The sequence below is a fragment of the Xaviernesmea rhizosphaerae genome (assembly GCF_001938945.1).
Classification (GTDB): Bacteria; Pseudomonadota; Alphaproteobacteria; order Rhizobiales; family Rhizobiaceae; genus Xaviernesmea; species Xaviernesmea rhizosphaerae.
Genome location: NZ_MKIO01000021.1, coordinates 339,736 through 397,406, shown reverse-complemented (window position 1 = coordinate 397,406; position 57,671 = coordinate 339,736). Strand labels below are relative to the sequence as shown.

Annotated in this window: 41 protein-coding genes and 2 pseudogenes (2 of these 43 only partly in view); 20 read left to right on the top strand and 23 right to left on the bottom strand. The window is 64.9% G+C overall.

Features of this window, described 5'->3' with window-relative positions:
- Positions 1 to 1,281, bottom strand: the 5' portion of a protein-coding gene (locus BJF92_RS26240) for a M10 family metallopeptidase C-terminal domain-containing protein (protein ID WP_075633770.1). It extends 429 nt beyond the left edge of the window; only the first 1,281 of its 1,710 coding nucleotides appear in the window; the start codon lies at positions 1,279 to 1,281; its stop codon lies beyond the left edge, outside the window.
- Positions 1,282 to 1,632: 351 nt separating this feature from the next.
- On the opposite strand from BJF92_RS26240, the gene BJF92_RS05630 reads away from it, so the two are divergent.
- Positions 1,633 to 1,839: a hypothetical protein gene (locus BJF92_RS05630; protein WP_075633768.1), complete on the top strand. Its 207-nt coding sequence runs from the start codon at positions 1,633 to 1,635 to the stop codon at positions 1,837 to 1,839.
- A gap of 100 nt (positions 1,840 to 1,939) precedes the next feature.
- Here the strand turns inward: BJF92_RS05630 and BJF92_RS05625 are convergent, their stop codons facing one another.
- Positions 1,940 to 2,260 carry a 2Fe-2S iron-sulfur cluster-binding protein gene (locus tag BJF92_RS05625; protein WP_075633767.1) on the bottom strand — a complete coding sequence of 107 codons (321 nt, stop codon included), beginning with the start codon at positions 2,258 to 2,260 and terminating at the stop codon, positions 1,940 to 1,942.
- Between the two features lie 271 nt (positions 2,261 to 2,531).
- Positions 2,532 to 2,906 carry an Hpt domain-containing protein gene (locus tag BJF92_RS05620; RefSeq protein ID WP_075633766.1) on the bottom strand — a complete coding sequence of 125 codons (375 nt, stop codon included), beginning with the start codon at positions 2,904 to 2,906 and terminating at the stop codon, positions 2,532 to 2,534.
- A 536-nt stretch (positions 2,907 to 3,442) separates the two neighbouring features.
- On the opposite strand from BJF92_RS05620, the pseudogene BJF92_RS26400 reads away from it, so the two are divergent.
- From BJF92_RS26400 to BJF92_RS05610, 3 genes and pseudogenes are all read left to right on the top strand, one after another.
- A pseudogene (locus BJF92_RS26400) lies at positions 3,443 to 9,232 on the top strand (apolipoprotein A-IV repeat region-like domain-containing protein); the annotation flags it as partial.
- A gap of 123 nt (positions 9,233 to 9,355) precedes the next feature.
- The gene (locus tag BJF92_RS26395; RefSeq protein WP_425356451.1) at positions 9,356 to 13,606 is read left to right on the top strand and encodes an apolipoprotein A-IV repeat region-like domain-containing protein; all 4,251 of its coding nucleotides are present in this window, start codon (positions 9,356 to 9,358) and stop codon (positions 13,604 to 13,606) included.
- Between the two features lie 321 nt (positions 13,607 to 13,927).
- Complete coding sequence (locus BJF92_RS05610) at positions 13,928 to 14,206, top strand: BON domain-containing protein (RefSeq protein ID WP_075633764.1); 279 nt, start codon at positions 13,928 to 13,930, stop codon at positions 14,204 to 14,206.
- Positions 14,207 to 14,537: 331 nt separating this feature from the next.
- Here the strand turns inward: BJF92_RS05610 and BJF92_RS05605 are convergent, their stop codons facing one another.
- The 3 genes from BJF92_RS05605 to BJF92_RS05595 form a co-directional block, all read right to left on the bottom strand.
- Positions 14,538 to 14,861, bottom strand: coding sequence for a hypothetical protein (locus BJF92_RS05605; RefSeq protein WP_342585773.1), 324 nt, complete (start codon positions 14,859 to 14,861; stop codon positions 14,538 to 14,540).
- A gap of 292 nt (positions 14,862 to 15,153) precedes the next feature.
- Positions 15,154 to 15,768 carry an ABC-type transport auxiliary lipoprotein family protein gene (locus tag BJF92_RS05600; protein WP_075633762.1) on the bottom strand — a complete coding sequence of 205 codons (615 nt, stop codon included), beginning with the start codon at positions 15,766 to 15,768 and terminating at the stop codon, positions 15,154 to 15,156.
- A gap of 245 nt (positions 15,769 to 16,013) precedes the next feature.
- Positions 16,014 to 16,562 carry a DUF1003 domain-containing protein gene (locus BJF92_RS05595; RefSeq protein WP_075633761.1) on the bottom strand — a complete coding sequence of 183 codons (549 nt, stop codon included), beginning with the start codon at positions 16,560 to 16,562 and terminating at the stop codon, positions 16,014 to 16,016.
- A 238-nt stretch (positions 16,563 to 16,800) separates the two neighbouring features.
- Between BJF92_RS05595 and BJF92_RS05590 the strand changes: the two genes are divergently transcribed.
- Both BJF92_RS05590 and BJF92_RS05585 read left to right on the top strand, forming a co-directional pair.
- Positions 16,801 to 17,625, top strand: coding sequence for a TolB family protein (locus tag BJF92_RS05590; protein WP_075633760.1), 825 nt, complete (start codon positions 16,801 to 16,803; stop codon positions 17,623 to 17,625).
- A gap of 385 nt (positions 17,626 to 18,010) precedes the next feature.
- The gene (locus BJF92_RS05585) at positions 18,011 to 19,885 is read left to right on the top strand and encodes an ABC transporter ATP-binding protein (protein WP_075633759.1); all 1,875 of its coding nucleotides are present in this window, start codon (positions 18,011 to 18,013) and stop codon (positions 19,883 to 19,885) included.
- Between the two features lie 178 nt (positions 19,886 to 20,063).
- Here BJF92_RS05585 and BJF92_RS05580 read toward each other — a convergent pair whose 3' ends face one another.
- Entirely contained in the window at positions 20,064 to 21,296 is a 1,233-nt protein-coding gene (locus BJF92_RS05580) for a branched-chain amino acid ABC transporter substrate-binding protein (RefSeq protein ID WP_075633758.1), read from the bottom strand.
- A 322-nt stretch (positions 21,297 to 21,618) separates the two neighbouring features.
- Here BJF92_RS05580 and BJF92_RS05575 point away from each other — a divergent pair, with 322 nt between their 5' ends.
- Entirely contained in the window at positions 21,619 to 22,251 is a 633-nt protein-coding gene (locus BJF92_RS05575; RefSeq protein WP_075633757.1) for a LysE family translocator, read from the top strand.
- Between the two features lie 208 nt (positions 22,252 to 22,459).
- Here the strand turns inward: BJF92_RS05575 and BJF92_RS05570 are convergent, their stop codons facing one another.
- Complete coding sequence (locus BJF92_RS05570) at positions 22,460 to 23,320, bottom strand: UDP-2,3-diacylglucosamine diphosphatase (RefSeq protein WP_075633756.1); 861 nt, start codon at positions 23,318 to 23,320, stop codon at positions 22,460 to 22,462.
- Between the two features lie 172 nt (positions 23,321 to 23,492).
- Between BJF92_RS05570 and BJF92_RS05565 the strand changes: the two genes are divergently transcribed.
- Positions 23,493 to 25,835 (top strand): NADP-dependent malic enzyme, encoded by a 2,343-nt coding sequence (locus BJF92_RS05565; protein ID WP_078057853.1) that lies wholly within the window; start codon positions 23,493 to 23,495, stop codon positions 25,833 to 25,835.
- A gap of 234 nt (positions 25,836 to 26,069) precedes the next feature.
- Here the strand turns inward: BJF92_RS05565 and BJF92_RS05560 are convergent, their stop codons facing one another.
- A complete protein-coding gene (locus tag BJF92_RS05560; RefSeq protein WP_075633755.1) occupies positions 26,070 to 26,549 on the bottom strand; it encodes a GNAT family N-acetyltransferase in 480 nt (159 codons plus the stop codon).
- 12 nt (positions 26,550 to 26,561) lie between these two features.
- Positions 26,562 to 27,476 (bottom strand): oxygen-dependent coproporphyrinogen oxidase, encoded by a 915-nt coding sequence (gene hemF, locus BJF92_RS05555; RefSeq protein WP_075633754.1) that lies wholly within the window; start codon positions 27,474 to 27,476, stop codon positions 26,562 to 26,564.
- 368 nt (positions 27,477 to 27,844) lie between these two features.
- Here hemF and BJF92_RS05550 point away from each other — a divergent pair, with 368 nt between their 5' ends.
- On the top strand, positions 27,845 to 28,123 hold the full coding sequence (locus tag BJF92_RS05550; RefSeq protein ID WP_075633753.1) for a hypothetical protein: 279 nt from the start codon (positions 27,845 to 27,847) through the stop codon (positions 28,121 to 28,123).
- A 323-nt stretch (positions 28,124 to 28,446) separates the two neighbouring features.
- Positions 28,447 to 29,256 (top strand): DUF930 domain-containing protein, encoded by an 810-nt coding sequence (locus BJF92_RS05545; RefSeq protein ID WP_075633752.1) that lies wholly within the window; start codon positions 28,447 to 28,449, stop codon positions 29,254 to 29,256.
- Positions 29,257 to 29,396: 140 nt separating this feature from the next.
- On the opposite strand, the gene BJF92_RS05540 is transcribed toward BJF92_RS05545, so the two are convergent.
- The 5 genes from BJF92_RS05540 to rpiA form a co-directional block, all read right to left on the bottom strand.
- A complete protein-coding gene (locus tag BJF92_RS05540) occupies positions 29,397 to 29,861 on the bottom strand; it encodes a tRNA (cytidine(34)-2'-O)-methyltransferase (RefSeq protein WP_075633751.1) in 465 nt (154 codons plus the stop codon).
- Between the two features lie 284 nt (positions 29,862 to 30,145).
- Positions 30,146 to 31,531 (bottom strand): class II 3-deoxy-7-phosphoheptulonate synthase, encoded by a 1,386-nt coding sequence (locus tag BJF92_RS05535; RefSeq protein WP_075633750.1) that lies wholly within the window; start codon positions 31,529 to 31,531, stop codon positions 30,146 to 30,148.
- A 436-nt stretch (positions 31,532 to 31,967) separates the two neighbouring features.
- The gene (gene gor / locus BJF92_RS05530; protein ID WP_075633749.1) at positions 31,968 to 33,356 is read right to left on the bottom strand and encodes a glutathione-disulfide reductase; all 1,389 of its coding nucleotides are present in this window, start codon (positions 33,354 to 33,356) and stop codon (positions 31,968 to 31,970) included.
- A 255-nt stretch (positions 33,357 to 33,611) separates the two neighbouring features.
- The gene (locus BJF92_RS05525; protein WP_075633748.1) at positions 33,612 to 34,136 is read right to left on the bottom strand and encodes a DUF2059 domain-containing protein; all 525 of its coding nucleotides are present in this window, start codon (positions 34,134 to 34,136) and stop codon (positions 33,612 to 33,614) included.
- Positions 34,137 to 34,230: 94 nt separating this feature from the next.
- The gene (gene rpiA, locus BJF92_RS05520) at positions 34,231 to 34,923 is read right to left on the bottom strand and encodes a ribose-5-phosphate isomerase RpiA (RefSeq protein WP_075633747.1); all 693 of its coding nucleotides are present in this window, start codon (positions 34,921 to 34,923) and stop codon (positions 34,231 to 34,233) included.
- Between the two features lie 365 nt (positions 34,924 to 35,288).
- Between rpiA and BJF92_RS05515 the strand changes: the two genes are divergently transcribed.
- Positions 35,289 to 35,981, top strand: coding sequence for an HAD family hydrolase (locus BJF92_RS05515; RefSeq protein ID WP_143523915.1), 693 nt, complete (start codon positions 35,289 to 35,291; stop codon positions 35,979 to 35,981).
- Positions 35,982 to 36,128: 147 nt separating this feature from the next.
- Positions 36,129 to 37,958, top strand: coding sequence for an ABC transporter ATP-binding protein (locus BJF92_RS05510; RefSeq protein WP_075633745.1), 1,830 nt, complete (start codon positions 36,129 to 36,131; stop codon positions 37,956 to 37,958).
- Positions 37,959 to 37,998: 40 nt separating this feature from the next.
- Here BJF92_RS05510 and BJF92_RS05505 read toward each other — a convergent pair whose 3' ends face one another.
- The gene (locus tag BJF92_RS05505; RefSeq protein WP_075633744.1) at positions 37,999 to 39,321 is read right to left on the bottom strand and encodes a S41 family peptidase; all 1,323 of its coding nucleotides are present in this window, start codon (positions 39,319 to 39,321) and stop codon (positions 37,999 to 38,001) included.
- Between the two features lie 188 nt (positions 39,322 to 39,509).
- Positions 39,510 to 40,133, bottom strand: a complete 624-nt coding sequence (locus tag BJF92_RS05500) for a TetR/AcrR family transcriptional regulator (protein ID WP_245294660.1) — start codon at positions 40,131 to 40,133, stop codon at positions 39,510 to 39,512.
- 64 nt (positions 40,134 to 40,197) lie between these two features.
- Between BJF92_RS05500 and BJF92_RS05495 the strand changes: the two genes are divergently transcribed.
- Positions 40,198 to 40,719: a DinB family protein gene (locus BJF92_RS05495; protein ID WP_078057877.1), complete on the top strand. Its 522-nt coding sequence runs from the start codon at positions 40,198 to 40,200 to the stop codon at positions 40,717 to 40,719.
- A gap of 84 nt (positions 40,720 to 40,803) precedes the next feature.
- Here BJF92_RS05495 and BJF92_RS05490 read toward each other — a convergent pair whose 3' ends face one another.
- A complete protein-coding gene (locus BJF92_RS05490) occupies positions 40,804 to 42,708 on the bottom strand; it encodes a L,D-transpeptidase family protein (RefSeq protein WP_075633742.1) in 1,905 nt (634 codons plus the stop codon).
- 469 nt (positions 42,709 to 43,177) lie between these two features.
- On the opposite strand from BJF92_RS05490, the gene fumC reads away from it, so the two are divergent.
- Both fumC and BJF92_RS05480 read left to right on the top strand, forming a co-directional pair.
- Positions 43,178 to 44,569, top strand: a complete 1,392-nt coding sequence (gene fumC, locus BJF92_RS05485; RefSeq protein WP_075633741.1) for a class II fumarate hydratase — start codon at positions 43,178 to 43,180, stop codon at positions 44,567 to 44,569.
- A 202-nt stretch (positions 44,570 to 44,771) separates the two neighbouring features.
- Positions 44,772 to 45,842 carry a GGDEF domain-containing protein gene (locus tag BJF92_RS05480; protein WP_075633740.1) on the top strand — a complete coding sequence of 357 codons (1,071 nt, stop codon included), beginning with the start codon at positions 44,772 to 44,774 and terminating at the stop codon, positions 45,840 to 45,842.
- A 125-nt stretch (positions 45,843 to 45,967) separates the two neighbouring features.
- Here BJF92_RS05480 and BJF92_RS05475 read toward each other — a convergent pair whose 3' ends face one another.
- Together BJF92_RS05475 and BJF92_RS05470 are read right to left on the bottom strand one after the other, a co-directional pair.
- On the bottom strand, positions 45,968 to 47,182 hold the full coding sequence (locus BJF92_RS05475) for a low temperature requirement protein A (protein ID WP_075633739.1): 1,215 nt from the start codon (positions 47,180 to 47,182) through the stop codon (positions 45,968 to 45,970).
- Positions 47,179 to 47,553, bottom strand: coding sequence for a gamma-butyrobetaine hydroxylase family protein (locus BJF92_RS05470; protein WP_075633738.1), 375 nt, complete (start codon positions 47,551 to 47,553; stop codon positions 47,179 to 47,181). The genes BJF92_RS05475 and BJF92_RS05470 overlap by 4 nt, the downstream gene beginning before the upstream one ends.
- 246 nt (positions 47,554 to 47,799) lie before the next feature.
- Here BJF92_RS05470 and moaA point away from each other — a divergent pair, with 246 nt between their 5' ends.
- The 3 genes and pseudogenes from moaA (at position 47,800) to mobB (ending at position 50,577) form a co-directional block, all read left to right on the top strand.
- Positions 47,800 to 48,849, top strand: coding sequence for a GTP 3',8-cyclase MoaA (gene moaA / locus BJF92_RS05465; protein ID WP_075633737.1), 1,050 nt, complete (start codon positions 47,800 to 47,802; stop codon positions 48,847 to 48,849).
- A gap of 3 nt (positions 48,850 to 48,852) precedes the next feature.
- Positions 48,853 to 49,599 (top strand): annotated as a pseudogene (gene mobA, locus BJF92_RS25945) (molybdenum cofactor guanylyltransferase MobA); the annotation flags it as partial.
- A gap of 426 nt (positions 49,600 to 50,025) precedes the next feature.
- Positions 50,026 to 50,577: a molybdopterin-guanine dinucleotide biosynthesis protein B gene (mobB, locus tag BJF92_RS25715; protein ID WP_075633954.1), complete on the top strand. Its 552-nt coding sequence runs from the start codon at positions 50,026 to 50,028 to the stop codon at positions 50,575 to 50,577.
- A gap of 180 nt (positions 50,578 to 50,757) precedes the next feature.
- Here mobB and BJF92_RS05450 read toward each other — a convergent pair whose 3' ends face one another.
- Together BJF92_RS05450 and BJF92_RS05445 are read right to left on the bottom strand one after the other, a co-directional pair.
- Positions 50,758 to 51,753, bottom strand: coding sequence for an alpha/beta hydrolase family protein (locus tag BJF92_RS05450; protein ID WP_078057851.1), 996 nt, complete (start codon positions 51,751 to 51,753; stop codon positions 50,758 to 50,760).
- 221 nt (positions 51,754 to 51,974) lie between these two features.
- Positions 51,975 to 52,712, bottom strand: coding sequence for a polysaccharide deacetylase family protein (locus tag BJF92_RS05445; protein WP_075633736.1), 738 nt, complete (start codon positions 52,710 to 52,712; stop codon positions 51,975 to 51,977).
- A gap of 270 nt (positions 52,713 to 52,982) precedes the next feature.
- Here BJF92_RS05445 and BJF92_RS25010 point away from each other — a divergent pair, with 270 nt between their 5' ends.
- On the top strand, positions 52,983 to 54,095 hold the full coding sequence (locus BJF92_RS25010) for a hypothetical protein (RefSeq protein ID WP_143523914.1): 1,113 nt from the start codon (positions 52,983 to 52,985) through the stop codon (positions 54,093 to 54,095).
- Positions 54,096 to 54,166: 71 nt separating this feature from the next.
- Here the strand turns inward: BJF92_RS25010 and BJF92_RS05440 are convergent, their stop codons facing one another.
- Entirely contained in the window at positions 54,167 to 56,635 is a 2,469-nt protein-coding gene (locus tag BJF92_RS05440; RefSeq protein WP_075633735.1) for an OmpA family protein, read from the bottom strand.
- Between the two features lie 626 nt (positions 56,636 to 57,261).
- On the opposite strand from BJF92_RS05440, the gene BJF92_RS05435 reads away from it, so the two are divergent.
- Positions 57,262 to 57,671 carry the 5' portion of an ABC transporter substrate-binding protein gene (locus BJF92_RS05435; RefSeq protein ID WP_075633734.1) on the top strand. It continues 373 nt past the right edge of the window, so the window shows 410 of its 783 coding nt (coding positions 1-410); it begins with the start codon at positions 57,262 to 57,264; its stop codon lies off the right edge, out of view.

Here is a 57,671-nt window from a genome sequence, read left to right as displayed (position 1 = left end):
GCCGGCAAGACGATCGGCAAAGCGCGAACCGAGAAGGTTTTCGATCGCGATGAACTGGTCGCCCGAGGCTTCGCCTGTGTTCTGGCCGGGCTTGGCCAGATCCACCTTCACGCCGGCACTGGCGCGCGCATAGGACGCGGTATCGCTGCCGGCGCCACCATCGAGCCGGTCCTTGCCCAGGCCGCCGATCAGCACGTCATCGCCTTCCAGACCCGAGAGCCTGTCATCGCCCTTGCCGCCGGCGAGCTGGTTGTTCGCCTGATTGCCGATGATCACATCGCTGCCGCTGCCGCCCTCGACATTCTCGATCAGCGAGCGCGGATCGTCGTTGTAAAGCAGAGCATTGAAGATATTGCCCCGGGCAAAGCCGTCGTTCGGACCGCCGCCGAGAAAGGCGAGCTGGTCGGCGCTGAAGGTGGAAGCCTCGCCGGGCCTGAGGTCGATCGCCAGCTTGGTCTTGTAGGCGCTGAGATCGAAGGTGTCGGTGCCGCCGCCATCCCAGATCGTGGCGAAGATGCGGTTGGCGCCGGGCGTCAGCACCACCTTGCCGTCGATGACGGTGCGCCCGCTGGTCGGTGTCCAGCGATAGACCGTATCGCCGCTGTTGGTGTCGAAATTTGCGCCATACATCGTCTGCAAAGCGGCGATATCGGCCATCATGAAGGTCTGCGGTGCACCGAACGGCTCGAATTCGGAGCCTTCGCCCTTGGCGCCAATATAGGAATGATAGGTCATGACCGAGAATTCGAGCGAGTTCTGGGCCGCAGGCAGCATGCCGAAACCGTCGCTCTCATGGCCATGGGTCAGGCCGAGCGCGTGGCCGAGCTCGTGGACCAGCGTATGCCAGGCATAATTGCCGGCCACCGGCTTGCGATAATCCTCCGGCTTGCCGCGATAGGCGATGCCGAAGAAGATGTCGCCACCCGTCTCGTCACTGTCGGGCAGATAGGCATAGGCCGTTTCGTTGTCGTTGGAGGACTGCGCAAAACGGATGACGGCGTCATCGGGGGTGCCCTGCGAAAGCGACAATTGCGTGAAGCCCTCCACGGAGAAGCCGTCATCGGCTGCCGTCCCGCGCGAGCGCTCCAGGAAGAACAGCGCCTCCTGCTTCTGTGCGGTCGAGATCGGCGCGAAGTCGCTGCTGATGTCCTGACCATAGCCATAGCTCGACAGCGCGGTGGGAAAGGCGTAGGTCAGCGTGCGATCGGCCCAGGCCTGCTCATAGAGCACGCCGTCGATCAGTTGATTGCCGGTTGCGTTTACGGTTTTCGTCTGTGCCATACTGTCCTTACGCCTCCTTGGACATCCGTGGTATACAAGCACGGACACCCTTGTGAACAGAGCCCCTGCCGGCTTAAGTTCAGCCCGCTTTCATCCCTGTCTACTGGACACAGCTTAAGGAAAGATCGAAAAGCCTTAAGCCCTTAGAGCAGAAGTTGCATGCAGGGTTTCAAGCCGAACCCCACAGAGAAACCAGGTCGAAAAAGTGAGAAGATCATGACGGCGTGCAGGAAGGATCTTCGCGACGCGAGGTCGCCATCGCGACATGAGGGCAAAGGCGCCGCAAGCCGCCTTCGCGCCATCGTCCTTCTCGTCACGGCGCTTTGCGCAATCACCCCGATGGACAGGGCCATGGCTGCCGATCATCCACCCCACACACCACACAGCATCAACCCGCCTGGCAATGCCGAGGAGGCGATCCGCCGCGAATTTTCCATGGTGGAACGCCAAGGCACGCGCGAGGCCTATGAACGCTTCATCCGCCGGCATCCCCGCCATGCGCTGGCGGCGCAGGCAAAGCTGCGTCTGCGGTCTGGCAAGATCCGCTACGGCGACTGACGGCGCGGCTACGCGCCATATGCCGGGGGACATCACGCTCGAGGCATCGCACCGAAAGCTGGGACCCGGTCTTCGGAAAAGTCCGGCACGATAGGCCGGATCAGGCCTGCCGCTCGGGCACATGGACGACGAGACCGTCCAGCGCGTCGCTCATCTTGATCTGACAGGAGAGCCGCGAGGTCGGACGCACGTCATAGGCGAAGTCGAGCATGTCTTCTTCCATCGCCTCGGGGCCACCGACGGCCGCCGTCCAGGCCGCGTCGATGTAGACGTGACAGGTGGCGCAGGCGCAGGCCCCGCCGCATTCGGCCTCGATCCCGGGCACGGCATTGCGCACCGCATTTTCCATGACGGTGGTGGCGTTGGCGACATCGAAATCATAGCGCGTGCCATCAAAGGCGACGATGGTAAGCTTCGGCATGAAAGGCTCTCGGGCTCTTGGAGCGACCAGGCGGTCGAAAGACGTCGCCCCTGGAGCGGAGAGACGGTACGAGCCGGTTTTCTTCACCAAATCAGCCAGCCCGTCAACCGCGCAACGCAGGGCGAGGCTGATCGCCCGGCCTATCACAAGCGCTTCTGCCAGCCGCCTTGAGCCGCGGCCGAGATCGCCATCGGCCGGATGCCCCGCCATTGGGTTGTCGTATGGGGGGGTGTGCGCGACAGCCGTTTGCCGCTTTCGGCGCGAGGCCCTGTCAGCGGCACAGCTTGAGGATGAACAATTCGCAGTCGAGCACGCGCGCATGCAGCGTGGCCAGCGCTTCGGCGCCGACAGGCCCTTCCTCCAGCGCCCGTGTTGCCGCAACGACCTGCTGCGCGCCCACCGCCAGTGCCGCACCCTTCAGCTGGTGGGCGAGAAACGGAAATCTGGCTGGATCGCAGCCGGCGAGTTCCTTGACCACCTGGCGGGCCTGCCGGGCAAAAAGCTGCAGCACCTCGATTTCCAGCGACTTGTCGCCCATCGTCTGGCGCGCAAGATGATCGAGGTCGATCGGGCGGGCCTGGGATGGGGTGCGCGCGCCGTCGCAGGGCGGGGCATCGAAGGCGATGGTGGAGGCCGGCTCGGCCATGGCGGAAGGTCCTCAAGGTTTGGTGTTCGGCGACCTCCGGAAAAGTGATTCCCTCGGGCGCTGAACGCGCGGTGATGTGATTCCGGCTGTCGCACGGCCCGGCGCGCCGGCCGGACTGCGAGAATGACGCGGAGCCGCTGCCTATCCCCTTAAAAGGAGGCACAAAGAGGGCATGATCTTTCACTATGGTTAACACGGGGCAACAGCCTGCAAACCATTGCTTTTCAAAGCATCAGCACATCGGGCGCGTTAAGAAATTGTTAGGATTTTAACGAATGGCCGGGGGCGTTAATTGTAAGAGATCCTGGGATGTGTCACTACGATACGCTGTGAGGGTGGCATCACCAGGTGCTAAAAGCCCGGAAGAGTAACAAATTCAGCTGGTCGGCAGGGCGCATCTCGGCGGCGCGCTCCCTGCCCCGCCAGCGGGCTCGATCTCGTGACATGGCGTGCGCCGATGCTTCCCCGCGGAAGCCCGGCGGCGGAGGGCGCCAGTCGCGGAAAGAGCTTTGGTTCGGTAACGAGGCGTATCCGCAATGGCGACGAAGAAGCCCAATGAATCGATGGACGATAAGGCGTTTCAGGCCTTGGAGGATGCGTTGAAGATCGATTTCGACGAGCTGAAATCCGCGCTCGACGACCAGTCGACCGAACCCAAGCGTGCAGCGCCGTCGCAGAAGCCGCGCAGCGGCCAGCAGCGCCAGCCCCAGGCCGCCCGCCGCGAGGACGCCCCCCGCCAGGCGGAAACCGGCGCGCGCAACCAGGCCTTCAAGCCTGCCAATGACGATGCCCGTCGTAACGAGGCAAGCTTGCGCAACGCTGACCTGCGCGCCGGCCGCTCGACCATGCGCACCGCCTTCTTCCTCTCGGCCTTCTGGCTTCTGGCCGGCCTGATCATCACCTTCATGATCTATGGCGACCGCCTTGCCGGCCTGCGCAGCCTCTCCGACCTTGCCGCCAATCCGGGCCTGATCGGCGCCGCCGTCTGTCTGATTCTGCCGATTTTCGTCTTCTTCGGCTTCGGCGCCATGATGGCGCGCGCGCAGGAAATGCGCAGCGCCGCCCGCTCCATGGCCGAAGTGGCCATGCGCCTCGCCGAGCCGGAAACGGCGGCGACGGACCGGATCATGTCCGTCGGCCATGCGGTGCGCCGGGAAGTTTCGGCGATGAACGAGGGCATCGAGCGCACCATTGCGCGCGCCACCGAGCTTGAATCGCTCGTGCACACCGAGGTCAACGCGCTCGAGCGCAGCTACAGCGAGAACGAGCTGCGCGTGCGCACGCTGCTGCAGGAGCTGAGCCTCGAGCGCGAATCGATCGTCGGCCATGCCGAACGCCTGCGCACCTCGATTTCCGGCGTCCACAGCCAGCTGACCACCGAACTGGCGATTGCCAGCGAGGACTTCTCCCAGCGCATCGCCATGACCGGCGAAGCCTTCGCCTCGCTGATCGAGACCCGCGCCGCCACGCTCACCGACCGCGCCGGCGTCGCCTCCAAGGCGCTCGATTCGATGCTGGCCGACCGCACCAATTCGATGATGACGCATCTGTCGGCCGCGACGATCTCGCTCAACGAGGAATTCGACCAGCGCCTGGAAACCGTCACGCGCCGCGGCGAGCAGCTGCTCAGCCAGTTCGAGACCCGCGCCGTTGCGCTCGACGCCAGCACCGAGAAGCTGAACATTGCGCTCAACGACCGCGCCCGCCAGCTCAACGAGACGCTGCTTGCCCGCACGCGTGACCTGAATGAAAGCCTGAGCATCGGCCACGAGGCGATCAACAGCGGCCTGGAAGACCTGATCCATTCGCTGAACAACACGCTCGACGAAAAGGGCGCCACCTTCCGCCAGACGCTCAAGAGCGCCGGCGACGACGCCATCGTCGATCTCGACCTGCGCTCCGGCTTCTTCAGCGAGAAGCTCGAGGCGACGATCGGTCAGCTCTCGACCGAGTTCGACTCGCGCTTTGAAGATTTCGCCAATGCCTTCGATCGCCGCGCCAGCCTGCTGGACGCCAAGATCCAGGACGGGCTCAGCCGCATGGAAACCACGGTCGGCGAAGGCTCGGCCGCGCTGGGCACCCTGCTCGACCGCTCGATCGATCACATCCAGACTGCCGTTTCCGAACGCGAGCAGACGCTGGTCGACCTCATCGACACAGCCGGCGAGCGTCTCGACCAGACACTGACGGCGCGCACAGAAGCGCTCAGCCAGGCGGTTTCGGTCGTGCCGGAGCGTGTCGAGGCGGCGCTGACGGCCGGCTCCGGCTCGCTGATCGGCGCGCTGACGGCCGCGCAGGAACGCGTCGAGGCGAGCCTCGGCGAGCGCGCCGCCGCGCTGGACGCAACGCTGACCGCCTCCGAACGCCGCATCACCGAAACGCTCGACAGCCGCACCGGCCAGGTGATCGGCAGCATCGACGCCGCGCAGACGCGGCTGGATGAGACGCTGACCGAGCGCGCCATAGACATGGCCGGCCTGCTGGCCGCCAATGCCGACGCGATCGACAGCACGCTGCAGGCCTCATCCGAGCGGATCGACGGCATTCTGGCCCGCCGCGCCGAAGCGCTGAGCGCCACGCTCGGCCAGTCGGCCGAACTGGTCGATCAGGCCGTCACCACGGTCAGCGACCGTCTGGCAAGCGCCATGTCCGAAAGCGTCGGCCAGGCCGAAATCCGGCTGGATGCGGTTGCGAACCGCGTCGGCCAGTCGCTTGCGGAGCGGGAAGCCAGCCTGTCGACACTGATGGCTGAGCGCGCGAATGCCATGGATGCCACGCTTTCAGGCGGCACCGAACGGCTGAACACGCTGATGGCGGGCCATGCCGACGACATGAACCGCATGCTGTCGACGACTACGGCAACGATCGAAGGCGCGCTGCGCGACAATGGCGCGGCCCTCGGCACGCTGATGGAAGACCAGACGGGCGCGCTGTCCTCGATGCTGGCCCTGTCCGCCGCATCGATCGAGCAGACGCTCGAGGCGAACAGCACCCGTCTCGACGGCCTGTTCTCCGCCCATGGCGAAGCGCTCGATGCCACGCTCGGCCGCAATGCCGAGACGCTGCGCAACACGCTGGAAACCAGCGGCGCCGACCTCGGCCGCGTCCTGGAAGACCGCACCGGCGCGCTCTCCGGCATGATGGCGCTCTCCGCCGCCTCGCTCGAAGAAACGCTCGACGGCAATGCCCAGCGCCTCGACACGCTGCTGTCCGGCCATTCCGAACGGATCGGCACCACGCTTGCCAGCAACACCGAAGCGCTCCAGAGCACGCTCGACTCGACCAGCGGCCAGCTTGGCCAGATGCTGGAAGACCGCACAGGCTCGCTTTCCGGCATGCTCGCGCTTTCGGCCTCCTCGATCGAGCAGACGCTCGAAGACAATGCCACCCGCATCGACAGCACGCTGTCGCGCCATGTCGACAGCCTCGGCACCACGCTGACGGGCGGCCGCGAGGCCTTTGAATCGACGCTGGCCAGCACGGGCGCCGAGATCGGCCGCCTGATCGAAGACAGCACCGGCGCGCTCTCCGGCATGATGGCGCTTTCCGCCGCCTCGCTCGAAGAAACGCTCGACGGCAGCGCCCAGCGCATGGACGCGCTGCTGGCCGGCCATGCCGAGCGGATCGACACCACCCTATCGACCGGGAACCAAGCCTTCGCCAACACGCTGGAGACGACCGGCACGACGCTCGACCGGATGCTGGAAGACCGCACCGGCGCGCTTTCAGGCATGCTGGCGCTCTCCGCCGCCTCGCTCGAAAACACGCTCGACGGCAATGCCCAACGTCTCGACACGCTGCTCACCGCGCATGGCGACCGTATCGGAACCACGCTTGCGAGCAACACAGAGGCGCTGCAGAACGCGCTCGACGCCACAAGTGGCCAGCTCGACCGGATGCTGGAGGACCGCACCGGCGCGCTCTCCGGCATGATGGCGCTCTCCGCCGCCTCGCTCGAAGAAACGCTCGACGGCAATGCCCAGCGTCTCGACACGCTGCTGGCAGGCCATTCCGAACGGATCGGCACCACGCTTGCCAGCAACACCGAGACGCTGCAGAACACGCTGGACACCACCAGCGGTCAGCTCGGCCAGATGCTGGAAGACCGCACGGGTTCGCTCTCCGGCATGATGGCGCTTTCCGCCGCTTCGCTGGAAGAAACGCTCGACGGCAATGCCGAGCGCTTCGACACGCTGCTCGCCACCCATGGCGACCGCATCGGCACCGCGCTGTCGGCCGGCCGCGATGCCTTCGCCAACACGCTGGAGACCACCGGCTCCGCGCTGGAGCGGATGCTGGAAGACCGCACTGGCGCGCTCTCGGGCACGCTGGCCCTGTCCACTGCCGCGATCGAACAGTCGCTGGAAGGCAATGGCGAACGCCTGGATACGCTGCTCTCCGCCCATTCCGAGCGGATCGGCACCACGCTCGCCAGCAACACCGAGGCGCTGCAGAACACGCTGGACACCACCAGCGGTCAGCTCGGCCAGATGCTGGAAGACCGCACGGGTTCGCTCTCCGGCATGATGGCGCTTTCCGCCGCTTCGCTGGAAGAAACGCTCGACGGCAATGCCGAGCGCTTCGACACGCTGCTCACCGCCCATGGCGACCGCATCGGCACCGCGCTGGCGGCCGGCCGCGATGCCTTCGCCAACACGCTGGAGACCACAGGCTCCGCGCTGGAGCGGATGCTGGAAGACCGCACCGGCGCGCTCTCCGGGACGCTGGCCCTGTCCACCGCCGCCATCGACCAGTCGCTGGAGAGCAATGCCGAGCGCCTGGACGGTCTGCTGTCGCAGCATGCCGACCGGCTCACCACGGCGCAGGATGCGCTGGAGACCGGCATGGCCCGCTCGACCGAAGCAGCCCGCGAGGCCATCCTGGCCGCCGGCGCGTCTGTCGATAACGCCCTCTCGACCGGCGCAGCCGCGCTTGAACACAGCCTCGGCACGGCCACCGGCGCATTCGATAGCCTGCTCGGCCGCCACACCGGCAGCCTCTCGACACTGCTCGACGAGCGGGCCCAGGCACTGGACGGCACGCTTGGCGCCGGCGCAGCCCGCCTCGACACCATGCTGACCGGCCACGCGCAGGGGATCGGCACATCGCTGTCCGGCGCGACCGAGACGATCGACGGCAGCCTGCGCGCGACTGCGGCTGATCTCGGCCAGATGCTGGAAGACCGCACCGGCTCGCTCTCCGGGGTGCTGGCGCTGTCGGCCCAGCATATCGAGGAGACGCTCGACGGCCATGCCGGCCGTCTCGGCGAGGCCGTGGCCCGTCATGAACAGCTGGTCTCCGATGCGACGCAGACCATCGAAACCAGCCTGCGCCAATCGACCGACGAACTCGGCCGCACGCTGGAAGACCGCACCGGCAGCCTGTCCGGCGTTCTCGGCCTGTCCTCCGCCGCGCTGGAAACCACGCTGGACGGCCATGCCGAGCGCCTCGGGGATCTCGTTGGCCGCCACGAAAGCCTCCTGTCCGGCACGACCCAGACGATCGAAAACAGCCTGCGCGAAGAGGCAGACCGCCTGTCCGGCCTGATGGAAGAGCGCACGGGCGCCCTGTCCGGCGTGCTGGCGCTGTCTTCCCAGTCGATCGAGAGCATGCTCGAGGACAGCACGGGCCGGCTCGACGGCCTGCTCGGCCGCCATACCGAAACGCTCGCCGCCACCGCTCAGGGCATTGAAGGCAATCTGCGCGACAGCGCCACCGAGCTCGGCCGGATGCTGGAAGACCAGACCAGCTCGCTCTCCGGCGTGCTGGCGCTTTCCGCCCACCAGATCGAGGAAACGCTCGATGGCAACAGCCAGCGCCTGAGCGGCCTCGTCAACCGCCATGCCGACATTCTCTCCGGCACGACCCAGGCGATCGAAGGCCATCTGATGGCGACGGCCGCCCGCCTCGACGGCGCGCTGGAAGAGCGCACCGACGCGCTCTCCGGCATGCTCGGCCGGTCGATCGATGCGATCGACAGCCGGCTCGCCGGCAGCACCGAACGCCTCGACGGCCTGCTTGCCCGCCATACGGAAACGCTCGAGCACACCACCGACACGGTGGAAGGCAGCCTTCAGGCAGCCGGCGACCAGCTTGCCCGGACGCTGGAAGACCGCACCGGCACATTGTCGGGCGTACTCGCCTTGTCCGCCCAGCAGATCGAGCAGATGTTCGACACCGGCGCCGACCGCTTCGAGCGGCTGGGCCAGGTGCTGGAAGAACAGACCGGCTCGCTCTCCGGCGTGCTGGCGCTGTCCACACAGCAGATGGAAGAGACGCTGGAAGGCGGCGCAGGCCGCATCGACGCCCTGCTCGCCCGCCACCAGGACGCCCTCGGTCAATCCGCAAACCGTGCGGAAACCGCCCTCGACCAGCGCGCCGCGCGTCTGGCGGGTCTCGTCAGCGAGACCGGCGCCCTGCTCGATCACAACAGCCGCCTGATCGACGGCGTGCTGTCGAGCAACACCCAGGCCCTGTCTGCGACCGTCGCACGTTCCGCCGAAACACTCGAAGGCGTCTTCGCCGGCAAGGCGGAAGGTCTGGAGCAGCGCTTCGGCGAACAGGCCGATCGCCTCGACGCAATGCTGGCCCAACGCACCGGCGCCATCACCAGCGCCATGGCCCGCTCCACGGCCGATATCGAACAGACCGTTTCGGGCAGTGCCGAGCGGCTCGAGCAGACCATGGCCGCCGGCACCCGCGTGCTGCGCGACAGCGTGGCGAACCAGGCCGTGGTGCTCAACGGCGTGCTCGCCCATCACACGGCCGAGATCAGCGGCGCCATTGCCTCGCGCACCCAGGACATGGTCGAGAAGATCACGACCCGGGGCGAAGAGCTGGCCGACACCATGTCGCTGCGCGCCGCCACCATCGCCGAAACCATGGCAGACCATGTCGGCGAGATCGATCGCGCTCTGGGTGACCGTGTGGCCGGCATTGCCCAGGACATGACCTCCCGCGTCAGCGGGCTGGCCGATGAACTGACGGGCCGCACCGCGGATATCGCCGAGTCGATGACCAGCCGGACCTCCAGCCTGGCCGCCGACATGACCAGCCGCGTCTCCGGCATCGCCGCCGACATGGAAAACCGTGCGACCGGCATTGCCACCCATCTGAGCCGCCAGGTCGATGAGACCGCGCGCAGCCTCTCGATCGCCTCGGGCGAATCGGTCTCGGCGCTGGCCGTCCAGACCAACGAGCTGACCCAGGCGCTCGCCAGCCGCTCGGTCGAGATCGGCCAGACGCTGTCGGCCCGCTCCAGCGAGATCGCCGAGCGACTGGATGGCGCGGACCGTTCGATCCGCAACGCCTTCGATGCCGGCCTCAAGGCCTTTGAGACCGTGGTTGCCGACACCACCAGCCGCCTCTCCGAGAGCTTCGAGGAGCAGACGACCTCCATGGCGACGACGCTCGCCACCAGCGGCAGCATGCTGGAGATGACGCTCGAAGAGCGCCAGGAACAGCTGCGCCAGGCGATCGACACCAGTGTGGAAGCGCTGGACGACCGTCTGCGCTCCAGCGCCGGCCAGGTGGCGCAGAAGCTCGGCGAGACCGCGGGCGAAATCGGCCGCGCCGCCGACCTGCTCAGCGCCCGCATGGATGCATCCGCCGCCGGCATCAACAGCCGGCTGGACGAGACCGGGCAGCGGGTCGAAACCACCTTGTCTGGCCTGGAAACCCGCATCGGCGACAGCGTCTCGGGCGTGGCGGGGCTGCTCGACCGTGCCGGTCGTGAGATCGGCGAGGCGATCCTGGTCAATTCGCAGGCGCTGGACCGCGCCGGCCAGCAGGCTGCCGGGCGCGTCGTCGAGACGCTGCAGGGCAGCATGGAGACTGTGGACCGCACCAGCGAGACCGTCGCCAACCGCATTGCCGACAGCCTGGCGCTGCATGCGACCGAGATCGGCCGCGCCGGCGACTTGGCGACCGGCCGCGTCAGCGACGCGATGGCCCAGCATGGCGAGCGTATCGACCGCACCAGCGCCGAGGCCGCCCAGCGGATCGCCGCTGCCGCCGACGCCCACACCGCCCGCATCGGCGAGCGGTTGGACACGATGGACCGTGCGCTGAATGTCGGCCTCGATGCGGTCAGCCGCACGATCGAAGGCAAGGCCTCGGAATTCGTCGGCAATCTGCGCGGCGCCGTCGGCGATGTCTCCAGCCAGCTGGATGCGGAGTCGCGCCGCTCCGCCGAGCAGATGGCCCGGACCGGCGATGCCTTCTCGGAAGCGCTGGCCGCCCGTCAGGCCGCCTTCCAGACGGAGCTCGACCAGACGACCGCCGCGGCCGCGATCCGCAGCGCCGAGCTCGCCCGCAATGTCGCGGAAGCCACCGATGGCGCGGTGCGCCGCGCCGCCACTGCGCAGAACCAGCTCGCCGACCAGAGCGCGCTGTTCGAACGCAGCGTGACCGAAGCCGAAAAGGCGCTGGCAGCCCGTGGCGACGCAATCCGCACCACGCTCGACGAGCGCACCCGCGACATCAACTCGCTGTTGGCCGGACGCACGGCCGAGCTGTCGCGCCTGATCGAGCAGCAGGCCATCCCGATGGTCGAGCGGTATGCCGCCACCGGCCGCGAGGCGACGGAGCAGCTGTCGGCCGCGGCCGAAACCTCCGCCCAGCGTCTGCGCAGCGAAAGCGCGGCCATGGTGGATGCCATCACGACCCGCACCGACGAGACGATCAATGCCCTGGTCGGCCGCGCCGAAGGCACGGCAGACACGATGCGGGCGATGGAAGGCCGCCTGCAGAGCGTGGCATCAGGGCTCATCGACCGGCTCTCGGCCAACAATGCGGCGATCGGTTCGGTGCTCGAACAGTCCACCGCGCGTCTCTCGGAAATCGATGAGAAGCTCGGTGCCACCCGCGAGCGGGTTTCGGCCACGACCGAGCAGACCGCCGGCGTTCTGTCCGCGGCGATCCAGCTCGTGGACGAGCGCATCGGCCGTCTGGCGGATGTGTCCACCGGCACGCTGTCGCGCCTCGGCGGCATCTCCCAGCAGTTCGACCAGCAGGCACAGATCCTGTCGCAAGCCTCGGACCTGCTCGGCGCCGCCCAGTCCAACCTCGCCAGCACGCTCGATGAGCGTCAGGAGGCGCTGCGCACCCTGACGGAGGGCCTCGTCCGTCGCTCGGACGAGATCCAGACGACCATGCGCGCCGTCGAAGGCTTCGTGAATGGTGCCTTTGAACGGGCCGAGCAGCGCTCGACCGAGGTGGCGCAGAACCTGCGCGACGGCATTCACAGCTCCTTTGGCGATGTTGGCCGCATGCTCTCGCAGACCGAGCAGCGCGCCCAGGCGGCTGCCGAGGTCCTGCGCCAGCAATTGGCCCAGGCCAGCGAGGAAACGGGCTCCTCGGTCGAGAATGTCTTCGCCCGGGCGGAAGGCCGCGCGAACCAGTTCGCCAGCCATCTCACCGGCACGGTCGCCCAGGCCTATGATCAGGTGCGCGGCACGCTGAGCGAGGCAGAGCGCGAGGCGCTGATTGCCACCGATGCCCTGCGCCAGGCGATGGAACAGGCGGTCGGCCGCTTTGCCGATGCCTCCGACGAGCTGCGCCGCTCCGCCGCCGAGATCCGCCACGAGCTGGACTCGACCCGCGAGGAGCTGCGCCGCGGTGCCTTCGACCTGCCGGAAGAAGCAAAGGAAAGCGCTGGCGCCATGCGTCGCGCCGTCAGCGAGCAGATCAAGGCGCTGCAGGAACTGTCCGACATCATCGGCCGCTCCTCGACGCAGCTCGAAGTCGGCCTGCCGCGTGGGGCGGCAGCGGCCTCCGCTTCGGCTTCCGCCGCCGTCCAGGCCGCCCTGCGCCCGGCGCCGGCGCCGCAGATCGCCGCTCCTGCCCCGCAGCAGCAGCCCTATCTCGGTCAGTCGGCCTATGCCGTGGCACCGGCCCAGAGCCGCCCGGCGCCCGCGCCGATGGCCGAGCCTGATCTGCGCCAGCGCGCTCCGGCCGAGCCCGCCCGCCGGGCTGCGCCGGCCCCGCAGCCGGCAGAACCCGCACCCCGCCAGGCCGCGCCTGTCGAAGCACGGCCGACGCCCGGCGCCAGCGGCACGCTGCGATCGGCAAGCCAGCAGCCGGCACCGCCGCGTCCCGCGCAGCCGGCCGCCGATCCGCGCCGCGATGCAGCCGATGCCGCCTTCCTGCGCGGCAGCCTCGGCATCGATCCGCGCGCAGGCACCCAGGCCCCGCGTGGCGAAGAGGCCGGCGACAGCGGCAGTGGCTGGATGCGCGATCTCCTGCGCGCTGCCTCGCGCGAGGATCAGGGCCTCGACGCCGCTCCGGCGCCGCGCATGGCCGAGCCGGCCCGTGCCGAGCCGCAGCGCGCGCAGGCCGACAGCCGCAACCCGCGCCATGTGATGGAATCGCTGAACTCGCTTTCGGTCGACATCGCCCGCGCGATCGACCACGAGGCCTCGATCGATCTGTGGCGCCGCTACCAGCGCGGCGAGCGCGACGTCTTCACCCGTCGTCTGTACACGCTGAAGGGCCAGCAGACCTTCGACGAGATCAAGCGCAAATATGATCGCGAGCCGGAGTTCCGCACCGCGGTCGATCGCTACATCGCCGATTTCGAGCGCTTGCTGGCCGATGTCGCCCGCAACGACCGCGACCGGACCATGACGCAGACCTACCTGACCTCCGATACGGGCAAGGTCTATACCATGCTCGCCCACGCAGCCGGCCGGTTCAGCTAAGCGGCTCGGGCCTGTAACGGAACATCAGCCCGCCTCGGGAGACCGGGGCGGGCTTTTTCATGTCGAGCGATGAGCCGGGCAAATCGTTGGTAGAGTTGGCACTGCGTATAGGAGCGGGAAACGGTGCCCGTCCTGATCGCCTTAGGCTCTGTTTTCCAGAGGGCCAGCTCCAACCTTTCGAGCCGAGAAGAGCGCTCTCCAAGCCGCTGCCTGCCTCCAGGTCGTTTAGGGCTGAACCAAAGCGGCCGTCAGCGCATTATGTCGAGTGGAAGCGGTCGCGTTTTGGCGCGGCGGTAGGGACATGGCAAGGAGGACGGTGACATGGTCTACAAGGAACGGATGTTTCACGAAGTGCCGGCCGAGGAAGGTGCTGCAAACGGCGTTGCGGCGCTTGAGGCCCGCATTGCAGATGCGCTGGCCGCCGATCGTGCGCTCGACGCGACGGGCATAACCGTCATCGCGCGCGGTACCGAGATCCTGTTGGGCGGGCAAGTGGGAAGCACGGAAGAGATCGAGACCGCCTTGGAGATTGCCAAGCGCGTGGATGGCGTGACGACGGTGGTCAACGAGATCGCCCTGGCGAAGACAGGCGCGCATTGACGCGGTGCATGCCTCGTTTGGGGACAATGCCGGCGCAGGTAACATTCTCTCAGCGATCGAATTGCAGGATGGTCCTAAATCCTGAAGGATCGCGTCCGACTTTTGAAACTTCTGGCAAAGTCGACATGTGCGAGGTCATCCTCGGGCTTGTCCCGAGGATCTGCCAAGATGGTGATTTCGGAGAGGTTTCAACAATTTACAGATGCTCGGACAAGCCCGAGCATAACTAAACGAGGACTTTGCGCCTCTGCCAGGAAGCGCCAGACATCGCGAAACGATCGATCGGATTTTGTAGGAGCGAGATGAGCAGCGCGGGATCTCGATCCCGTCTTCACTCGATATGGTATCGAGCGGCAGCTTTGGGACAGAGCAATTTGAACTGGGCCATGAGCGGCGGCATGCCTGAGGCGCAGGAGGTATCCGCATCTTCGGCAAGGGGAAATAGGACGGTTTGAGGATCGCCCTGTGGCGGAAAGAAGCTCAGGCTTCCCTTGGTGCAATCGGCGACGGCGCGATAGGAGGCGTGTCCGGCCTGCTGGCGGTATTTGGCGATACAGGCTTTGACCGTGAGATCGCCGCCATACTGCACTGTTTCTCCGCCGGGGTCGCGCTGGCAATATTCCGCAAGATTCGCTTCTGTGGCCGTGCCGGTCATGGTTGCCCGCCGGCTGTCAACGCCTGACCTATGCTCAAGGGTTGCATTCCAACTCTTGCAAGATGCGAGCGGAAAATCGCGCGCTCCGGCGGCGCCAGAGGCCGCGATCATCATGAGCGGGACTGTCAAGAGCGGAGCAAGTCTCAAGAAGACTCCCCTTCACGCAGCGGCAAAGTCAACCAGCCTCATCATCACCAATGTTCAAAACCGCAGGCAAGCGGGCGTCCCATCTTAGGTCGAGCAAACTGGCGCAACGCAGACATCGCCTTCCAGCGCCGGCCCGCAGGCTCGATCAGATCGAAACCAGCGTCCAGGCCACGAGATCGGCGGCGACCTTGGCGAAGGCGCCGTCAAGGGCAGCGACCATGCCGGCATGGTCGCTGCCGCGGATTGGCACAGTCGCGCGGAAGGCTTTCTGCGTGCGCACGGTGCCATTGCGGTCGTTGAGGATCTTGGCGAAGATCTCGACGGTCGCATGGCTGCCCCCGACGGTGTTGATCTCGAAGGTGCGGATTTCTGTGACGACCTGATAGTCAATCGCCAGCCCCTCGCCCGGCTTGCCGACGCCGCCGACCTTGCCGGTGTTCTCGAAGGCCTGCACCAGCTTGGCCTGGACGAGACGCGGCAGGCGGTCGCTCCACTGCGACTGCGCGAGATATTGCAGCTCCGAGCCCTTAAGGCGGACGACGATGTTCTCGCTGTCGATCGCCTTGATCGCGGTCGGCTCGGGCACGAGGATCTGCCGGCGGGTGGATGCCGGCCCTTCGATGGCCGGCATGGCCGACAGGCTAAACGTATCGTTCTTGGCCTGCGTGCCGCAGCCCGTCAGAACCAGACCCACCAGTGCGACTGCGCCGGCCTTGGCCTGCCACGTCCGCTTCGTCACCCGCTCACGCAGAACCGTCATTCCTACCCAATTCCTGTTCGATCGCCAGCAACATAGGACGCGCATCGGGAAGGGAAAGCCCCGTTGCGCCATGGGCGACGGAAGCCGGTCTCCCGATCACGAGTCGCACCCTGCCCCATGGGTATCAAGCCCTTGATCCAACACAAGGGACAAAGCGCCGGGCACCGTTCGCAACGATGAGCTTTTTTTAAAGATCGTGCATTTGCGCCACGCCGAACGAGCGCTTGGCGCGTCGCGGACCAGGATCAGAGACGCTCGCCGCCCGTCTTTTCCGCATCCAGCCGCAAATGCAGCCGCGCCACTTCCTCCTGCAGCTTGGCGATTTCGGCCAGAAGAATGGTGTCGACCTTGTTGTGCAGCGAGATCAGCTCGATTTCCGAGCGCAGATTGACCTCGTAATCCTTGGCCGCATCCAGCCGATCGCGGCTTGCCTGGCGGTTCTGCGACATCATGATGATCGGCGCCTGAATGGCGGCAACCATGGACAGGACCAGATTGAGGAAAATGAAGGGATAGGGGTCGAAGGCATCCTTGGTCAGCAGCACCGTATTGGCGAAGGCCCAGACCGCCAGAAACAGAAGGAAGCCGATGATGAAGCTCCAGGAGCCGCCGACTCGGGCGATGCCATCGGCCAGCCGGTCGCCGACCGATTGCTGCGCCTCGAAGCTGACATTAAGATCCTCCGAAACGGGCTGCCGCGTCTTGGTCTTGTGCAGCACCCTGCGCTCAGCGCTGCCCAGCGCCTCCAGCGGCTTGCCGAACAGGCGGTGAGCGGCGTCGTCGAGATGCACCATGAGCGGTCTGCCTTCCTTGCCCTGAGGGTTACGCCGCTTTTCGGCCGGAAGCGGCGGTTTGGCAAGATGGCGGCAGCGCCGCTTCGGAAAATCTGAGGGCGCGCTCTATGAGGGAGCGCCTGCTGCTCTCTCGCATCGCGCCAGGGCTTGACGGAGGCGCTGCGACGCTTTCATCTGCGCTGGCAGTCCGTTCGGACGCGCGCCCGCGCGCGAATGCCCGGCAGGATGGAAGAGGATCATGCGCAGCTCCGTAGAAATCCACGATGTCGATAGCGGCGAAACGCAGGTGGTCTTCCAGACCGACCGGCTGATCGAGGCACCGAACTTCACGCCCGACGGCAGCGCGCTGATCGTCAATGGCAATGGCCGGCTCTACCGCCTGCCGCTGGCCGGTGGCGGGCTCGAGGCGATCGACACCGGCTTTGCCGTGACCTGCAACAATGATCACGGCCTCTCGCCCGACGGCGCCTGGCTGGCGATCAGCGACAAGACCGAGCATGGCAAGTCCTGTATCTATATCCTGCCTTCCGCCGGCGGCACGCCGCGCCAGGTAACGACCAATCTGCCCTCCTACTGGCATGGCTGGTCGCCGGATGGCCAACGCGTCGCCTATTGCGGCATTCGCGACCAGGTGTTCGACATCTATACGATCGGCATCGACGGCGGGCCGGAGATGCGTCTGACCCATGGCGAGGGCCGCAATGACGGGCCGGATTACAGCCATGACGGCGCCTGGATCTACTTCAACTCCAGCCGCAGCGGCCGCATGCAGATCTGGCGCGTGCGCTCGGACGGCTCTGCCGTCGAGCGCATTACCGACAGCCCTTATGGCGACTGGTTTCCCCACCCCTCGCCCTCGGGGCGTCACCTGCTGGTGCTCTCCTATGATGGCGATGTCTTCGACCATCCGCGCGATCTCTCGGTGCGCCTCAGGCTGATGCGGCCGGATGGCAGCGATGCGCGCGAGCTGTTCCCGCTCTTCGGCGGCCAGGGAACCATGAACGTGCCGAACTGGTCGCCGGATGGCCGCCGATTCGCCTTCGTGCGCTACAGTCCCGCCTGAGCCGCCCGGGCCAGTGACAGACCGAATCTGTGGCCAAACGGCAACAAAATCTCCGGTAATGCTGCTTTTTCGTGCAGATCGTCTGGTCAAAGACAAAAAACGCGGGTAGAACCGCATCTGTCGTTAACGCCAAACAAGGAGGCGCATCATGGATAATGCATCGCGTATCGGCCTCCCAGGCGGAACCTCTTGGGTTCGAGCCCTTATTCTGGCTTAACGCATTCCGCGCCTTTCCTAGAGCGCCTTCCTTCTGAAATTTCCCTTTGATCCGTTTCGCGGCCACAGCGGCCGTGTGTTTTATCTGTTCGTCACCGCTCCTGCGTTCCCTCATGCTTGTGCATGGAAGAACCAGCGCCGTGCCGCCCGTTCGGGAGCTTGCTCTCACATGTCGCTGAACACGCTTTTGTCCTGGTTCGAGCAAAGGCTCGATCCCTACCCGCAAGATGCCTCGGGCCTGCCGCCCAAGGGGCTGCTCGCCTTCTGCTGGCACTATACCCGGCCCGCCTGGCCCTGGCTGCTCGTCATCGGTGTCTGCTCGATGCTGATCGCGCTGGGCGAAGTGCTGCTATACCAGTTCCTCGGCAACATCGTCGACTGGCTGACCCATGCCAATCCGCAGACATTCCTGTCGGATGAAGGGCTGCGGCTGATGCTGATGTCCGGGCTCGTGCTGATCGCCCTGCCTATCATCGGCGCCATTCACAGCCTGACGATGCATCAGGTGCTGGCAGGCAATTTCCCGATGATCGCCCGCTGGCAGATGCACCGCTTCCTGCTGCGCCATTCGATGAGCTTCTTCGCCAACGAATTCGCCGGCCGCGTCGCCACCAAGGTCATGCAGACCTCGCTGTCGATCCGCGAGGCGGTGATGAAGATCATCGACGTCTTCGTCTATGCCTTCAGCTTCTTCGCCTCGATGCTGGTGCTGGTGATTGCCATCGACTGGCGGTTGGTGCTGCCGCTGGTGCTGTGGGTGGTGCTCTATGGTGTCATTCTGGCGGTGTTCATTCCGCGGCTGCGCCGGCTTTCCAGCGAGCAGGCGGATGCACGCTCGCTGATGACCGGCCGGATCACCGACAGCTACACCAATATCGGCACGGTGAAACTCTTCTCCCATGCCGGGCGGGAAGAGGCCTATGCCCGCGACGGCATGAGCGGCTTCCTCGACACGGTGCACCGGCAGATGCGCCAGGTGACGCTGCTCAACATCTGGGTGGATGTCAACAATGCCGTGGCGCTCTTTGCCGTCGGCGCCTGCGGCATCGGCTTCTGGCTGAACGGCACGGTGTCGGTCGGCTCGGTGGCGGTCGCCATTGGCCTCGCCATGCGCATCAACGGCATGTCGCAATGGATCATGTGGGAAGTGGCCGCCCTGTTCGAGGCGATCGGCACGGTCTATGACGGCATGAGCATGATGACGCGGGCGCATGAGGTGGTGGACGCCAAGGAGGCCAAGCCGCTTGCCGCAAGCCGCGGCGCCATCCGCTTCGACGATATCCGCTTTCATTATGGCAAGGCGGGCAAGGGCGTGATCGAGGGCCTGACCCTCGACATCGCCGCCGGCGAGAAGATCGGCCTGGTCGGCCGCTCCGGCGCCGGCAAGACCACGCTGATGAACCTGCTCCTGCGCTTCTACGATCTGGAGGGCGGGCGCATCACCATCGACGGGCAGGACATCGCCGGGGCCACGCAGGACAGCCTGCGCCAGGCCATCGGCGTGGTCACCCAGGATACGGCGCTTCTGCACCGCTCGATCCGCGACAACATCGCCTATGGCCGTCCGGAGGCGAGCGACGCGGAGATCATCGATGCGGCCAGGCGCGCCAACGCCTGGGACTTCATCGAGGGCCTCACCGACCTGCAGGGCCGCACCGGGCTCGACGCGCATGTCGGCGAGCGCGGCGTCAAGCTCTCCGGCGGCCAGCGCCAACGTGTCGCGATCGCCCGCGTCTTCCTGAAGGACGCGCCGATCCTGATCCTCGACGAGGCCACCTCGGCACTCGACTCGGAAGTGGAGGCCGCGATCCAGGAAAACCTCTTCGCCCTGATGCAGGGCAAGACGGTGATCGCGATCGCCCACCGCCTGTCGACGCTGACCGAGATGGACCGGCTGATCGTGCTCGATCGCGGCCGGATCGTCGAGACCGGCACGCATGAAGACCTCGTGCGCCAGGGCCGCCTCTATGCCGACCTCTGGTCCCGCCAATCCGGCGGCTTCCTCACGGAAGACGAGGGCGACGCGACCGAAGCGGCGCAGTAAGCGAGAGAACAGACCTTCCCCGCGGGAATGCGCGGGGGAGGTCTCCATTTTCTAAAGCATCGGACCGAACAGCGGGAAAAGGTTCTCGGTTCGATACTGAAGTGCAGCCGCATATCATTGGATCGCAGCCCAGGCCGATCTGGTATATTTGCTACCGAGATGCCGAATGGAACCTATATCAATTTTCGGTTGGGCTCTGAGAGCCCTCGGCGATTGGAACGATCTTTCCAGCTTTCCACTGATAAAATGAGTAGCTTGGCAATGTCCTGTTTCCAGTCGCCTTATCGATTTTCGCCGGGATAGCCGGATCGGAGCTTATTCTGACTTGGATGGCTCTCGGGTCGATATAGATGGTTGGCTTCCCGTCTTCTATGTCTGTGATCAGAGAAAATTCGCTGTAGCCGTAGCATAGTTCATCTCGAATGGCGGATGCCAGCTCGTGCACAGCCGCAAAAGAGCGCAGCGTCAAATCTTCGATCGGGATTTCGCGCTCCTTGAGCGCGGTTCGAGCACTGTCTAAATCGGTGATTAAAGTGTTGCGGGGCGCGTCGGTGAAGACAGTCCCGTCCGATTCCTTTTTGTAGAAGGTCTGGTAATTGACGTCAGATAAGGCATCGCCACCGATGATCTGCGGCTTGGCGGAGATTTCTTCCAACTGACGCTGAAGTACGCCTATATCTCCGGAGACCCCTCCGTAGTAGATAACCTCAACGCCCGCATTCTTCAGTTTTTGTGCGTCCTTCTTCGCCTTTTCCGCCTCTTCGATGTAATCATAAGAGCCATATCCCAGAGAGATCTCGAGTGCTTCCGTCACGCCGTCTCGGTTGAGCGCCGTCTTGAAGGCATCCACCAGCGTTTTTCCATAGTCCCTCGAGTCATCGACAATCGCGATCTTTTTGTCCTTAAAATTCTTTACGACATAATTCGCTGCAATTACACCTTGGCGAGCATCTGCGCGGTAGCACTCATTAGAGAGATTGCTGGTCCGCCCGCCGTCGATGAGATCGATCTTGGGGAATTCTTTCATTAAAAGAAAAATCCCTATCCCCGCTTCTGCCATAATATCTGTTGACGACTGGCTGACAACGTGAAGGGGCTCCGATAGATCTGAAAGTCTTACTTCGATGACGAAGTTAATCTTAGAATCCAGAAAGTCCTGAGCGATCGATGAACTCTTCAATGGATCGCTGGCATCGTCGCCAAACTTCAAAACCAGCTTATCGCCTCGAATGCCACCATTGCTGTTGATTGCATCGGCTGCTGCCTGCATCGTCCTCTTGACGCTGCTGCCATCCGCAGCGTCGGGGCCCGTCAGGGGTGCGATGATGCCAATCGTGAAGTCCGCACGCGCCTGTGCGGCGAAGGCAAGCGAGGCCGCGAAAGTTGTGGCCAATAGGAAATGCTTTTTCATGAGACCTCCTTAAGAACCGTTCTTTAGCAGATCGGAAATTAATGGGTCGCCATGAACGGCCGCTGAACAACGATCTGAATGTAAGAATCCGACGAAGTCCGCAGGTCAGGCCGCCAGAGAGCCCAACCGATGATTATGATCTGCCCCTCAGCAGCTTTCCACTCAGTCGCCGGTGTTGACGTAGCGCATGCCCTCGATATCCTCGATGTCGCGACGACGCTGCCAATTCCGCGCGAAAAGACGGCGGTGCAACGCCCTTGCTCACCAATAGAATTTAGCGTTCAGTGATTTAAGGAAAATCACCGATAGGGACGTCGCCCAAATGCCCGAAACAGCCAGCCTGCTCGCATTCGCCTTGATCGCCTTCGGCATGGTGCTCACGCCGGGGCCGAACATGGTTTATCTGATTTCGCGTTCAATTTGTCAGGGACGCAAGGCAGGCCTGATTTCGCTCGGTGGCGTGGCGCTCGGCTTTCTCGTCTATATGACCTGTGCGGCGCTCGGCATCACGGCCATCGTCATGGCCGTTCCCTATGCCTATGACGCCCTTCGTTTTGCCGGCGCACTCTATCTGCTTTATCTCGCCTGGCAGGCAGTCAAGCCCGGCGGACGCTCGCCCTTCCAGGTACGGGATCTGCCGAAAGACAGTCCGCGCAAGCTTTTCATGATGGGTCTTCTGACCAATCTGCTCAATCCAAAAATCGCGGTGATGTATCTCTCGCTGCTGCCCCAGTTCGTCAGCATGGAACATGGGTCCGTTCTCACCCAGTCGCTGATCCTGGGCACGGTGCAGATCGTCATTAGCCTGACCGTGAATGCGATCATTGCCATTGCTGCCGGATCGATCGCGCTGTTTCTGGCCAATCGTCCGACCTGGCTCGCGGTGCAGCGCTGGCTGATGGGAACGGTGCTTGCTGGACTCGCGGTTCGCATGGCAACGGAAGCGCGCCGCTGACGGTCTTAAGACAGCGCCATCAGCCGCCGAACACGGGGCATTTTCCCGGCTTTCCGACGCAGACCATGCGCGAAATCCGTCCCGCCCCGCAGGTTTGCGCGCATGCAAGTGGCTCGCATGAATTTAATGGGTCCTGACCCTGAGCCCCGCAGGAAAAATTCCGATCAGCCTGACATGCCGCTATGACAAAGGCACAGCGGTTGCATTTTCACGCCGCATGCCGCGCCATCAGCTGCGCCAGCACGATCTTTGCCTCATCGCCATCCTCCGGCTCGGCCGGAACCGGGCGTTTGGTCACGGCCTGCCAGGTCATCAGCTCCATGCGGCCGTCGAAATGTTCGGCCACCGCGGTGCAGCTTTCCACCCAGTCGCCGGTGTTGATGTAGCGCACGCCCTCGATATCCTCGATCAGCGCGTGGTGGATATGGCCGCAGATGACGCCGTCGGCGCCGGCGCGCCGCGCGTCCTCGGCCACCGCCTTCTGGAAGGCGCCGATGAAGCTGACGGCGTGCTTCACCTGCAACTTGGCCCAGGCGGAGAAGGACCAGTAGGGCAGGCCCAGACGGCGGCGCACGGCCGAGAGGCCGATATTGATGACGATGGCGGCGTCATAGGCCCAGTCGCCGAGATAGGCGAGGATGCGGGCATTGCGCACGACCACGTCATATTCGTCGCCATGCAGCACCAGATAGCGCTTGCCGTCGGCAGCCTCGTGCATGTGGCGCGTCGCCACCTCGATGCCGCCGAAATGAATGCCGGGGAAGTCGCGCAGGAATTCGTCGTGATTGCCGGGGATATAGATGATCCGGGTGCCCTTGCGCGCCTTGCGCAGGAGCTTCTGCACCACGTCATTGCAGCTCTGCGGCCAGTACCAGCTGCGCTTCAGCCGCCAGCCATCGACGATATCGCCGACGAGGATGATCGTCTCGGCATCGTGATGACGCAGGAAATCCAGGAGATAATCCGTGCGCGCAGCCTTGGAGCCGAGATGCACATCGGAGATGAACAGCGTGCGGAAGCGGCGCTCGCTTGGCTGATCGGCGGTCCGGCTGGTCTCGGCCTCGGTCATGGTCTGCACCTCTGTTCTGGCTATACCCCTCAACAAGTGGAAAACCAGACTCGTGTTTCAGGAGAATGACACCGGATGCATCCCAGCCATGCGCAGGTGAAAACGACCTGTACGATCCCCTTCAATCATGCCAAAACGCGGCCTCGTCAGATCAGCAGCAGGGGTGAGAAGCATGAGCACCGGCGACAAGAACATAACGGGTGACAAGCATACCAGCAGGGCCGCGAAGCCCGCCGGGCCGACGAGCGGCGATCTCGATGCGCAGGCACTGTTCTTCCACCGCTATCCCCACCCCGGCAAGCTGGAGATCCAGCCGACCAAGCCGCTCGGCAACCAGCGCGACCTCGCGCTCGCCTATTCTCCCGGTGTCGCCGCGCCCTGCCTTGCCATTCGCGACGATCCGCAGGCCGCCGCCGACTACACGGCCCGCGCCAACCTGGTCGCCGTGGTGTCCAACGGTTCGGCCGTGCTCGGGCTCGGCAATATCGGCCCACTGGCCTCCAAGCCGGTGATGGAGGGCAAGGCCGTCCTGTTCAAGAAATTCGCCGGCATCGACGTCTTCGACATCGAGATCGATGCGCCCGGCATCGAACGCATGGTCGATGTCGTCTCGGCGCTGGAGCCGACCTTCGGCGGCATCAATCTGGAAGACATCAAGGCGCCGGAATGTTTCGAGGTGGAGCGCCGCCTGCGCGAGACCATGAACATCCCGGTCTTCCACGACGACCAGCACGGGACCGCCATCATCGTCGCCGCCGCCGTGCTGAACGGGCTGGAGCTGGCCGGCAAGAAGATCGAGGACGCCAAGATCGTCACCTCGGGCGCGGGTGCGGCCGCGCTGGCCTGCCTCAACCTGCTCGTCAATCTCGGAGCGCGGCGCGAGAACATCTGGGTGCACGACCTCGAAGGCCTGGTCTATGAGGGCCGCGAGGTGCTGATGGACCCCTGGAAATCGGTCTATGAGCAGAAGAGCGACAAGCGGGTTCTGGCCGATTCGATCGGCGGCGCGGATGTCTTCCTCGGCCTCTCGGCCGCCGGCGTGCTGAAGCCGGAGCTGCTGGAACAGATGGCCGAGCGGCCGCTGATCATGGCGCTGGCCAATCCGACGCCTGAGATCATGCCCGATCTGGCGCGCGCCGCCCGCCCCGACGCGATGATCTGCACCGGCCGGTCCGACTTCCCCAACCAGGTTAACAACGTCCTCTGCTTCCCCTATATCTTCCGCGGTGCGCTGGATTGCGGCGCCTCCACCATCAATGAAGAGATGAAGATGGCGGCCGTGCGCGCCATTGCCGGCCTCGCCCGGGAAGAGCCTTCGGATGTCGCCGCCCGCGCCTATAGCGGGGAGACGCCGATCTTCGGGCCCAACTATCTGATCCCCTCGCCCTTCGACCAGCGGCTGATCCTGCGCATCGCCCCGGCCGTGGCCCGCGCGGCGGCCGAAAGCGGCGTCGCCACCCGGCCGATCGCGGATTTCGATGCCTATCTCGACCAGCTGAACCGCTTCGTCTTCCGCTCCGGCTTCATCATGAAGCCGATCTTCACCGAGGCGAAGAATGCCCCGAACAACCGCGTAATCTTCGCCGAGGGCGAGGACGAGCGCGTGCTGCGCGCCGCCCAGGTGCTGCTGGAAGAAGGCACGGCCCGGCCGATCCTGATCGGCCGCCCGCAGATCATCGAGAACCGGCTGAAGCGCTATGGCCTGCGCATCCGGCCGGATGCCGATTTCGAGGTGATCAACCCCGAAAGCGACAGCCGTTTCCGCGACTATGTCGATCAGTATTTCGCGCTTGTCGGCCGTCGTGGCGTGATCCCCGAGGCGGCCCGCACCATCGTGCGCACCAACCAGACGGTGATCGGCGCGCTGGCGGTCAAGCGGGGCGAGGCTGATGCGCTGATCTGCGGCGTGGAAGGCCGCTACAGCAAGCATCTGCGCGAGGTCTCGCAGATCATCGGCAAGCGTGACGGCGTGCTCGACTTCTCGGCGCTGAGCCTTCTGATCCTGCAGCGCGGCGCCATCTTCCTCACCGACACCTTCGTCACCTTCAACCCGACGGCCGAAGAGATCGCGCAGAAGACGGTGATGGCGGCCAAGGCCATCCGCCGCTTCGGCATCACCCCGCGCGCCGCACTGGTCTCGCATTCCAATTTCGGCTCGCGCGCCTCCGATAGCGCGTCGAAGATGCGCCGTGCGCTCGACATCCTGCGCGAGATCGCGCCGGAGCTCGAAGTGGATGGCGAAATGCATGGCGATTCGGCGATCTCGGAAGCCCTGCGGCGCCGCGTCATGCCGAACAGCACGCTGACGGGCGAGGCCAATCTCCTGGTCTTCCCGAATCTCGATGCGGCCAACATCACGCTCGGCGTGGTCAAGAGCATGATGGACGGCCTGCATGTCGGCCCCATGCTGCTCGGCTCGGCCCAGCCCGCCCACATCCTCTCGCCCTCGGTCACCTCGCGCGGCGTGGTGAACATGGCAGCGCTCGCCGTGGTCGAGGCAACGCATCCGGTGTGATCGGCAAGACGACGCGCGGTGGCCTTGCTGCCGCGCGTCGCGTTTCAATGCGACGTGGCGGCACAGGGAGAAAGACGGTCTGCGACCCCGGCGCCGCTGCAACCCCGTCTCCAGGGTCATCCTCAGGCTTCGGGATGCGCTGCAAGGAATGTTCGGCTCAGGGCCGAACATCACGGCGAATACAGAGGGCGCTTATCAAGACTCATCGTCGGCAAGCTTGCCCAAGAACCCGCGCTATTCGCTCCGGCGCTCCAGCCGCCGCATCTGGAATCCGGTCTTGTTCTGCACGAAGCCGGCGCGCTCATAGAAGCGGTGGACCTCCGGCCGTTTGGAACCCGTCATCAGCATGACCTTGTAGCATCCGGCCTCCCATGCGCGCTCGGCGGTGGCATGCAACACAGCACGCCCGAAGCCGCGCTGACGATATGCGCCGTCGGTGACGACGTTTTCGATCAGCGCGTAAGATCTGCCGCCGCGGGTGATGTTGGGAACAAGAACCATGGTGCAAGAGGCAACCAGCCGTCCTTCCAGGCAGCCGACGAGAATGTCGCTGCCGGCGAGCGTCTTCAGTGCCCGCCAGCGCGCCAGGGCATCGGCGGGTCGCGTTTCCGCATCCTGCGGATCGAGGTGTCGATAAAGGGCGAGGAGATCGACGATCTCCTGCTCGCGCAGCCCTCGCACTTCAAACCTCTCCCGTCGATCATGGATGTCCATGAAAATCGCCCTTTACGGCCACCGCACCAGCGGCGGCATGGAGGAGAGGATGCTGTCGACATTGCCGCCGGTCTTCAGCCCGAAGATGGTGCCGCGATCGTAAAGCAGGTTGAATTCGACATAGCGGCCGCGGCGGATCAGCTGTTCCTCGCGGTCGGCATCCGTCCAGGGCGTCTCGAAATTGACGCGAACGAGCTCGGGATAGATCGCCCGGAAGGCTTCGCCGACGGTGCGGGTGAAGGCGAAATCCGCTGCCCAGCCGCCGGCCTCCTCCGGCGAATGCAACCAGTCATAGAAGATGCCACCGGTGCCGCGCGGTTCGTTGCGATGCTTGAGGAAGAAATACTCGTCGCACCAGGCCTTGAAGCGGGGATGATCGGCCACCGCATGCGCATCGCAGGCCTCCTTCAGCGCAGCATGGAAGCGCTGCGTGTCTGGATCGTCCTGCCGGCGGCGGCGGTCGAGCACGGGGGTGAGATCCGCACCGCCGCCGAACCAGCGGCTCGTGGTCACCACCATGCGGGTGTTCATGTGCACGGCCGGCACGTTGGGATTGACCGGATGGGCGATCAGCGAAATGCCGGAGGCCCAAAAGGCCGGGTTTTCGGCGGCCCCGGGGATCTGCCCACGGAACTCCGGCGAGAATTCACCATGCACGGTGGAGGTGTGGACGCCGACCTTCTCGAACACCCGGCCCGACATCATCGACATGATGCCGCCGCCGCCCGCACCGCCATCGCGCGCCCAGGGCGTGCGCACGAAACGGCCGGCCGGCCTGCCTTCGGACAGTGCGCCGTCCAGCGCGTCTTCCAGCGCCTCGAAATCGGCGCAGATCCGGTCGCGCAGGCCGTGAAACCAGGCCTCGGCCGCCGCCTTCTTCTCCTCGATATCGGCGGTCAGGCCCTGTGGCAGGCTCGGTCGGTCCATCGCACTCTCCTCTTACGCCCCGCGCGCGGGAGCAACACCCCACGCGGCCATCCGCACGCCCCCGTAGGGCCACCGCTGGCGCCGGACCTGGTCGCGACGTCAACATTGTTTCAATCCACGTCCCACCCTTCGCAGGCGCGGGCCGCCGGGCATCGCCACGGCCCGCCCCGTCCTTACTCCAGTGCGCGCCGGCTGCGAAGCCCTGTGAGCGGCCGGCGCAGTCGAGTGCCTAGAAGAAAGGTATTTTTTCCTGACGTCGACGGATAAGACTCGTCAAAGCACCTGGAAATCCCTATTTATGGTCAATGAAAGCGCGTGTTGGAAAAGCAGGGGCCCCAAGGGGCTGGATCGGCACAAGAGAGCTCTCGATGAAGGACAAGGCGAGACTGTCCAGCGGGCGCCCGCCGCTGGACGGGCTGAAGCGGCAGATCGCGCGCAGCCGCGCCGGTGATGCGCCCGCGCGCCGCAAGGCCGACAGCTTCATTCGCGAAACCTTCCGGCTGCAGCGCCAGGCGGCGCGCGAGAAGGCGCAGGAATGGTTCGACACCTGGCCGAAGGCGGCCTATTGGACCGAGGTGGAAAGCTGGCGCGCGCTTGACGACGACCAGATCGAATTCACCATGCGCCGCCTGCCGACGGCAGACTGAAGCCTGTCGCGCAAGAGCGCGCAGCGGTTTCGATCACGACATCCGACGCAATAGAGACTGGAAGCGCGACGGCTGGAAAATTATTCTGTCGCGGCCCATGGCGCATGATTTTCAGGTCGATGCCCCGATCAGGATGATGGCTCCGTCGGCGACGTCGGAAAAAGCAGCCGGGTCCGGCTGGACCTCGTTCTTGCCCTCTCCCCGCCTTGTTCTAGCCCTGTTTTCTGCCGAGAATTCCGACAATCTAAAATAGGCGCCCGGCGGAGCTCGTCCGGCCACAGGGGCTTTGCCGCGCGGAATGAGATGGAACAGGCGGAGGATGCATGTCGGAAACGCCGCCAGCGCAGCCCGTTTCGCTTTTCCGCAGCAGCCGCCCCCGGGCCATCCCGGCCGGTAACACGCAGGCGCGGTGGCCCTACCTCCTCTCGCTGCTCCTTCATCTCGCGCTGATCCCGCTCCTCATTCTGCTCCTCGCGCCGGCTCAGCTGCCTCCCTCCGGCGAACAGGGCCTTTCCGTCGAGGTGGTGACCGAGCCGGAGGCCCGGCCTCCCCCCGCGCCGGCGCCACAGCCCCCGGCCGAGCCATCGCCCTCAGGCCCGACCGCCGACGGCCCGCAGGCGGCAGCGGACCAGCCGGCACCCTCGGAGGACAAGGCGCCTGACGCAGGGGCGGCGGTCCCACCGCCCCCGCCTTCAGAACAGCAACCCACCAGGCAGGCCGCCGGCCCTCCTGCGGATCTCGTGCCCGCCAAACGGCTGTTCGCGGCCGCCATCCTCAAGGACCCGCGCAGCCGGAAAGCGGTCAAGGCGCTGCGGGCGCTGTCGCCTGACGACCAGATCGAGCAGCTGTGCAACATCGAGGCGATGGAGCAGATCAAGCGGCACGACAGCCGCCGCCGGCCCGATTTCATCATCAGCTATGCGCTGGCGCCGCCCAGCCTGCAGGGGCCGCTGTTCGTGGCCGATGGCGCGGCGGTGCACGATCGCGATCAATGGATCGGCCTGCGCTATCGCTGCGTGGTCACACCCGACCGCCGCGATGTCGTCGAGTTCGCCTTCGCCATCGGCGCCAACATCGCACGCGACGAATGGAGCAGCCTGTCGCTGCCGAAGGAAGAAGGTGCTTCGGATTGAGGACGTGCTTGTGGCGCAGGTTTTGCGGAAACCGAGCCGGAATGGGCCGATAAAAGGCTGGGGATCGGGCTGGAAATCAGCCTTTGCTCTGGTGCATCAGATTTTGCCGATATCCGATCCTCACCTCTCGCACCGATGCCCTAAACGCTCCAGACCAGCTGACGCATGGCCTCGCCCGCGATCATGGCGGCGGACACCGCGACATTCAGGGAGCGCTGGCCGGGCTGCATGGGAATGAGGATGCGCGCATCGGCCCCCTCATGCACCGCGTCAGGCACGCCGGCGCTTTCGCGGCCGAACAGCAGCACATCGCCCTCGGCAAAGGCGAATGCTGTGTAGGGCTGTGCCGCCTTGGTGGACGCCAGCACCAGCCGCCGCCCCTCCGCCAGCCGCCATTCCTCGAAGCGGGCGAAGGTCACGTGCCGGGTCAGCGCGGCCGTGGCGATATAGTCCAGACCGGCGCGCTTGAGATTGCGGTCGGAGGTGTCGAAGCCGGCCGGCTCGATGATGTCGACGCCAAGTCCGAGACAGGCGGCAAGCCTGAGGATCGTGCCCGTATTGCCGGCTATGTCTGGCTGGTAGAGCGCGATGCGCAGACGGGTCATGGCGTCATCCATTGGCAGCTGCACGGGCTGCGGACGGCGCGCGGCGTTGCGGCCTATGCCCGCAAGGGGGTGGAAACGCCGGACCGGTCGCAGGCAGCAGCGGAGCGACCCGACCGGCAGCCCCGTCCGTCGTATTGCTCGTCCGACCGCGCGCGACAGCGTGCGAAGGAGCTCGGGTCAAGCCCGAGGATGGCGGGGAGGATAGGCTTTAGGCGCGTAAAGTTGCAGCGCTCGGGCCGTACACCCGAGCGGGAAAGGCGCGCAGCAGCTGCGCGCCCTGTCGCTCAGCCGTTGACGACCAGTTTCTTCTCGTCGCGCCCGCCCTTCATCCGCTCGGCCAGCAGGAAGGCAAGTTCCAGGGCTTGGTCGGCATTGAGGCGCGGGTCGCAATGGGTGTGGTAGCGGTCGCCGAGGTCGGCGCCGGAGAGCGCGCGGGCGCCGCCGGTGCATTCTGTCACGTCCTTGCCCGTCATCTCGATATGGATGCCGCCGGGATGCGTGCCTTCCGAACGGTGGATCTGGAAGAAGCTTTCCACCTCGTTCAGGATCCGCTCGAACGGCCGGGTCTTGTAGCTGTTGAGCGTGATCGTGTTGCCATGCATCGGGTCGCAGGACCAGACGACCTTCTTGCCCTCGCGCTCGACCGCGCGGATCAGGCGCGGCAGATGTTCGGCCACCTTGTCATGGCCGAAGCGGCAGATCAGCGTCAGGCGGCCGGCCTCGTTGGCAGGGTTCAGCAGGTCGATCAGCTCGAGCAGGCCGTCGGCGGTCAGCGACGGGCCGCACTTGAGCCCGATCGGGTTCTTGATGCCGCGGCAATATTCCACATGGGCGTGATCGGCCTGGCGCGTGCGGTCGCCGATCCAGATCATGTGGCCCGACGTGGCATACCAATCGCCCGAGGTGGAATCGACGCGGGTCAGCGCCTGCTCGTAGCCGAGCAGCAGCGCCTCATGGCTGGTGAAGAAATCGGTCTCGCGCAGGCTCGGATTGTTTTCCGAGGTGATGCCGATCGCCTTCATGAAATCCATGGTCTCGGAGATCCGGTCGGCGAGCTTGCGGTAGCGCTCGGCCTGAGGGCTGTCCTTGACGAAGCCGAGCATCCACTGATGCACATTCTCCAGATTGGCATAGCCACCCATGGCGAAGGCGCGCAACAGGTTCAGCGTCGCGGCCGACTGGCGGTAGGCCATCAGCTGGCGCTCAGGGTTCGGAATCCGGGCTTCCGAGGTGAACTCGATGCCGTTGATGATGTCGCCACGATAGCTCGGCAGCTCGACATCGCCCTGACGCTCGACATTGGAGGAGCGCGGCTTGGCGAACTGGCCGGCAATGCGACCGACCTTGACCACCGGCTGCTGGGCGCCGAAGGTCAGCACCACGGCCATCTGCAGGAAGGCGCGGAAGAAGTCGCGAATCGTGTCGGCGCCGTGCTCGGCGAAGCTCTCGGCGCAATCGCCGCCCTGCAGCAGGAAACCGTTGCCGTCGGCCACATTGGCCAGCGCCTTCTTCAGGCGCCGCGCCTCGCCGGCGAAGACCAGCGGCGGAAAGCTCTCAAGCTGCGCCTCGGTCGCCGCCAAAGCGGCGGCATCCGGATAGTCCGGCACCTGCTGGATCGGCTTCTGCCGCCAGCTCGTCGGAGTCCAGTTCTGTGCGCGATGCTCACCCATGGTCAAAGCCTTTCAAACCACGCCTGCCGCCCCGGCAAGCGAATAACCGCCGGCTTCCTCCCGAAGCGGCGTTTAAGGATGCGGGCTTATAGACGTTAACCCGCTGCTTGCATAGACCGCGCCAGCATTTCGCCAGGAGCGGCCGCATTTTCGCCCGACACCCTTTCGCGCCCGCGATCATCGCCCTATGAAGAGCCGTCGCCTGCGCCTGCGGGAGGCCGGCGAGCCGCTCCACAACCGCCGCACGTCGGCCGGCGGCGCTCGTCATCATGAACGACGCGGTGGAGCGGATGATCGAGCGCATCGATCGGCTGGCGGCCTCGCACGGGTTCCGGCAGGCTGGACGAGCTGCCGCTGCGTCTCAGGGCCTAGCGCCGGCCTTGGAACATCCGGCGCGGGCCTGTCCGCACACAGGGCGAGCCCTGCGCGCCACTGCTCACGCCCGCACGCCGTTCTTCAGCCGGTAGCTCGGGCTGTACATGGTCACCAGCTCCTCGGCCGCGGTCGGGTGCACGGCCATGGTGCGGTCGAAGTCGGCCTTGGTGACGCCGGCCTTGAGCGAGATCCCGAGCAGCTGCGCCATTTCGCCGGCGGCATGGCCGAGCACATGCGCGCCGACCACCTTGTTGTCGGCAGCATTGACGAGGAGCTTCATGATCATCTTTTCCGAGCGGCCCGACAGCGTCGCCCGCATCGGCCGGAATTCGGCGCGGTAGACCTCGACCTCCTCGAAGCGCTGGCCAGCCTCTTCCTCCGTCAGGCCCACAGTGCCGATTTCCGGCTGGGAGAAGACGGCGGTAGCGATCAGGTCGTGATCCGGCGAGGTCGGATTGCCCTTATATTCGGTCTCTATGAAGCACATGGCCTCGTGGATCGCCACGGGGGTCAGCTGCACACGGTTGGTGACGTCGCCCAGCGCATAGATGCCGGGCGCGCTGGTACGGGAGAAGGCATCGACGATGATCGCGCCCTTCTCATCGGTGCGCACACCGGCCGCTTCCAGGCCGAGACCCTGCGTATGCGGGACGCGGCCGATCGCTTCCAGCACCTGCTCCACCTGCAGCGTGCCGTTCTCGCGGGTCTCCACCTTCAAGAGACCGCCCTCGCCGCGCGACACGGCAGTGATGACATCGCCGCAGAGAATGCGGATGCCCTTGGCCTCCATTTCCCGGTGCAGGCCTTGGCGCATGTCCTGGTCGAAGCGCGAGAGGATTTCCCGGCCGCGATAAATCAGCGTCACTGTAACGCCCAGGCCCTGAAGGATATTGGCGAACTCCACGGCGATGTAACCGCCGCCCTCGATCAGCACCGATTTCGGCAGGGACGGCAGGTCAAAGACTTCGTTGGAGGTGATGCAGAGCTCGTGGCCTGGAAGATCGCGATGCGGCGTGGGGCGCCCGCCGACGGCGATGACGATGCGCTCGGCCGTCACAGTGCGGCCGTCGGCCAGGAGCCTGATCGAGTTGGGGCCGGTCAGCTCCGCGCGGCTGGCAATCAATTCTGCCCCGGCATTGGTCAGGCCCTTCTGGTAGAGGCCCTCGAGACGGGTGATCTCGGCCTCCTTGGCCGCCACCAGCTTGCCCCAGTCGAAGCCGATCTCGCCGACGCTCCAGCCGAAGCCCGCGGCATCCTCGAAATCCTTGGAGAATTGCGAGGCATAGACATAGAGCTTCTTCGGCACGCAGCCGCGGATAACGCAGGTGCCGCCGAAGCGGAATTCCTCCGCAATCGCCACCTTCTTGCCGAGCGACGCCGCCAGCCGCGCGCTGCGCACGCCGCCGGAACCGCCGCCGATGACGAAGAGGTCGTAGTCGTAGGATGGCATGAGAATACTCCCGGATGGGGTCGACAAGAGGCTGCCGGCCAGGCGGCGGCAGAGGAAACAAGACGCGCGACCGTCTTAGAGCATCGAACCGAAAGCTGTGAACCGGTTTTCAGGAAAAAATCCGTTGCGCGCCCGCAGCATGTGGAGATCAGGGATACAAAAGAAAAGCCCGGCCTTGCACCCGCCATCCGAAATGCGATGGCGGGGTGCAAAGCCGGGCTCTGGAACGAGGCCGGGCCGATCAGGGCTTGCCAATCACGGCTTAGCGGCGGCGGCCGGCGGGGTCAGCGTCTTGTCCAGCGCCTTGCTAGTAGCCGTCTGCAGATCGCGCGAGACGCCGGCGGCCCAGATATCGGCGGCTTTCAGCATTTCGCGCGTGGCGATCGGGCCGTCATTCAGAAGCTTCTTGCCGGCTGCCGAGCTGTAGAAGGCGGCGATGGCGTTCAGCTCATCGACCGTGAAGGTCTTGGCATAGATCGTCGCGGCCTCGCGCTCGAGATCGGCGCGGCGCGCGGCCAAGGCCAGCGCCTTTTCGTCCACGGTCTTGTTGATCAGCGCCTCGTAGTTCGGCGAGGACTGGATCAGGCCCTGCTTCAGGCGCTCGGCCAGATTCGGCAGGATATTGTCGAAATTATTGGTCGCGCCGATGGCGGCGATCGCGGCACGGGCAGCCTTCAGCTGCGCGTCCGTCACGTCCTGCGCGCGGGCGCCGGCGCCAAGAGCGGTGGTCAGAACGAGCGCGGCTGCCAGCATGCGGCCGTGACGTGCGAAGGAAATCATGAGGGAAAACTCCTGTCTGTTGACGAGCGGCCCGCAAACCATGCGCCCGGGCCTCTCCTGTCCTTGAACTGTGATCGCCGCCGCCGGGATGCGCTCAGCGCGTCATCACCCGGGCCCCGCCGGGGCCGGCAATGATCGCCAGCGACGCGATGCCGATGAAGAGGCCATGCTCGACCACGCCCGGAATGCGGTAGAGCGCGTTGGAAAGCGCCTCTGCATCAGGAATGCGGCCAAAAGATGCGTCGAGAATAAGATGCCCGCCATCGGTCGTATAGGCGCCGTCGCCCGTCATGCGCAAGGCGATCTCGCCCGAAAGACCGCACTGCGACGCGGCCTTTTCAATCGCGATCCGCGTTGCCGCCAGGCCGAAGAGATTGACCTCGATCGGCAGCTTGAAGGCGCCGAGCGTGTCAACAACCTTGCTCTCGTCGGCAATGACGATCATCCGCGCCGATGCGCTGGCGACGATCTTCTCGCGCAAAAGCGCGCCGCCGCCGCCCTTGATCAGCCGCAGCTCGGCATCCACCTCGTCCGCGCCGTCGATTGTCAGGTCGAGCTCGGGCAGCTCGTCGAGCGAGCGCAACGGCACGCCGAGCTCGACGCAGAGCCGGGCCGTGCGCTCGGAGGTGGGCACGCCCTGAACCGACAGCCCGGCCTCCACCCTTTCGGCCAGAAGCCGGACGAATTCCTCGGCGGTCGAGCCGGTGCCGATGCCAAGCCGCATGCCGTCCTCGACATGGGCGAGCGCGGCCTCGGCCGCCTTGATCTTCATCTGACGGGCGTCCATGCGCCGCCTTCTCCCTTAAGAAGCCTGCCGGGCCAAAACTGCGCCGCGGCCGTGCGAAATCCACCGATATCCCCCTCGGGGAGGCAGGAGAAGCCTCGGCCATCCCACCACCGGGGCCGGCAAGGCCCTGGCGGAGGCAACGTTTACACGCGGCGCGCAGCAAACAAAAGAGCCAATCGCGGTCCCGGAAAGGCCGCGCAGGTCACGTCGCCCAGGATGACCTGCGCATCTCCCCTGTTGCGTCATCCCGGACCCGACACGCCTGCCCCATTGCCACGGAACCGCCGATCTCCTACAGCCGATAGGCCTTCTTCCGTCCCGTCGGCCCTCGCGCCGGCAGCAAAGCCCCCACCAGGAACATGCCCATGTCCGCAGACCGCTCCGCCTCCGCGCCGCTGATCGTCTTCGATCTCGACGGCACGCTCATCGACACCGCCCATGATCTGGTTGACAGCCTGAACCACGCCGTCGTCCAGGCCGGCCTGGAGCCGGTGACCTATGACGACCTGACCTTCCTGGTCGGCAGCGGCGCCAAAGCGATGATCGAGCGCACTTTTGCCTTGCGCGAGCGCGCGCTCTCGGAGGAGGAACTGGCCTTCCAGATGAAGGAATTCGTGGCGCATTATCATGCGCACATGCCCGGCGTCTCCAGGCCCTATGACGGCCTGATCGACGCGCTCGACCGGCTGGAAGCGGAGGGCTACGCCTTCGCCGTCTGCACCAACAAGATGGAAAAGCTCGCCAAGACGCTGCTGTCCGAGCTGAAGCTCGACCATCGCTTCAAGGCGATCACCGGCGGCGATAGCTTCGATGTGCGCAAGCCCCATGCCGAACACCTGCTCGGCACCATCCGGCTGGCCGGCGGCGATCCGGTCCGCGCGGTGATGGTCGGCGACAGCCTGAACGACATCCTCGCCGCCCGCAACGCCAAGGTCCCGGTCATTGCCGTCCCCTTCGGCTATTCCGACGTGCCGATCGCCACGCTCGATCCCGACGTGATCATCCAGGGCTTCGACGAACTGACGGTCACGCTGGTCGAAGGGCTGATGGCCGGCTGATCGCCGCCCTAGCCGGGAACAGCGCACCGGTTGCACAAAGCCGGTCTTTGTCCTAATCTTCCACCGCCAGATACGGTGGAGGATACCCCATGAAAACGATCCTGAACGACGCCACCCGCCGCTTCATCTCTCAGGATCGTCTTGTTCATGGCTTTTTCCTCTTCTCCGGCGCGGAAGGATCCGCCGCCGCTTAAACGCCGCCATCCCTCAAAAAACGCCGCGAAATCCGACCGGCTGCGCCGGTTTCTCGGCTATTACCTTCCCCATCGTGCGCTTCTGGCCGCGGACTTGCTCGCTGCCGCGATCATCGCCGCCTGCAGCGTCTGGGTGCCGCTGGGTATCAACCGGCTCGTCAGCGAGATCGGCGCGCTGGAGGGTGGATCATCCAGTCCGCAAGCCCTGCTTGCCCCCGCCAGCCTTCTTCTCGCAGCGCTGAGTGCCCAGATCGGCGCGCAGTTCTTCGTAGATCACTGGGGCCATGTCATGGGCGCGCGCATCGAGGCCGATGTCCGCCGGCAATTGTTCGACCACTGCCAGAGATTGCCGCTCAGCTTTTACGACCGGGTTCGCACCGGCGAGCTGATGAGCCGCATGACCAGCGACTCGCTCTGGCTGGGCGAGCTTTTCCATCATGCGCCCGAGGATCTGTTCATTGCCGGGCTCAAATTCGCAGGCGCCGTCGTCGTGCTCTTCCTGCTCGATCCCGTCATTGCCTGGATGGTTCTGGCGATCACCCCATTCGCCGTCCTGCTGGCCCTGCATTTCAACGGGCGGATGAACCGGGCGATTGCCCGCAGCAAGCAGGAGATCGGCGCGATCAACGAGCGGATCGAGGATACGCTGCAGGGCATCCGCCTCGTTCAGGCCTTTGCCGGGGAGGATCGCGAGCGGGCTGCGTTCGAGCGGCTCAACAGCCGTTTCCTTGCCAGCCGCGTGGAAAGCTATCGTCATGAGGCCTGTTTCTCGCTGAGCATGGACGGGCTCGCCCAGCTTCTCACGGGGCTGGTCCTGGCTGTCGGCGCCTGGCACATCCTTTCCGCGCGGATTTCCACGGCCGATCTGCTCAGCCTGCTGCTGACCGTTGGCGTGCTGGTCGATCCGGTCCGGCGGCTCGCCAATGTCATCCGCCTCTGGCAGGAGGGCTATACCGGCTTCGTCCGAGCCATGGAAATCCTGGAGATCGTTCCGGATCTGCAGGAACGGCCGGATGCAAGGCCGCTGAAGGTCGAGCGTGGCGCAATCACGTTCGAGTCGGTGCGTTTCGGCTACGGGGGCAAAGGCGACGTGCTGCGGCAGCTGTCGCTGACGATTGACGGCGGCCAATTCGTCGCCCTGGTCGGTCATTCCGGCGTCGGCAAGAGCACGCTCTGCGCGCTTCTCGCCCGCTTCTATGACGTGCGAGACGGATCGATCAGCATTGACGGCACCGATGTGCGCAGCGTCACCCTCGCCTCGCTGCGCCAGGCGATCGGCTTCGTGCAGCAGGATGTCTATCTCTTCGCAGGAACGGTGGCCGACAATCTGCGCTACGGCCGACCCGAAGCGACCCGTGCGGAGATCGAGGCGGCTGCCCGCGCGGCCCATGCGCATGACTTCATTCAGGCGCTACCAAGGGGCTATGACACCGAAATCGGCCAAAGGGGCGTGACCCTTTCCGGTGGCCAGCGGCAGCGTCTGGCGATCGCTCGCGTCTTTCTGAAGGATCCGCCGATCCTGGTCTTCGATGAGGCGACGAGCGCGCTCGATCAGGACAGCGAGCGTGCGGTGCAGGCCGCGCTGGCGGCACTTGCCAGAGGACGCACCACCTTGGTGATCGCCCATCGCCTGTCGACGATCCGTCGCGCCGATCGCATCCTCGTGCTGGATGAGACAGGCCTGGCGGAGGATGGCACCCATGCCACGCTGATGGTCGCTTCAGGCATCTATGCCCGATTGCAGCGTGGTGGCGAGGGCCGCGAGACGACGGAGGCTCGATAGCACGTCATCCCCGATAGCATGCCGCCCGCAGGCGCTGCGACTACTTCAGCGCCGCGGCCTTATCGGTGCGCGGTGGGAAGGCCGGGTCGGTCTTCTCGCCGCGCAGCAGCTTCAGCGCGGCCTGCAGCTGCAGGTCGTCCTTGGCCTCCGGGGGGACATAGGCGGAAGAGCCGGAGCCGGCATCGGTTTCGTTTCTGCCCTGGATATGGCCGCGCAGGCTGGATTCGCCTGTCGTTTCCATCTTGCCCTGCAGCTCCGGCGGCAGCGGCTGCTCAACGATGATGTCGGGGGTGATGCCGGTGCCCTGGATCGATTTGCCCGAGGGCGTGTAATAGAGCGCGGTGGTTAGGCGCAGCGCGCCGCCATCATTCATGGGAATGATGGTCTGAACCGAACCCTTGCCGAAGGAGCGCGTGCCGAGCACGGTGGCGCGCTTGAGGTCCTGCAGCGCGCCTGAAACGATTTCCGCCGCCGAGGCCGAGCCGCCATTCACCAGCACGATGATCGGCTTGTGATCTGTGAGATCGCCCGGCCTCGCCTCGTAGCGGCGCGTCTCCTCGGGATTGCGGCCGCGCATGGAGACGATCGCGCCGCGATCAAGGAAGCTGTCGGAGACGCTGACGGCCTGGTTCACCAGCCCGCCGGGATTGAGGCGCAGGTCGAGAACATAACCCTTCAGGCGATCTTCGGGGATCTCCTTCTTGATCTTGGCGATCGCGGCCTCCAGCCCCTCCTGCGTCTTCTCGGTGAAGGAGATGATGCGGATATAGCCGACATCGCCTTCAACCCGCGACCTGACCGCCTCGACGGTGATCGTATCGCGCAGGATCGTCAGCCGGATCGGCTTGTCGGCGCCCTTGCGGACCAGCGTCAGCTTGACCGGCGTCTTCACCTTGCCGCGCATCTTGCCGACGGCGTCCTCGAGCTTCATGCCCTTGACCGATTGGCCATCGATCTCAGTGATCAAGTCGCCGGCCAGCACACCCGCCTTGGCGCCCGGCGTGTCGTCCATGGGCGAGACCACCTTCACGAGGTTGTCTTCCATGGTCACCTGCAGGCCCAGGCCGCCGAATTCGCCGCTGATGCGGCTCTTGGCCTTTTCCGCGTCCTTGGCGTTCATGTAGGAGGAATGCGGATCGAGCGAGGAGAGCATGCCGTTGATGGCGTTCTCGACGAGATCCCCCTCCTTCTGCGGCGTCACATAGTTGCGCTCCACCTGCTCCAGCACGGCGCCGAAGGTGGCGAGCTGGCGATAGGTGGCGACGCTGGCCGCCTGCGCCGGCTCCATCACGGTGGAAATGGCCCACATGGCCGAAGCGCCGAAGGCGGCCCCGGCGAAGAGAGGAATGAAGCGCCGCATCATGACCTTCCTGAACATTTGACATCGAGAGCACGACGGCCCCGAAAACCTGCCGGCTCTGACAAGGCCGACCGGCGGGCGGACCTCAGCGAAGCAGATGCCGATACACTGATTTGACCGAAATCCCTATCACAGGCATCGGCTCTTGTTTGTGAATTTCTGCGCGCCTCGCCCATGCTCAAGACGCGCGCTCAGCTGGAAGATCGCGTCCTCAGCGCAAGCGATGCGAGCACGACGGCCACCAGCTCCCGCTCCACCTCGGGCTCGGCGAGCATGCCGCGCCGCGCGGCATTGTGGACAATGCCATCGATGGCATCGGACAGGACCAGTGCCGCCACGCGGTTCGCTTCGCCGCGATAGCGGGCGACTGCAGCCTCGAAACAGGCGAGATAGGCCTGCTCGAAAGCGCTCTGCGGATTTCGATAGTCGCTCGAAGCCGGCGCCTCGTCGAGCAGCACCCTGTGCAGGCCGGGATGTTTCAGATGCGCCGAGATCATGGCGCGCGCAAGGCCGGCGGCAAAGGCGTCGGACGAAAGCGCCGCATCCTGCGAAAGGCGCAGCACGGCCATGCAGTCATCGAGGTGGCGCTGGCGGATCGCATCGGTCAGCGCAAGCTTGTCGGGAAAATACTGGTAGAGCGAGCCGATGCTGACGCCGGCGCGCTCGGCCACGGCATTGGTGGTGAAGCCAGCCCAACCCTCGACGCTCAAAATGCGAGCCCCGGCTTCCAGAATGGCCTCGACCAGGGCGCGCGAACGCGCCTGTCGCGGCGTCTTGCGCATACTGGCGGCGCCCTTGGCGATGCGAGTAGACATGATGCCCCTCCGGCGGGACGTTTAAGCCTGTTTGAAACCCGTTCTTCTGCAGGAAACCGACACCATGATCATCGACATCCTCGCGCGCCTCTACCGCCATCACGGCTGGGCCAACAAAGCCTTTCTCGACACCCTCGCCGCGCTGCCGGAGAATGGCCCCGCCGAGCCGCGCGCCACGGCGCTGAAACGCATGCGCCACATCGAAATCGTCGGCCAGATCTTCGCCGCGCATCTGACCGGCCGTGCCCATTCCTATCTCTCCGACAGCGTCGAGGAAACACCGCATCTACCGAGCCTGCGGCATGACACGGAGGCCTGCGACGGCTGGTACATCGACTATCTCTCAGACCGCGACCCGGACACGCTGAGCGAGGAGATCGCCTTCACCTTCACCGATGGCGATAGGGGACGCATGAGCCGGGGCGAAATATTGCTGCATGTGGCCACGCATGCCGCGATCCATCGCGGCGAGATCACACAGCTTCTGTCCTCGGCCGGCATCGATGCGCCCTGGGATACCTTCGCCGTGCATCTGCACCAGATCGAACCCGCACGCCGGGTCGCAGCTCTGGCCAAAGCGGGCTGAGACGAGCGCAGGACCGCAGACGAAAAAGCCCGCGCGGATCGACCCGCGCGGGCTTCGTTTTCGCTTCGGCAAACGCAGATGCGCTTAGCCGCGGGTCTGACGGGCGAGACGCGTCGCCTCGAAGGCCTTGTTCATGTAAAGGTCGCGATCATAGACGTCGTCGAAATATTCGACCTTGCCGTCCTTGTTCGGCCAGGCGGTGAAATAGGCGACATAGATCGGAATGCGGCTCGGCACGGAGACGCCCTTGTTCTTGCCGCTGGCGATCTGCTTGGCCACGTCGTCCTGGGTGGTGCCCAGCACGGCGGCGGCCATCTTGCGCGGGTCGGCCAGGCGGATGCAGCCATGGCTGAGCGCCCGCTGGTCACGCTTGAAGAAGCTCTTCGACGGCGTGTCGTGCATGTAGATCGCATGCGCGTTCGGGAAAAGGATCTTCAGCTCGCCCAGCGCATTGTCGCTGGAAGGCGGCTGGCGCACGGCGACGTTCTTGGTCGACCCATACCAGTCGACCGAGGAGGAGGCGACGGCGCGGCCGCCGACCTCGACCTGATAGCCGAGACGGTCGAGATAATTCGGGTCGCTGCGCAGCTTGGGCAGCATTTCATTGATGATGATCGACTGCGGCACGCCCCAATAGGGGTTGAACTCCACCGTCTGGATCTCGTCCTCGAAGAAGAAGGTCTGGTGCGCCTTGGCCCCGACCACCACGCGCATGGCGAACTGCTCCTGCCCCTTGTCGTGGTAATAGACCTCGAAGGCGGGCTGGTTGACGAAGACGTAGCGGTTGCCGAGATCGTCGGGCAGCCAGCGTGCCTGCTCCATGGCGATCTTCAGCTTGTCGATGCGGCCACTCGCGCTCTCGGCTGCGCCGCCTGTGAGGAAGCGGATGGAGCCGCGGCCGATCACGCCGTCGCGCGCGAGGCCATGCTCGGCCTGGAAATCCTCGACCATGTCGACCAGTTCGGGCGTATAGTCCGGGGAACCGGCATAGCTGGCAAGCAGATCGGCATGGCGCGCCTTGAAGGCATCGGAGCCGCGCTGCTGCATTGCCGCGATGACATTGGCAAGCTCGGCATTGCTGTCGCCGGGCTTGATCAGCGTGCCGGGCGCGATGCGCACGGGCGCGCTCTGCGCGCCGCCACCGGCCTCGGTGCTCAGCCGCGCCAGCTCGGCGCGCAGCGCCTGGAACTGCGGGCCATCGGGCGTCTGGCTGTCGAGATAGGCGGCGATATCGTTGGAGGCCGCCATGACCTTCAGCTTACCGGCTAGATTGACGTCCTTGCGCTTGAAGTCGTGATAGCCGGAAATCCGGTTGGGGTCGATGCGGCCGCGGATCGTGTCCTGAACATAGGACAGAGCGGCGACGGTCAGTTTCAGCTCGAAGGTGGCGAGCGCCTTTTCGCGCGCGGACGGATCGGCGCTTTCTTCGGGCAAAGCGACGGCATAGTCGCGCGCATCCAGCCCGACCGCGTCGGCCTTGGCGAGCGTGGCGAGCGCGGCGCGGGCCTTGTCAGTCACGCCATGGTCGTCGATCCAGAGGAAATGGCCCGATTCGGCGTAGAAGGATTCCACCGCCTTGGCGATGTCGGACGTGGCCGAAACGGACACGGTCGGCAGCACCGCGCGCAGCATCGCACCCGGCGAGGCGGGGTCTGCGGCATCGGTGCCCTGCGCAATCGACCCGGTGATGACGGGATCGAGCAGGCGGGCGGCGTCGATCCGGCGCGGTGCGTCGGCCTTGTAGGTGTAATATTTCGGCGCCGTCACCTTGGGCAGCGGCTCGGCGACGCGCTTTTGCGCGGGCGGCGCGGCGACCGCACCCTCGCCCGGCTGATAGACCCCTGGAAGCGTGACCTGCTGCTGAACCGGCTCGCTGCGCTTGCGGAAAAGATCCATCAGGGTGAGGGCATGGGCCTGAGGCGCGCCAAGCGCGGAAAGGCCGCATCCGGCCGCAAGCGCGAGGAGGGTCGCGGTCTTCTTCAATGTCATGGGCTGCAGTCCTGTCTCGCAAAGGCCTAGCGGGGGCGTTTCGCGCTCGATTCGGTCTTGTCCTTCACCGAGCTCAGACACCTATAGAAAAGGATGGTGAATGAAAAGGAAACGCCGGGCCGGCGCGATGCCGCCGAACGCCACCGACTGGGGCGGATCGCCCATTTCATCTCCCTGAAAACGAACAGGAATCCAGAAGGTTTAGAAAATCTTTCACGCCTTCGTGACAGGACGGGTGAGAGCCGTTTCGGCAAGAAAGACAAGCCGTGTGACGGAACTGCCACGCACCCAGCCGCGCCCTTCTGCCCGGCTTACGCAGCTTAATCGATTGGATCTTGCGGCCAGCATCGGGAGGGTGCCGCGCCCCCTTTACAAGCCCCGCCCCGATGGGCCAAACCAACGGGCATCCGCGACGCTTGGCCCCGTCACGATATCCTCGGCCGGCGCGCTTTTTGAGGGATAGGAAACGATGACAGCCACCCGCACCGAAACCGATACCTTTGGCCCGATCGAGGTTGCCGCGGACCGCTACTGGGGCGCGCAGGCGCAGCGCTCGCTCGGCAATTTCAAGATCGGCTGGGAAAAGCAGCCGCTTGCCATCGTGCGCGCGCTCGGCATCGTCAAGCAGGCCGCAGCCCGTACCAACATGGCGCTCGGCCGGCTGGACAAGACGGTGGGCGACGCCATCGTCGCGGCGGCGCAGGAGGTCATCGACGGCAAGCTGAACGACCACTTCCCGCTGGTGGTCTGGCAGACCGGCTCGGGCACCCAGTCCAACATGAATGCCAATGAAGTGATCTCCAACCGGGCGATCGAGATGCTCGGCGGCGTGATGGGCTCCAAGAAGCCGGTTCATCCGAACGACCACGTCAATATGAGCCAGTCGTCGAACGACACCTACCCGACCGCCATGCACATTGCCTGCGCCGAACGGGTGGTTCACGATCTGCTGCCGGCGCTCAAGCATCTGCATGCCGCGCTGGAAGCCAAGGTGAAGGCCTTCGACCACATCATCAAGATCGGCCGCACCCACACGCAGGATGCGACGCCGCTGACGCTCGGCCAGGAATTCTCCGGCTATGCCGCCCAGGTCGCCTCATCGATCAAGCGCATCGAGATGACTTTGCCGGGCCTGCAGGAGCTGGCACAGGGCGGCACCGCGGTCGGCACCGGTCTCAATGCTCCGATCGGCTTTGCCGAGAAGGTGGCGGAAGAGATCGCTGCGATCACCGGCATCGCTTTCACCTCCGCGCCCAACAAGTTCGAGGCGCTGGCCGCGCATGATTCCATGGTCTTCAGCCATGGCGCGATCAATTCCACGGCTGCCGCCCTGTTCAAGATCGCCAACGACATCCGCCTTTTGGGCTCCGGCCCGCGCTCGGGTCTGGGCGAATTGTCGCTGCCGGAAAACGAACCCGGCTCCTCGATCATGCCCGGCAAGGTCAACCCCACCCAATGCGAGGCCTTGACGCAGGTCTGCGTTCAGGTGTTCGGCAATCACGCCGCGCTGACCTTTGCCGGCAGCCAGGGCCATTTCGAGCTCAACGTCTACAATCCGCTGATGGCCTATAACTTCCTGCAGTCGGTGCAGCTGCTGGCCGATGCCGCCATCTCCTTCACCGACAATTGCGTGACCGGCATCGAAGCTCGTGAGGACAACATCAAGGCGGCGCTTGAGCGCTCGCTGATGCTGGTCACCGCCCTGGCGCCGAAGATCGGTTATGACAATGCCGCCAAGATCGCCAAGACGGCGCACAAGAACGGCACCACGCTGCGTGAGGAAGCCGTCGGCGGCGGCTATGTCACCGACGCGGAATTCGACGAGGTCGTCCGCCCGGAGACCATGATCAGCCCCGCCTGATCGTATCAGGACGGGGGGCGAAACACCGGACAGGACGGCGCAGCACCGCCGCCCTGTCTGCCGCAGGCCCGGCATCGCGCGCCGAGAAGGCCTTAATTGCGTAAAAACTTTTCAAATTTTTCGGGAACGACAAACCTTTAAAGCTTCTCCAATCTTTACGCCGTATTGGATTCAAAAGAGAATTGAGGGGAAAGGGTTCGCGATGGCGCACGCCAAGACGAGCAAGAACCAGGCGCCTGACATTGCCGCGCAAGTGACCTTCGCCATGCGCGTCATGGGGGTGGCGCCGATCCCGCGCAATTACGAACTCTACTACGAAGCCTATCTCGGCTCGAACCCCAAGCTGACCCAGGAGCTTGCCGCGCTCGGCAGCAAGGCCACCCAGGAAGAGCTCGACCTGATCGGCGCCCGGCACTTCGCTCATATTCACTATCCCGCGGGCGTCGAGCGGGTGCATGCCCATCTCGCCCGCCATCTCAAAGAACTGTTGTCGATGATGCGCGAGGAGCATGTGGCGCTGGAAAGCTACACAAAGCTCCTGGACGAGACCACGGCGCAGATCAATATCAAAGGCCATGCCGGTGCCGAAATCCTGCGCCAGGCCGTCGATCTGTTGACGTCCGCCACCACTGAGACCGTGACGCAGGGACGCGAGCGCGCGGAAAACGTGTCGCAGAAGTCGGTGGAGATGGAGGCGATCCGCCAGGAACTGGACGAATACAAGCGCATCGCCAACACGGATTCGCTGACGCGGCTTGCCAATCGCCGCGCCTTCGACGAGCGCCTCGCAACCGTTTACAATTCCGAGCAGCACCGCGCCTCGACCAGCCTGCTGATCGCCGATATCGATCATTTCAAGAAGATCAACGACAGTTTCGGCCATCCGATCGGCGACAAGATCCTGGCGACCGTGGGCAATGTCATCCGCGCCACCCTGCGACGGGACACCTTCGTGGCGCGCACCGGCGGCGAGGAGTTTGCCGTCATCCTCACCGATGCCTCTACGGACGAAAGCTATCAGATCGCCGAACGCATTCGCCAGGCGCTGGCCAATACACCGTTCAAGAACTCCAAGACCGGTGTCAATTACGGGCCGATCACGCTGTCGATCGGCCTCTGCCAAGCGACGCAGGCGGCAGATTATCTCGACCTCTACAACAAGGCCGACATCGCTCTTTATTGCGCCAAGAACTCCGGGCGCAACTGCAGCACGGTCTATGAAGACGGGATGAAAAAGGAAAGCCGGCGCGGCTGGCTGATCTATCGGCGGTAGCGCATCCGGCGCATCGGGCTGAAAACTGGGTACAGGTTTTCGGACAAATCCGATCCGGAAACGAAATCCTCAAGCATCGGACCGACAATCAAACGCGGCCCGATGACCTCACTCTTTGCCTGCCCTCACCCCTCACCGCTCTGCTTTTCCCTCTCTTTGCCGCGCAGATGCGCCAAGGCGCGGCGTAGGAAGTAGACCTCGCAGGCCGCTGTCACCGCCAGGATCGCCATAGCGAGCACAAACAGCGCATAGGGCTGAAGCACCAGCGACATGGGAATGGCGAGCGCCAGCAGCGCCAGGCCGATCAGATGCGAGGGCGGGATGCGGCCCGTGGCCGCCCGCTTGATCCAGACATTGCCGAGAAGAAAAATGGCGGGCGCGCCGATCAGCGCGCTGGCGGTCTTCAGCTCGGTCTCGCCGGTCGGATGGCTGAGCACGAATTCCTCCCCCACCGCCGAAAGAATGATCGCCACCACGATCGGAATATGGGCATAGGTGAAGATGGTGCGGGCCGCCTCGCCCGGCTCGCGCGCCGTCTCGATCTCCTCGGCCGCGCGGTCATGGCCGAAATGGAAATAGATCCACCACATCAGCGCCGTGGTCAGGAAGGCGGTCGAGGCCAGCAGGAAGGTCAGCGGCTCCATCGGCATGTCGCTTAAGGTGCGGCCGGTGACCAGAATGGTTTCGCCGAGGCAGATGATGACGAACAGCGCGCAGCGCTCGGCCATGTGGGCGCCCAGCACGTCCCAATCGTCCCCCTCCGACCGCCCAAGCCCCGGCACGCGAAATCCGGCGGCGGGCGCTGCATATTCGATCCCGATCGCCGCGATCCAGAGCATCAGCTGCACATGGCCGCCGAGAAGCGCGCCGGCGATCCAGAGGATGGCGGAGGCGACCAGCCAGATCGTCACCCGGCGGAAATGGGAAAATTCGTCGGGACTGTGGCCATGAAAGGCATAGAGCGCGAAGAGCGACCGGCCGACCTGCATCGTCACATAGGCGCCGGCGAAAAGCAGCGCCTTCTCGTCAAAGGCCTTGCCGACGGCGGAGGCGAGCAGAAGGCCGAGAAAGGTCAGCGCGAACAGCATCAGCCGCACAGGGAGCTTGTCCGGATCGAGCCAGTTGGTGACCCAGGTGGTGAAGATCCACACCCACCAGAGCGCCAACATGATCAGAAGCGTCTCGACGAAGCCCAGCGCGTCGTAATGCGTGGCCAGCCGGTGGGACACCTGCAGGATGGAGATGACGAAGACGAGATCAAAAAACAGCTCGGGGAAATCCACCTTGTCGGCGTCTTCCGCCCGGCGTTCGCGCAGCCAGCCGCGCCCCGCCTCGCTCACCGGCCGCCCGCCCTGGGGTCGCGGCTGAGACCCTTCTCGGCCAGTTCCGCCTCATAGGCGGCGAACAGGGCTTCCCCCTCCTCGCCCAGCTGGCGCAGATACGACCAGGTGAAGATGCCGGTATCATGCCCGTCGTCGAAGGCGATGCGCACGGCGTAATTGCCGGTCGGCTGCACGGCGCGGATGCCGACATCGCGCTTGCCCGGCACGGTCACCTTCTGGCCCGGCCCATGGCCCTGCACCTCTGCGGAGGGCGAAAGCACCCGCATGCGCTCGGCCGGCAGCACGAAGCGTGCGCCGTCGGTGAAACTCACCGTCATCGCCCGCCGATCCTTCGAAACGCTCAGCTCCGTCGGCCAAATATCGCTCATGATTGCCCGTCTCTCCTTGAATTTCCCCTGAATTAGCGCAGTTTTGCCAGGGAGACAGCGGGGATGAGCCATCGATCCCGGAGAAACTTCGCCCTTCAGCGCTTTCCACGACTTGAAAGCCGGCGGCAAGCCGCCGACATGCGAAACATCGGCCTGCCGCAGAGACGAAACGCCATGGCGGTCATGCGCATTTGCCTGCGCGCCAGCCAGGCGATAAGACAAGAGCGGCAAGGACAGGGAGAGATCATGACGACGCTCATCATCGACAGACGCGGCAACGTGCCGGTCCCGGCCTCCCCCCTGCCGGCGATGGTGGACCCGTTCGGCCGCGCGATCAGCTATCTGCGCGTCTCTGTCACCGACCGCTGCGATTTCCGCTGTACCTATTGCATGGCAGAGCAGATGACCTTCCTGCCACGCAAGGAGCTTCTGACGCTGGAGGAGCTGGAGCGGCTCTGTTCGGCCTTCGTCGCGCGCGGCGTGCGTAAGCTGAGACTAACAGGCGGCGAGCCGCTGATGCGGCGCAATGTGATGATGCTCGTGCGCGCCATGGGCGCTCATGTTCAGGCCGGGCGGCTGGAAGAGCTGACGCTGACCACCAATGGCTCACAGCTGACGCGCTTTGCCGACGAGCTGGCGGAGTGCGGCGTGCGGCGCATCAATGTCTCGCTCGACACGCTGAAGCCGGATCTCTTTCGCACGATCACCCGTCGCGGCGATCTCGGCCCCGTGCTAGAGGGCATTCGTGCGGCTCAGGCTGCCGGTATTCGCGTCAAGATCAACGCTGTCGCGCTCAAGGGCATCAATGACGCCGAGATCCCCGACATGCTGCGCTGGGCCCATGGCGAGGGCATGGACCTGACGCTGATCGAGACCATGCCGCTTGGCGAGACCGGCGAGGACCGGACCGAGCATTACATGCCGCTGTCCGAAATGCGCGCACGCCTTGCCGAGCGCTTCACGCTGATCGAGGACACCTACCGCACCGGCGGGCCGGCGCGCTATTTGCGCGTGGCCGAGACCGGCGGCCGGCTGGGGCTGATCACGCCAATGACGCATAATTTCTGCGAGAGCTGCAACCGGGTGCGGCTGACCTGCACCGGCACGCTTTACATGTGCCTGGGTCAGGAGGATGCGGCCGATCTGCGTGGCGTGCTGCGCGCCACGCCGGACGATGCCGCGCTGCACGCCGCGATCGACGAGGCGATCCTGCGCAAGCCGAAGGGCCATGACTTCGTCATCGACCGCGCCCGGCGCCCGGCCGTGTCGCGGCATATGAGCGTCACGGGCGGCTGACGCATGCAGCCCGAGCACCCGGACGAAGCCGGCGATTTCTCTGCGCCCGGCCTGTTGCCCTCAAGTCCTTCGCCGCACACCGGCGCGCCGTCAAACCCTTCCCACGCGGCTTCATCGCCCTCTGCGCCACCCCCTTTTGCCCGGCTGCCGTCCACTCGGCCCCAGCCCAAGGCGCCGCCGCTCGTCATTCTTGCCGGCGGCCTGTCGCGGCGCATGGGGCAGGACAAGGCCTTCGTCACACTGGCGGGCCGGCCGATGATCGCCCATCTGATCGAAAGGCTGCGGCCGCAGGCGAGCCTGATCGCCCTCAACGCGCCGGACGAGATCGTCGCCAATGGCCTGTTTGCGCCGCACGAGGCCGTAGGTCTGCGCGTGGTGCCAGATCCCCTGCCCGGCCGGCCCGGCCCGCTTGCCGGCGTGCTGGCGGCCATGCGCTTTGCCCACGAAGCGGTTCCGCGCGCCAGCCATGTCGCCACGGTGCCGATCGACGGCCCCTTCCTGCCCGAGGACCTCCTCGCCCGCCTCGCAGCCGCCGTCGAAGGGCGCGAAGCGATCGCGGTGGCGGCCTCCGGCGGCATCTGGCACCCGATCGTCGCGCTCTGGCCGGTGACGCTGGCAGATGCCCTGCGCGCCTTCATCCTCACCGATGCCAAACGCCGGGTGCGCGGGTTCATCCAGCAGCATCCGCATGTGGTGGTGGATTTTCCCGTGCCGGAGGGACAGGACCCCTTCGACAATCTGAACACACCGGAAGATCTGGCGCGGGCCGAAGAGCGGCTGGCCGCAGGCGCGCACCGGGACGCAGGACAGCCGCGCGATCTGCGGCAACAGCTTGAAGCGCACTCCGTCGCCACGGAGCGGCCAGAACTGGAATTTCGGACGCAGTCTGCCTCAAGCGATCACTTGTCGGCCGAGAAACATGGGCGCGCAATGGCGCATGAAGCCGGGCCACAGGTCACAGAGCCGGACAAGCTTGGGGCAGAGCCCGGCCCGGAGCTGACCCGGATCGAAGAGCCATTGCCGCGCCGCGAGAGCGCCGGCACGCGCCGTGTCGCCGTGGTTCACCCCGCGGGCATGGCTGAGCATCCAAATCATGCACGATCCGAGGCGCGATCCACCGGCGCGCATTCCAACTTTTCCGAGCGGTACGACACGCGCGACACTGCCGACCCGAAAATGGCCACCGCTTCGAACGACACGGAGAGCCCGGCCCACAGCCGCCGGCCCCAGCGCGTGCTTGGCGTCACCGGCTGGAAGAATTCGGGCAAGACCGGGCTCGTCGAGCGGTTGGTGGCGCTCTTTACCCGGCGGGGCCTCAGCGTCTCGACCATCAAGCACGCCCATCACGGCTTCGACATCGACCGGCCCGGCGCCGACAGCTATCGCCACCGCGAGGCCGGCGCCCGAGAGGTCGCCATCGTCGCCAATGACCGCATCGCCATCATGCAGGAACTGCGCGGCGCGCCGGAGCCCGATCTCGTCGCCCTGCTGGCGCGGATGACGCCGGTGGATCTCGTCATCGTCGAGGGCTACAAGCGCGCGCCGATCCCCAAGATCGAGGCCCGCCGTCGCGACGCCCGCGCGCACGAGCCGCTGGCGCCCGGCGACCCCACCATCTTCGCGATCGCCGCCGACCATCCGGTGGACGATGCCGCCGTGCCCGTGATCGATCTCGACGACACGGACGCGATTGCCGATCTCGTGGCGGCGCGGCTGGGTCTTGGCTGACAGTCTATCCAATAAGCGCCGTTGGCCGCCTGCAAATGGCGATTTCCGCGCTTCCGGTTCTCACGTCCCTTAAGGACGCTGCGTTCCGGTTCTCGAAATCACCATTTTTGTCAGACCAACAGCAAGTCTTGAACGGACTGTGAGAAAGCACCCGGCCTGAAAACCAGCCGCACTGATGCGTCAGGCCAGCCCCTTGAAGAAGCCGAGGCTCTCGGGAATTTCGCCATCGAGCGCCGACATATGGCCGCCCTCGATCACGCCCCGGCGCACATCCAGCCCCTTGGCCCTGGCGCGGGCGGCGGTCATGCGGATGATGGAATCGGTGCGGGTCTCGGCCGTGCCGTGCAGCATCAGCACGGGGCATTTGAAGCTTACGGCAAAGCAGATCGGCGAGCGCATGTCATATTCGCGCGGATCGCTGGTGTCGAAGCGGATATCCTCGGGAAAGCGGCGGAAGAAAACCCGTCCGTCCGGATTGGGCGAGAAGGACGCGGCCGCTCGGAACATCGGGCTGGCCTGCGCCGCCATCAGCGTCAGCGTGCCGCCAATGCTGTGGCCGGCCAGATAGATCCGATCCGGGTCCACCCCCGGCAGGCCGCGCAGGCGCTCGGCGGCGGCCAGCACGTCGCTCAGCTCGTCGTAAAAACCGGAAAAAGCGCCGTCCTGGCCGTTTTCCGCCCGCAGCGCCGGCATCAGCGCGATATAGCCGGCCTTGTGATAGGCCGTCGTCAGGTCCCAATGCCCATGCCACAGCGCATTGCCGCCATGCAGCACCAGGATTCCCGGACGGCGGTTCTTCGCGTCGTCATGGCCCGGAGAGACCCAGGCGGTGAGCGACAGTCCGCCGGAGCGATAGCCGATCGCCTCCGCACCCGGCGGCGGCGTCAGCGGATCGCCCTTGTCCGGTGCCGGGCCCTTGCGCAGGAGTTTGGTGTGAAAGCTGCGGCGGGCAATGGCATAATCCTCGTGGATCAGCGGGGGCTCCGCCGGCCCGAGCACAGCGGCGCCGGGAGCGGGCGCTGCCGCCGAGGATGCTGCCGGCGAGGTGGCCAAGGCCGGGGCGGCGAGCGGCAGAAGCGCGGCAGAACCGGCTGCGCGCAATAGCGCGCGCCGTGTCGGCCCGGCATCCTCTCCCGCCCGTTTGCCGATGCTCTTGCGATCATCTCTCCGGTTCATGGCGCAGTCTCCTTTCCGCTCGAAGCCGCCTGCCGCGCGTCCTTCGCCGTCAGGCTTGAAATCTCCGGACTATCCCGCCAGCATTTTGTCGAAACAAAGACTTAGGGCGCTTTCACGCGGAGGAACAGGATCGAAAAAGAGAGGCAGTGCGGACCTCGGCAGGATGGCGGGCATGTCCGGCACTCGCGGCCGGCACGCCGTGCAGACAGGCCGACGCGCCGTCAGTTCACCGTCGCATTGCTGCCGGTCTCGGCAGCATCGTCGAGGCGCAGGAAGGTGAAGCCGCGGGCTTTGAGCGCGAGAATGCCCTGCACCACGCCCTCGCCGGCCGCATGGGTCGGCTGATTGATATGGGCGATGATCACGTCCCCATCGCGGGCGGAGGCGATCCGGTGGGCGGCCATGCGCGCACCGAGCAGCGAGCCTTCGTCGCCATTCAGCGAGAAGCCGGCCACCGTATAGCCGAGGCTGCGGATCTCGGCGATCGAGGAGGTGCTGTATTTGGCGGTGGCGCCGCGAAACCAGTGCGGCGCGGGCAGGCCAAGCGCCATGATCGCATCGCCCCCGCCCTTGACCTCGGCCATCACGGCCTCGGGCGATCCGGCGGCGGGAATGCCATAGATCGACACCGGCTTGTCCACCGCCGGCACATGCATCGCCCCGTGATTTTCGATCTGGAACAGATCCGGATGCGCGCGCAGCACGGCAACCGTTGCGGCATTGTGCTTCAGCCAGCGGGCGGTGACGAAGATCGTGGCGGGGATGGCATTGTCGACCAGCGTCGCAAGAATGCGCTGGTCGGCCGCGCCCATGCAGGCATCGAAGGTCAGCGCCACGCGCGGCGCACCGCTTTGGCGCCCGGAAAGCGCCAGCTTCGGCTCCATCAGCCCATCCTTGCCGGCAAAGGCTGGGGCGGCGACGGCGACGCTCACGAGAAGGGCGAGGATGAGACGAAGCATCGGGGATTCTCCAGAAGAGCCGCGCACGGGACAGGAAGGCAGGCCTGCGATGGCGCTCAATTAGTGCAAGTTCACGGTTCCTTCTACCAAAACCTTCTCTCAACTTAATACATATTAAAAAAAACTAAATTAGAAAACATCACTAATCAATACAAATCTAGATTATTAATTCCAGAAAATGAACATAATATTCAAACATCACTTTCTATGGATAAATATAGCATGGTCGCCTCAATGACAGCATTCCGTCATATCGGGAGAAAATAGACAATGAAAACAGCAATTTATGGGAATAAAACTAGAATAATTCCGCGCGAACCTGATGGTGATGCATTTTTTCAAATTTATTCCGGCGGCATGCGCGCCGCTGAACTTATGGATAAAACGTGGTATATTGGGCCAATTTTAGAAAATGGCCACGCATGTTCAAAGGGCACTATGTCCAGATCTGAATTACAGTCCTTCTTAAAGCATTACAGATTCAAATTCGTCGCATTTCAGATAATAGGTTGGACTGATGGCGACTATCATTGTAGCTGGTCTCCTTTCATACCTGGACAAACCAAACATATGCTATCACCAGCAGATTTGTGGAGTAATATCAGAGCAAATCTGGCGCAGAACAGGACCAAAAGTGATTTAAGATCTCTTGGTCAACCAACATATGAAAAAATAGCGGCTATCCTGGATAGCCACACAGACGTCGAGCGAGTCTCCGCTTCCATTAGTTTGAGTCTTAGAAATTTGGATATCAGCGTAGAACAAATCTGTGATTTTTATAATGAAAAACTCACAAACCACCTAGCGTTGGGTCATTTGGAGGGAATCCGATCATCATCATCTCTAGATAATAATCTTTATGCTTATGTCCATTCATTCTTCATGCATCTCGGCGCAGCAAGAGATTATATTGCCGCATTCTGCTCCATACGAATTGGAAAAGATCCAAAGACAATCGACTCTTTCGCGAAATTAATTGATACACTAAGAAGCGAACATGTCGAAAGAGATGAAATACTCAAAATATTTTTGGCAAAAGGTTACATTAAAAATAAGGAAACCAGCTCGACAAAATTTGAGACATCTGGATGGATGAAAGAGGCCACAGACCTACGCAATGAGTTTATGCACAGAAGACCATTTGGCGAACGGTTTCTTGAAAAGATGGGATTCGCAGAGCCGGTAGATCGAGATTTAGGCTTATATCGTTACAAAAGACCTATAATAATAAATGATAAAGAAGAGGATGCACTAGAAATAATAATTGATCATTATAGAAAAATGACAGATTTGTGTAGTATAATATCAAATAAATGTGGATTTGACGCGTCAATTACGACGCTTACTGATGAAGACATAATTTCCTATCGGGAAAGCAAGTAAAACTGAAAAGTATGACTATAAGGTTGGCCCGGCCGAAGCCGGGCCTTCCACGCATCAGGAGCCTGAGCGCCCTATCGCTGGGCCACCGGGCGCACCAGAGGCGTGACGCGGCGGATGGTGACGCGGCGGTTTTCCTGCGAGGGGCCGTTGGTCAGCACCTTGAGGTAGCGCTCGCCATACCCCTGGGTCACCAGGTTTTCCGGCGGGATATTGTAGACCTCGGTCAGGAGAGACGCGACGGATTCGGCGCGCTCGTCCGACAGGATCAGGTTGGACTCGTCCGATCCCACCGCATCCGTATGGCCTTCGATCAGGAAGGTCTCGCCCGGATCCTTGTTGATCACCTCCATCATCGCATCGGCAACGCGGCGCAGCGTCTTGGCCTGCGACATCGGCACCTCGGCACTTCCCGTCGCAAAGGTGATCGTATCGAGATCGATGCGGCGCACCTTGTCGCGCAGGCGGGCGGAGTTGCGTACCTCGTCGATCGAATAGGTGCGCTCCACCCGCTCGACCGGCGGTTCGGACAGGAAGCTGTAATAGTCCCGGTCCGGCTGCGACGAGGTGTCGACAATGTAATCATTGAGCGGCACGCGCAGGCGCATCGGCGGCAGGTCCTCGCCGGCATCGTAGATCGGCGGACGCGGACGATCGTCATCCATGTCGTCGGCATAGACCATCAGATATTCGCGGCCGTCGCGGTCGATCCGGGTGCGCTGGATCACGTCGCCATAGGAATTGTAGATCGTGACGATGCGCACGCCGTTCGGCCGTTCGATCACCTCGCGCGAGCGGCCACGCGGCAGCTCCTCGTAATAGGTGTCCTGCGAATCGCGGCGCAGGCGGGCCCGGTCATCGCCGCGCACGACGATCTCGTCGCCGAAATCGATCACCGTGCGGTTGTTGCGGCGCTCTTCGATGCGCGGACGCGGCTGGTTGGCGCCGACGAAGGCGTCGATGGCGTCCTGCAGGTCGAATTGCGGCGCGCGCTCCACCCGGCGGCCACGCTCGCGCAGGGCTTCGTCGATCTGGTCGCGGTCGAAGCCGCGTTCGCGCATCGGCGCCTGGGCGTCGGCGTCGTTCTTCGGCAGCGGCACATTGCCACGCTCCTCGCGCAGCTGCTCGCGCTCGGCCCGACGGCGCTCGCGCGCCTCGCGGCCGCCGCGGCTGTCGGCATCCTTGTCGCTGTCGAGAACGGCCGCGCCGTTTTCCACCGGAAGAACGACGGTGTCGTCGCTCTTGGCCGGATCGCGGGCAATGCGCTGGCGGTCCTGTTCGGAGATGTCCGGCAGGTCGCGGCGCACGCGGCGCTCTTCACGCAGTTGCTCGCGCTGCTGCGGCGTCATCTGCTCGAGGTCGCGCGCTTCCTCGGGCGTCAGCTCGTCGGCACCACGGCCGCCGGGGCGGCGGGCATCGCCGGGGTTGGCACCGTTCTGGCCGGCCTGATCGGGGCGTGGACGCTCACGCGGCGCCTGACCGTCCGGCTGTTGGGCCGGCTGCCCCTCCGGCTGCCGGGCCGGCTGGTCGCCATTCTGCTGCTGCTGGTCTGCCTCGCGCTGCTTGCGGCGCTCTTCGCGAATGCGCTGGCGGTCGGCGTCGGTCGGCTGCTGGCCATCCTGACCGGCGTCCGGCGCGGGCTGGGGCACGGGCTGGCCGGGCGCGGGCTTTGGTGCAACAGGCTTGTCGCCTGCCGGAGCGGGCTTGCCGGCGGCAGGCTTTTGCGGCGCCGGCTGGTCGCCGTTCTGCTGTTGCTGGTCGGCCTCGCGCTGCTTGCGGCGCTCCTCGCGGATGCGCTGGCGCTCGGCATCGGACAGGCCGCCATCCTGACCCGGTGCGGCCGTGTCGGCCGCCGGCTTGCCCTGAGCGGGCTTTTCCTGAGCCGGCTTCGTCTGGGCAGGCTTGGTCTGGACGGGCTTGTCGGGAGCAGGCTTTTCCGCGGCCGGCTGGTCGCCATTCTGCTGCTGCTCGGCCTGGCGCTGCTTGCGCCGCTCCTCGCGCTGGCGCTCGGCATCGCTCGGCTGCTGGCCATCCTGCGCGGCGGCCGGCTTCGGCCGGCCCTGTGCGGGCTCATCGCCATTCTGCTGCTGCTGGTCGGCCTCGCGCTGTTTGCGCCGCTCCTCACGCTGGCGCTGGCGCTCTTCGGCGGAGGGGCCGCCATCCTGCCCGGCTTCGGGTGCCGCCTGGCGGCGCTGGGGCTGCTCGCCGCCCTGCTGCTGATCGGCCTCGCGCTGCTTGCGCCGCTCCTCGCGCTGGCGCTGCTGGTCGGAGGGACCACCGTCCTGCCCGGCATCGGGCGCCGCCTGGCGGCGCTGCGGCTGCTCGGCGCGGCCGGGCTCACCCTGCTGCTCGCGCTGGTGCTCCTCCCGGCGCTTGCGGCGCAGCTCTTCCGGATTGTCTCCGCCCTGGCCGCCCTCGACGGCATCCTGCTGCGCCACCTGGAAGGGGGCATGCAGGCTATCGGCGAGCGCGGGCTGAAGCCCGACGGTGGCCGCCAGGATCGGCAGGGCCACGGAAGCAAAAAGTCGCGATCGATTGCTCATTTGGGTCTTTCCTCGGATGGAAGAGGTCCGTCTGGCGCGCCCTTTCTTCCGGCGCGCCGGCCCCTTCCGGACCTCGGCTCTGCGCAGGAAAAAAAGGCGGCGCGATGGCTTCTTGTCACACCCGTTTAAGCGGGTGCGCATGAATCGGCGATGAATGGTCCGTTCATGCTGGCGGACATAGGCGCCGCCGCGCGCTTTGCCATAGCGCTACTGACTTGATCTGCTTGAAAAACAGCGCGGAGGGCCAGCCTGCCTGCCCTCTTCCGCCTGCGTCGGGGGCCACTCCTTGGCGCTAGGAAGCCGAAACCGCTACGAAAGTCGGGACGCGCCGGCCATGGCGCAACAGTCCTCGGTCCCGGCCGATTCTGCGCGCGCCGACAGCCATTAAACAGGATCAGAGCCCCGCAAAGCCTGCATGCGGAGCGCGTGAACAGGGGAAAAGCCTCCCGGGGCCGGGCTTTTCCAGTGCCTGACCGCATGCGCTCCGGCGGTTTGCTGTTGATTTTTGGCCGAAACCCATAGGATGATCGGCGCCACGGCCCGCAAGGCCGCGATCAAGGGCGCCAGCGACCGGAGACGGTAGAAAACCAACAGAGATCACGGCGCCCCCACCAGAGAGGATCGACATGCGCTTGTCCAAACGCTTTGCCATGGCCGCTTCGGCCGCCCTGCTTGCCCTGTCCGCCGGCTCGGCCATGGCCGATGGCGAGAAGATCGTGATCGCCACGGAAGGCGCCTATCCGCCCTTCAACGTGCTGGCCGCCGACGGCACGCTGTCCGGCTTCGACGTCGACATCGCCCGCGCGCTCTGCACGCAGATGAAGGCGGACTGCACCTTCGTGACACAGGAATGGGACGGCGCCATCCCCGCGCTGACCGCCAAGAAATTTGATGCCTTCATCGCCTCGATGTCGATCACGGCGGAGCGCAAACAGAAGGTCGATTTCACCGACAAATATTACAACACGCCGCCGGCCATCGCGGTGCCGAAGGACAGCAAGATCACGGCGGCGACAGGCGATGCCTTCTCCGGCAA

Excerpts from the sequence above, each read along its gene's own strand:
- BJF92_RS05630 (WP_075633768.1), top strand. The coding sequence starts at position 1,633 with ATGGCTGCCGATCATCCACCCCACACACCACACAGCATCAACCCGCCT.
- BJF92_RS05625 (WP_075633767.1), bottom strand. The coding sequence starts at position 2,260 with ATGCCGAAGCTTACCATCGTCGCCTTTGATGGCACGCGCTATGATTTC.
- BJF92_RS05620 (WP_075633766.1), bottom strand. The coding sequence starts at position 2,906 with ATGGCCGAGCCGGCCTCCACCATCGCCTTCGATGCCCCGCCCTGCGAC.
- BJF92_RS05610 (WP_075633764.1), top strand. The coding sequence starts at position 13,928 with ATGGTCTACAAGGAACGGATGTTTCACGAAGTGCCGGCCGAGGAAGGT.
- BJF92_RS05605 (WP_342585773.1), bottom strand. The coding sequence starts at position 14,861 with ATGACCGGCACGGCCACAGAAGCGAATCTTGCGGAATATTGCCAGCGC.
- BJF92_RS05600 (WP_075633762.1), bottom strand. The coding sequence starts at position 15,768 with ATGACGGTTCTGCGTGAGCGGGTGACGAAGCGGACGTGGCAGGCCAAG.
- BJF92_RS05595 (WP_075633761.1), bottom strand. The coding sequence starts at position 16,562 with ATGGTGCATCTCGACGACGCCGCTCACCGCCTGTTCGGCAAGCCGCTG.
- BJF92_RS05590 (WP_075633760.1), top strand. The coding sequence starts at position 16,801 with ATGCGCAGCTCCGTAGAAATCCACGATGTCGATAGCGGCGAAACGCAG.
- BJF92_RS05585 (WP_075633759.1), top strand. The coding sequence starts at position 18,011 with ATGTCGCTGAACACGCTTTTGTCCTGGTTCGAGCAAAGGCTCGATCCC.
- BJF92_RS05580 (WP_075633758.1), bottom strand. The coding sequence starts at position 21,296 with ATGAAAAAGCATTTCCTATTGGCCACAACTTTCGCGGCCTCGCTTGCC.
- BJF92_RS05575 (WP_075633757.1), top strand. The coding sequence starts at position 21,619 with ATGCCCGAAACAGCCAGCCTGCTCGCATTCGCCTTGATCGCCTTCGGC.
- BJF92_RS05570 (WP_075633756.1), bottom strand. The coding sequence starts at position 23,320 with ATGACCGAGGCCGAGACCAGCCGGACCGCCGATCAGCCAAGCGAGCGC.
- BJF92_RS05565 (WP_078057853.1), top strand. The coding sequence starts at position 23,493 with ATGAGCACCGGCGACAAGAACATAACGGGTGACAAGCATACCAGCAGG.
- BJF92_RS05560 (WP_075633755.1), bottom strand. The coding sequence starts at position 26,549 with ATGGACATCCATGATCGACGGGAGAGGTTTGAAGTGCGAGGGCTGCGC.
- hemF (WP_075633754.1), bottom strand. The coding sequence starts at position 27,476 with ATGGACCGACCGAGCCTGCCACAGGGCCTGACCGCCGATATCGAGGAG.
- BJF92_RS05550 (WP_075633753.1), top strand. The coding sequence starts at position 27,845 with ATGAAGGACAAGGCGAGACTGTCCAGCGGGCGCCCGCCGCTGGACGGG.
- BJF92_RS05545 (WP_075633752.1), top strand. The coding sequence starts at position 28,447 with ATGTCGGAAACGCCGCCAGCGCAGCCCGTTTCGCTTTTCCGCAGCAGC.
- BJF92_RS05540 (WP_075633751.1), bottom strand. The coding sequence starts at position 29,861 with ATGACCCGTCTGCGCATCGCGCTCTACCAGCCAGACATAGCCGGCAAT.
- BJF92_RS05535 (WP_075633750.1), bottom strand. The coding sequence starts at position 31,531 with ATGGGTGAGCATCGCGCACAGAACTGGACTCCGACGAGCTGGCGGCAG.
- gor (WP_075633749.1), bottom strand. The coding sequence starts at position 33,356 with ATGCCATCCTACGACTACGACCTCTTCGTCATCGGCGGCGGTTCCGGC.
- BJF92_RS05525 (WP_075633748.1), bottom strand. The coding sequence starts at position 34,136 with ATGATTTCCTTCGCACGTCACGGCCGCATGCTGGCAGCCGCGCTCGTT.
- rpiA (WP_075633747.1), bottom strand. The coding sequence starts at position 34,923 with ATGGACGCCCGTCAGATGAAGATCAAGGCGGCCGAGGCCGCGCTCGCC.
- BJF92_RS05515 (WP_143523915.1), top strand. The coding sequence starts at position 35,289 with ATGTCCGCAGACCGCTCCGCCTCCGCGCCGCTGATCGTCTTCGATCTC.
- BJF92_RS05510 (WP_075633745.1), top strand. The coding sequence starts at position 36,129 with ATGGCTTTTTCCTCTTCTCCGGCGCGGAAGGATCCGCCGCCGCTTAAA.
- BJF92_RS05505 (WP_075633744.1), bottom strand. The coding sequence starts at position 39,321 with ATGATGCGGCGCTTCATTCCTCTCTTCGCCGGGGCCGCCTTCGGCGCT.
- BJF92_RS05500 (WP_245294660.1), bottom strand. The coding sequence starts at position 40,133 with ATGTCTACTCGCATCGCCAAGGGCGCCGCCAGTATGCGCAAGACGCCG.
- BJF92_RS05495 (WP_078057877.1), top strand. The coding sequence starts at position 40,198 with ATGATCATCGACATCCTCGCGCGCCTCTACCGCCATCACGGCTGGGCC.
- BJF92_RS05490 (WP_075633742.1), bottom strand. The coding sequence starts at position 42,708 with ATGACATTGAAGAAGACCGCGACCCTCCTCGCGCTTGCGGCCGGATGC.
- fumC (WP_075633741.1), top strand. The coding sequence starts at position 43,178 with ATGACAGCCACCCGCACCGAAACCGATACCTTTGGCCCGATCGAGGTT.
- BJF92_RS05480 (WP_075633740.1), top strand. The coding sequence starts at position 44,772 with ATGGCGCACGCCAAGACGAGCAAGAACCAGGCGCCTGACATTGCCGCG.
- BJF92_RS05470 (WP_075633738.1), bottom strand. The coding sequence starts at position 47,553 with ATGAGCGATATTTGGCCGACGGAGCTGAGCGTTTCGAAGGATCGGCGG.
- moaA (WP_075633737.1), top strand. The coding sequence starts at position 47,800 with ATGACGACGCTCATCATCGACAGACGCGGCAACGTGCCGGTCCCGGCC.
- mobB (WP_075633954.1), top strand. The coding sequence starts at position 50,026 with ATGGCCACCGCTTCGAACGACACGGAGAGCCCGGCCCACAGCCGCCGG.
- BJF92_RS05450 (WP_078057851.1), bottom strand. The coding sequence starts at position 51,753 with ATGAACCGGAGAGATGATCGCAAGAGCATCGGCAAACGGGCGGGAGAG.
- BJF92_RS05445 (WP_075633736.1), bottom strand. The coding sequence starts at position 52,712 with ATGCTTCGTCTCATCCTCGCCCTTCTCGTGAGCGTCGCCGTCGCCGCC.
- BJF92_RS25010 (WP_143523914.1), top strand. The coding sequence starts at position 52,983 with ATGAAAACAGCAATTTATGGGAATAAAACTAGAATAATTCCGCGCGAA.
- BJF92_RS05440 (WP_075633735.1), bottom strand. The coding sequence starts at position 56,635 with ATGAGCAATCGATCGCGACTTTTTGCTTCCGTGGCCCTGCCGATCCTG.